The 57671-nt window shown below is 44.1% G+C and carries 53 protein-coding genes and 1 riboswitch (2 of these 54 cut by a window edge); of the genes, 35 read left to right on the forward strand and 18 right to left on the reverse strand.

Annotated features, from left to right (window positions below; genetic code table 11):
• Nucleotides 1–1171: the 3' portion of a DNA topoisomerase IV subunit B gene (gene parE, locus FTV18_RS06720; RefSeq protein ID WP_180002579.1), read on the forward strand. The gene continues 710 nt to the left of window position 1, outside the view; 1171 of the gene's 1881 nt are visible here — the last part of the coding sequence; its start codon lies off the left edge, out of view; it ends in the stop codon at nt 1169–1171.
• A gap of 59 nt (nt 1172–1230) precedes the next feature.
• On the opposite strand, the gene FTV18_RS06725 is transcribed toward parE, so the two are convergent.
• The 3 genes from FTV18_RS06725 to FTV18_RS06735 form a co-directional block, all read right to left on the reverse strand.
• Complete coding sequence (locus tag FTV18_RS06725) at nt 1231–1959, reverse strand: hypothetical protein (RefSeq protein WP_180002580.1); 729 nt, start codon at nt 1957–1959, stop codon at nt 1231–1233.
• A gap of 119 nt (nt 1960–2078) precedes the next feature.
• Nucleotides 2079–2582 carry a GNAT family N-acetyltransferase gene (locus tag FTV18_RS06730; RefSeq protein WP_180017284.1) on the reverse strand — a complete coding sequence of 168 codons (504 nt, stop codon included), beginning with the start codon at nt 2580–2582 and terminating at the stop codon, nt 2079–2081.
• A gap of 97 nt (nt 2583–2679) precedes the next feature.
• Nucleotides 2680–3414: an outer membrane protein OmpK gene (locus tag FTV18_RS06735; protein ID WP_180017282.1), complete on the reverse strand. Its 735-nt coding sequence runs from the start codon at nt 3412–3414 to the stop codon at nt 2680–2682.
• Nucleotides 3415–3993: 579 nt separating this feature from the next.
• On the opposite strand from FTV18_RS06735, the gene FTV18_RS06740 reads away from it, so the two are divergent.
• The 4 genes from FTV18_RS06740 (at nt 3994) to dsbD (ending at nt 7688) form a co-directional block, all read left to right on the forward strand.
• Nucleotides 3994–4362 carry an HPF/RaiA family ribosome-associated protein gene (locus tag FTV18_RS06740; RefSeq protein WP_005232722.1) on the forward strand — a complete coding sequence of 123 codons (369 nt, stop codon included), beginning with the start codon at nt 3994–3996 and terminating at the stop codon, nt 4360–4362.
• Nucleotides 4363–4491: 129 nt separating this feature from the next.
• On the forward strand, nt 4492–5034 hold the full coding sequence (locus FTV18_RS06745; RefSeq protein ID WP_004781453.1) for an ankyrin repeat domain-containing protein: 543 nt from the start codon (nt 4492–4494) through the stop codon (nt 5032–5034).
• Between the two features lie 24 nt (nt 5035–5058).
• Nucleotides 5059–5826, forward strand: a complete 768-nt coding sequence (locus tag FTV18_RS06750; RefSeq protein ID WP_180017280.1) for a transporter — start codon at nt 5059–5061, stop codon at nt 5824–5826.
• A gap of 17 nt (nt 5827–5843) precedes the next feature.
• A complete protein-coding gene (dsbD, locus tag FTV18_RS06755; protein WP_180017278.1) occupies nt 5844–7688 on the forward strand; it encodes a protein-disulfide reductase DsbD in 1845 nt (614 codons plus the stop codon).
• Nucleotides 7689–7746: 58 nt separating this feature from the next.
• Here dsbD and FTV18_RS06760 read toward each other — a convergent pair whose 3' ends face one another.
• Nucleotides 7747–8937, reverse strand: a complete 1191-nt coding sequence (locus FTV18_RS06760; RefSeq protein WP_180017276.1) for a GGDEF domain-containing protein — start codon at nt 8935–8937, stop codon at nt 7747–7749.
• Between the two features lie 263 nt (nt 8938–9200).
• On the opposite strand from FTV18_RS06760, the gene FTV18_RS06765 reads away from it, so the two are divergent.
• Nucleotides 9201–9770, forward strand: a complete 570-nt coding sequence (locus FTV18_RS06765) for an FMN-dependent NADH-azoreductase (RefSeq protein WP_180017274.1) — start codon at nt 9201–9203, stop codon at nt 9768–9770.
• Between the two features lie 72 nt (nt 9771–9842).
• On the opposite strand, the gene FTV18_RS06770 is transcribed toward FTV18_RS06765, so the two are convergent.
• Nucleotides 9843–10754 carry an alpha/beta hydrolase gene (locus tag FTV18_RS06770; protein ID WP_180017272.1) on the reverse strand — a complete coding sequence of 304 codons (912 nt, stop codon included), beginning with the start codon at nt 10752–10754 and terminating at the stop codon, nt 9843–9845.
• A gap of 155 nt (nt 10755–10909) precedes the next feature.
• On the opposite strand from FTV18_RS06770, the gene FTV18_RS06775 reads away from it, so the two are divergent.
• Nucleotides 10910–11347 carry a DUF2147 domain-containing protein gene (locus FTV18_RS06775; RefSeq protein WP_004781465.1) on the forward strand — a complete coding sequence of 146 codons (438 nt, stop codon included), beginning with the start codon at nt 10910–10912 and terminating at the stop codon, nt 11345–11347.
• A gap of 86 nt (nt 11348–11433) precedes the next feature.
• On the opposite strand, the gene FTV18_RS06780 is transcribed toward FTV18_RS06775, so the two are convergent.
• Nucleotides 11434–11784, reverse strand: coding sequence for a Spx/MgsR family RNA polymerase-binding regulatory protein (locus FTV18_RS06780; protein WP_159124193.1), 351 nt, complete (start codon nt 11782–11784; stop codon nt 11434–11436).
• A gap of 469 nt (nt 11785–12253) precedes the next feature.
• Nucleotides 12254–13072 (reverse strand): exodeoxyribonuclease III, encoded by an 819-nt coding sequence (locus tag FTV18_RS06785; RefSeq protein ID WP_159124217.1) that lies wholly within the window; start codon nt 13070–13072, stop codon nt 12254–12256.
• Between the two features lie 41 nt (nt 13073–13113).
• On the opposite strand from FTV18_RS06785, the gene pyrE reads away from it, so the two are divergent.
• Together pyrE and FTV18_RS06795 are read left to right on the forward strand one after the other, a co-directional pair.
• Entirely contained in the window at nt 13114–13764 is a 651-nt protein-coding gene (pyrE, locus tag FTV18_RS06790) for an orotate phosphoribosyltransferase (RefSeq protein ID WP_125279724.1), read from the forward strand.
• A 425-nt stretch (nt 13765–14189) separates the two neighbouring features.
• Nucleotides 14190–14501, forward strand: a complete 312-nt coding sequence (locus FTV18_RS06795) for a hypothetical protein (protein ID WP_159124191.1) — start codon at nt 14190–14192, stop codon at nt 14499–14501.
• Nucleotides 14502–14642: 141 nt separating this feature from the next.
• On the opposite strand, the gene FTV18_RS06800 is transcribed toward FTV18_RS06795, so the two are convergent.
• Nucleotides 14643–14837, reverse strand: coding sequence for a DUF3565 domain-containing protein (locus FTV18_RS06800; RefSeq protein WP_004781474.1), 195 nt, complete (start codon nt 14835–14837; stop codon nt 14643–14645).
• Nucleotides 14838–14967: 130 nt separating this feature from the next.
• Between FTV18_RS06800 and gshB the strand changes: the two genes are divergently transcribed.
• Entirely contained in the window at nt 14968–15915 is a 948-nt protein-coding gene (gene gshB, locus FTV18_RS06805) for a glutathione synthase (protein WP_159124190.1), read from the forward strand.
• Nucleotides 15916–15954: 39 nt separating this feature from the next.
• Here gshB and FTV18_RS06810 read toward each other — a convergent pair whose 3' ends face one another.
• A complete protein-coding gene (locus tag FTV18_RS06810; protein WP_180002590.1) occupies nt 15955–17157 on the reverse strand; it encodes a CynX/NimT family MFS transporter in 1203 nt (400 codons plus the stop codon).
• A 409-nt stretch (nt 17158–17566) separates the two neighbouring features.
• Here FTV18_RS06810 and murG point away from each other — a divergent pair, with 409 nt between their 5' ends.
• The 7 genes from murG to lpxC all read left to right on the forward strand — a co-directional run bounded on the left by murG (nt 17567) and on the right by lpxC (nt 25676).
• Nucleotides 17567–18664 carry an undecaprenyldiphospho-muramoylpentapeptide beta-N-acetylglucosaminyltransferase gene (gene murG / locus FTV18_RS06815; protein WP_159123787.1) on the forward strand — a complete coding sequence of 366 codons (1098 nt, stop codon included), beginning with the start codon at nt 17567–17569 and terminating at the stop codon, nt 18662–18664.
• Nucleotides 18665–18676: 12 nt separating this feature from the next.
• The gene (murC, locus tag FTV18_RS06820) at nt 18677–20125 is read left to right on the forward strand and encodes a UDP-N-acetylmuramate--L-alanine ligase (protein ID WP_005232692.1); all 1449 of its coding nucleotides are present in this window, start codon (nt 18677–18679) and stop codon (nt 20123–20125) included.
• A 53-nt stretch (nt 20126–20178) separates the two neighbouring features.
• The gene (locus tag FTV18_RS06825; RefSeq protein WP_159123788.1) at nt 20179–21108 is read left to right on the forward strand and encodes a D-alanine--D-alanine ligase; all 930 of its coding nucleotides are present in this window, start codon (nt 20179–20181) and stop codon (nt 21106–21108) included.
• 3 nt (nt 21109–21111) lie between these two features.
• Complete coding sequence (locus FTV18_RS06830) at nt 21112–21966, forward strand: cell division protein FtsQ/DivIB (RefSeq protein WP_179991919.1); 855 nt, start codon at nt 21112–21114, stop codon at nt 21964–21966.
• Nucleotides 21967–22037: 71 nt separating this feature from the next.
• The gene (ftsA, locus tag FTV18_RS06835) at nt 22038–23300 is read left to right on the forward strand and encodes a cell division protein FtsA (protein WP_034170249.1); all 1263 of its coding nucleotides are present in this window, start codon (nt 22038–22040) and stop codon (nt 23298–23300) included.
• 159 nt (nt 23301–23459) lie between these two features.
• Nucleotides 23460–24647 (forward strand): cell division protein FtsZ, encoded by a 1188-nt coding sequence (gene ftsZ, locus FTV18_RS06840; protein ID WP_180017270.1) that lies wholly within the window; start codon nt 23460–23462, stop codon nt 24645–24647.
• A gap of 126 nt (nt 24648–24773) precedes the next feature.
• Complete coding sequence (lpxC, locus tag FTV18_RS06845) at nt 24774–25676, forward strand: UDP-3-O-acyl-N-acetylglucosamine deacetylase (protein WP_034170289.1); 903 nt, start codon at nt 24774–24776, stop codon at nt 25674–25676.
• 99 nt (nt 25677–25775) lie between these two features.
• On the opposite strand, the gene FTV18_RS06850 is transcribed toward lpxC, so the two are convergent.
• Nucleotides 25776–26216 carry a DciA family protein gene (locus tag FTV18_RS06850; RefSeq protein ID WP_004781492.1) on the reverse strand — a complete coding sequence of 147 codons (441 nt, stop codon included), beginning with the start codon at nt 26214–26216 and terminating at the stop codon, nt 25776–25778.
• Nucleotides 26217–26326: 110 nt separating this feature from the next.
• Between FTV18_RS06850 and FTV18_RS06855 the strand changes: the two genes are divergently transcribed.
• From FTV18_RS06855 to recJ, 10 genes are all read left to right on the forward strand, one after another.
• A complete protein-coding gene (locus FTV18_RS06855; protein WP_180017267.1) occupies nt 26327–27016 on the forward strand; it encodes a M23 family metallopeptidase in 690 nt (229 codons plus the stop codon).
• 350 nt (nt 27017–27366) lie between these two features.
• Entirely contained in the window at nt 27367–30069 is a 2703-nt protein-coding gene (gene aceE, locus FTV18_RS06860; protein WP_180011097.1) for a pyruvate dehydrogenase (acetyl-transferring), homodimeric type, read from the forward strand.
• 2 nt (nt 30070–30071) lie between these two features.
• Nucleotides 30072–32099: a 2-oxo acid dehydrogenase subunit E2 gene (locus FTV18_RS06865; RefSeq protein WP_180017265.1), complete on the forward strand. Its 2028-nt coding sequence runs from the start codon at nt 30072–30074 to the stop codon at nt 32097–32099.
• An 88-nt stretch (nt 32100–32187) separates the two neighbouring features.
• Nucleotides 32188–32328: riboswitch (yybP-ykoY riboswitch) on the forward strand.
• A 73-nt stretch (nt 32329–32401) separates the two neighbouring features.
• Nucleotides 32402–32977, forward strand: a complete 576-nt coding sequence (locus tag FTV18_RS06870; RefSeq protein WP_180017263.1) for a TMEM165/GDT1 family protein — start codon at nt 32402–32404, stop codon at nt 32975–32977.
• Between the two features lie 186 nt (nt 32978–33163).
• Nucleotides 33164–33961, forward strand: coding sequence for an MBL fold metallo-hydrolase (locus FTV18_RS06875; protein WP_159123793.1), 798 nt, complete (start codon nt 33164–33166; stop codon nt 33959–33961).
• Nucleotides 33962–34060: 99 nt separating this feature from the next.
• Complete coding sequence (locus FTV18_RS06880; protein WP_180017261.1) at nt 34061–34426, forward strand: YkgJ family cysteine cluster protein; 366 nt, start codon at nt 34061–34063, stop codon at nt 34424–34426.
• A gap of 262 nt (nt 34427–34688) precedes the next feature.
• Complete coding sequence (gene guaB / locus FTV18_RS06885) at nt 34689–36155, forward strand: IMP dehydrogenase (protein WP_034170242.1); 1467 nt, start codon at nt 34689–34691, stop codon at nt 36153–36155.
• Nucleotides 36156–36277: 122 nt separating this feature from the next.
• The gene (gene glmM / locus FTV18_RS06890) at nt 36278–37609 is read left to right on the forward strand and encodes a phosphoglucosamine mutase (RefSeq protein ID WP_034703592.1); all 1332 of its coding nucleotides are present in this window, start codon (nt 36278–36280) and stop codon (nt 37607–37609) included.
• Nucleotides 37610–37624: 15 nt separating this feature from the next.
• Complete coding sequence (gene pdxH, locus FTV18_RS06895) at nt 37625–38281, forward strand: pyridoxamine 5'-phosphate oxidase (RefSeq protein WP_034703590.1); 657 nt, start codon at nt 37625–37627, stop codon at nt 38279–38281.
• A gap of 2 nt (nt 38282–38283) precedes the next feature.
• Entirely contained in the window at nt 38284–39987 is a 1704-nt protein-coding gene (gene recJ / locus FTV18_RS06900) for a single-stranded-DNA-specific exonuclease RecJ (protein WP_180017259.1), read from the forward strand.
• A gap of 52 nt (nt 39988–40039) precedes the next feature.
• Here recJ and FTV18_RS06905 read toward each other — a convergent pair whose 3' ends face one another.
• Both FTV18_RS06905 and FTV18_RS06910 read right to left on the reverse strand, forming a co-directional pair.
• The gene (locus tag FTV18_RS06905; protein ID WP_180017257.1) at nt 40040–40840 is read right to left on the reverse strand and encodes a putative porin; all 801 of its coding nucleotides are present in this window, start codon (nt 40838–40840) and stop codon (nt 40040–40042) included.
• Between the two features lie 171 nt (nt 40841–41011).
• The gene (locus FTV18_RS06910) at nt 41012–41797 is read right to left on the reverse strand and encodes a putative porin (RefSeq protein WP_166139481.1); all 786 of its coding nucleotides are present in this window, start codon (nt 41795–41797) and stop codon (nt 41012–41014) included.
• Nucleotides 41798–42300: 503 nt separating this feature from the next.
• Here FTV18_RS06910 and prfB point away from each other — a divergent pair.
• The 5 genes from prfB (at nt 42301) to FTV18_RS06935 (ending at nt 47296) form a co-directional block, all read left to right on the forward strand.
• Nucleotides 42301–43396, forward strand: a protein-coding gene (prfB, locus tag FTV18_RS06915) for a peptide chain release factor 2 (protein ID WP_104426741.1) whose coding sequence is annotated in 2 segments (ribosomal slippage) — nt 42301–42372 and nt 42374–43396 — 1095 coding nt in all. Because the reading frame shifts where the segments join, the coding sequence is not laid out codon by codon here.
• 146 nt (nt 43397–43542) lie between these two features.
• A complete protein-coding gene (locus tag FTV18_RS06920; RefSeq protein ID WP_121979733.1) occupies nt 43543–43842 on the forward strand; it encodes a helix-turn-helix transcriptional regulator in 300 nt (99 codons plus the stop codon).
• 15 nt (nt 43843–43857) lie between these two features.
• Nucleotides 43858–44943: an alkene reductase gene (locus tag FTV18_RS06925; RefSeq protein WP_166139484.1), complete on the forward strand. Its 1086-nt coding sequence runs from the start codon at nt 43858–43860 to the stop codon at nt 44941–44943.
• Nucleotides 44944–45024: 81 nt separating this feature from the next.
• Nucleotides 45025–46305 (forward strand): 3-deoxy-D-manno-octulosonic acid transferase, encoded by a 1281-nt coding sequence (locus FTV18_RS06930; RefSeq protein WP_180017314.1) that lies wholly within the window; start codon nt 45025–45027, stop codon nt 46303–46305.
• Nucleotides 46306–46582: 277 nt separating this feature from the next.
• Nucleotides 46583–47296 (forward strand): 16S rRNA (uracil(1498)-N(3))-methyltransferase, encoded by a 714-nt coding sequence (locus FTV18_RS06935; RefSeq protein ID WP_180017255.1) that lies wholly within the window; start codon nt 46583–46585, stop codon nt 47294–47296.
• Here the strand turns inward: FTV18_RS06935 and FTV18_RS06940 are convergent.
• The gene (locus tag FTV18_RS06940) at nt 47270–48250 is read right to left on the reverse strand and encodes a mechanosensitive ion channel family protein (RefSeq protein ID WP_159123798.1); all 981 of its coding nucleotides are present in this window, start codon (nt 48248–48250) and stop codon (nt 47270–47272) included. The genes FTV18_RS06935 and FTV18_RS06940 overlap by 27 nt on opposite strands.
• 107 nt (nt 48251–48357) lie before the next feature.
• Nucleotides 48358–48933, reverse strand: coding sequence for a DUF805 domain-containing protein (locus FTV18_RS06945; protein WP_180017253.1), 576 nt, complete (start codon nt 48931–48933; stop codon nt 48358–48360).
• A 261-nt stretch (nt 48934–49194) separates the two neighbouring features.
• Here FTV18_RS06945 and acs point away from each other — a divergent pair, with 261 nt between their 5' ends.
• Both acs and FTV18_RS06955 read left to right on the forward strand, forming a co-directional pair.
• The gene (acs, locus tag FTV18_RS06950; protein WP_180011081.1) at nt 49195–51141 is read left to right on the forward strand and encodes an acetate--CoA ligase; all 1947 of its coding nucleotides are present in this window, start codon (nt 49195–49197) and stop codon (nt 51139–51141) included.
• Nucleotides 51142–51271: 130 nt separating this feature from the next.
• Nucleotides 51272–52453, forward strand: coding sequence for an acyl-CoA dehydrogenase family protein (locus tag FTV18_RS06955; protein WP_180017251.1), 1182 nt, complete (start codon nt 51272–51274; stop codon nt 52451–52453).
• A 62-nt stretch (nt 52454–52515) separates the two neighbouring features.
• Here the strand turns inward: FTV18_RS06955 and FTV18_RS06960 are convergent, their stop codons facing one another.
• From FTV18_RS06960 to msuE, 4 genes are all read right to left on the reverse strand, one after another.
• The gene (locus FTV18_RS06960; RefSeq protein WP_180017249.1) at nt 52516–53925 is read right to left on the reverse strand and encodes a deoxyribodipyrimidine photo-lyase; all 1410 of its coding nucleotides are present in this window, start codon (nt 53923–53925) and stop codon (nt 52516–52518) included.
• 126 nt (nt 53926–54051) lie between these two features.
• A complete protein-coding gene (locus FTV18_RS06965) occupies nt 54052–54666 on the reverse strand; it encodes a riboflavin synthase subunit alpha (protein WP_159123803.1) in 615 nt (204 codons plus the stop codon).
• A gap of 152 nt (nt 54667–54818) precedes the next feature.
• Complete coding sequence (gene sfnG, locus FTV18_RS06970) at nt 54819–55934, reverse strand: dimethylsulfone monooxygenase SfnG (protein WP_180017246.1); 1116 nt, start codon at nt 55932–55934, stop codon at nt 54819–54821.
• A 28-nt stretch (nt 55935–55962) separates the two neighbouring features.
• Nucleotides 55963–56697, reverse strand: a complete 735-nt coding sequence (gene msuE / locus FTV18_RS06975) for an FMN reductase (RefSeq protein WP_180002606.1) — start codon at nt 56695–56697, stop codon at nt 55963–55965.
• A gap of 373 nt (nt 56698–57070) precedes the next feature.
• Here msuE and FTV18_RS06980 point away from each other — a divergent pair, with 373 nt between their 5' ends.
• Nucleotides 57071–57671 carry the 5' portion of a response regulator transcription factor gene (locus FTV18_RS06980; protein WP_004781530.1) on the forward strand. It continues 50 nt past the right edge of the window, so only the first 601 of its 651 coding nucleotides appear in the window; its start codon is at nt 57071–57073; its stop codon lies beyond the right edge, outside the window.

Below are 57671 nucleotides of genomic sequence, written 5' to 3' on the forward strand. Positions count from 1 at the left end.
TTTTGTGGCGACAGGTGATGCTGAGCGTGCCAGTGCAGAATTTGCCATCTGCTGGAACGTGGAAGGTGGAGAAAGTATTCAGGAATCCTACGTCAACCTGATTCCAACCGCACAAGGCGGTACTCACGTGAATGGCTTACGTTCAGGTGTGACCGATGCCATGCGTGAGTTCTGTGAGCTGCGTAACCTGTTGCCACGGAATATGAAACTGTCTGCAGAAGATGTCTGGGATGGGGTGAACTATATCCTGTCACTGAAATTCCAGGAGCCACAATTCTCTGGTCAGACCAAGGAACGTTTATCTAGCCGTGAAGCCTCCGGCATTGTGCAGAATATTGCCAAAGATGCGTTTGCGCTATGGTTAAACCAGAATTCAGACATCGCTATGCAACTGGCGGAAATGGCCATTTCCAAAGCGGGTCGCCGTCTAAAAGCGGCCAAGAAAGTTGAACGTAAGAAAATTGTCGCTGGTCCGACTTTACCTGGGAAACTGTCAGATTGTGTGGGACATGATCTGGATCAGTCTGAACTGTTTATTGTGGAAGGGGACTCTGCGGGCGGCTCGGCCAAGCAGGCACGTGACAAGAATTTCCAGGCGATCATGCCGATTCGCGGGAAAATTTTAAATACCTGGGAAGTCTCTTCGGATGAAGTGCTGGCCTCTCAGGAAGTGCATAACATTGCAATCGCGATTGGGGTCGATCCAGGTTCAGATGACCTGTCTGAACTGCGTTATGGCAAGATCTGTATTCTTGCCGATGCCGACTCGGATGGCTTGCATATCGCGACTTTGTTATGTGCGCTGTTCGTAAAACACTTTCCGATTCTGGTCGAAGAAGGGCATCTGTTTGTGGCAATGCCACCCTTATTCCGTATCGATGATGCTAAAGATGTGCACTATGCGCTGGATGAGGATGAACTGGAAAGCATCCTGAAAAAATGCAAAACCAAGAACCCGCAAATCACCCGATTCAAAGGTTTGGGTGAGATGAATGCCAGCCAGCTCCGTGAGACCACTTTGGATCCAAATACTCGCCGTCTGGTGCAACTGGATCTGGATGATGTACACCTGACTTCAGGCTTACTGGATAAACTGTTGGCCAAAAAACGGGCCAGTGACCGTAAAGACTGGCTGGAACAGAAAGGTAACCTGGCGGATATCGTTGTTTAAGTATATTTCTAATATGCATTTAAAAAGTCCGTAATCGCGGGCTTTTTTAACAACTCAATTTAGGACTCAACTTTTAAATAGTGTCCATCTGCATAGACATTATGTCCAAAGCCACAACCTGAACTGCCACTGTCCTGTTTTAAAATTACCTGCTGCCCCTGTTTAGGATCAAAAGCAAAATTGAGATTAATTTTGCAGTCATCTGATCGATAGGTCGTTTGGGTTTTATTAACAGGCATTGTGGTTTCAAATTCACCTATATTTGGACCATAAATCATGCTATTTAGTCCCATATAGAGGCCATTAAAATGAATCTGATAAGAATTTTTAATCCGTTTGACTTGAATGGTATTCCAGTGACCGAAGCCAGCATGCTGTATATAGATGCCAGCCAAGTTTTGAGTTTTTTGCGGGGAAGGAAGCTGTTTTAAATTAAATTGACTGCTTTTGGCTTGAGGAAAGACTGAGAACCAGGCCCGTGCCCATTGTGGCTTTCCTGATTTAAAATAGCTTAAGCCAATATTATTAAAAGCAGTGGCAATGGCATTTTCGGAAAAAGATACACCACTGTTTTCACTATGCATCTCACAAAAAGCAGACCAGGAAGCTTGCTGTTGAAATTGTCCTAGCGCATTTTGATACTGTTTCTGATCATAAAATTTTCTTCCCGAGTTGGCATAGCTTTTCACCTTGGCACATTCGGATCGGAGTTCAGCTTCAAAGTCTGAATTGGCGAAACTGAAACTACTCAGGGGGAGAATACTGATAAAGATAAACCATTTATTCATAATTTTACTCAACTGACATTATTCTGGTTTTAATAGAAAATTTTATCTCTACGCAATTTTTCTAACAGATTATTGATCTAATTAGATTAAGTTTTACATAAAAAATAAAATATTTTGGTTTAATTCAGGTTGAGTTGCATCAATACCAGATCGCGCCATTGTCCAAATTTCTGTCCAACTTCCGGCATATAACCGGTTTGTTTAAAACCTAATTTCTCATGTAAGGCAATTGATGCATGATTTTCATGGTCAATGGCACCGACCATGACATGGATAGCATTTTGCCGCGCATGTTCAATCAGCTTGAGCATCAAAGCTTTACCCAGACCTTGCCCAATAAAGTCTGCATGAATAAAGACAGAATGTTCAACAGTGTGTTTAAAGCCCTGAATGGGTCGAAATATAGAATAATCCGCATAACCTGCAATTTGCCTGGATGCTGAATGCTCAGCTACTAATAAAGGAAATTGCTGAGCATTTAATTCATTCAGCATGTTCTGAAAATCCTGGATCGTTTTTGGCGTGCTATTCCAGGTTGAGGTTCCGTATAAGATTTCAGCATTGTAGATCGGGAGTAGATGTTCCAAATCTTGAATTTGAGCAGGACGAATAACAAAGCTCATAAGCAGATGCCAAAAAAGAAAGAGAATATCTAACCATAACCTGAATTTAGGCAATAAAAAAGCAGAACCGAAGTCCTGCTTTATTCATTCTAAAAACTTAGAAGTGGTATTTAACTAATGCGCTGACATCGTGTTGATCAACATCAGTACCGAATTTGTTATTCCAAACAGAATGTTCAATACCAAGGTAAAGTTTAGTCTCAGGAGAGATATGCTTACCAACGTTCCATTTATATTGTGAAGTCCAGTTCAATTCGCTTTTGTGATCAGGACCTTCAGCGGTTGACCAGTCCAGGAAAGCATCTGCCAGGAACTCTTCGCCACCAATTTTAAATGGAACTGCATAAGTGATCGTCATTTGATAATCGTCTTTTTGCAGGTCATTGTCAGCTTTGTAGAAGTTAATATTCGCATAGCTAGTATATGGAATATCAAGTGCAAAACCGATCCCGTATAGGTAGTTATTAAAGTCACTCGCACCGCTATTGCCTTCCCAAGTAGTCGCAATAAGCACGTCTTTAATTGGGCCAAGCTCAAGCTTTTGACCAGTGACTGCACCTAAACTTAAACGCGGTGCAACTTCGAAGTAAGTTTCATTACCGAAGTCATTATTGGTACGGTCAGCAAAGGCAAAGATATCACCATATTTTAAACCAGCTGCATATTCAGCCGTAATGGTTGATTGATCAATTTTTTCATTACCAGCTGCAAATGGTGCTTTATAGTTTTCACCATATAAAGCTGACAGACTAAAATCCTGCCAAACTGCTGCCTGAGTGAAAGCTGCTGTTGAAGCCAATGCACAAAGTGCCGCGATTTGTGTAAATTTCATTTAAATATCTCCCCCGAGAAAGCAGCTTAAGGATACTACAGATTAATAAGTAAAAATAAAGTCAAAATTGATCACTGACAGAAATATTTCATCGTCCTGAGCTGATGATAATTTGAGATATTGGGAGAAGAAGGTTTATAGGATATTTGAAGCGAGTTAAATTTTTATATTTAAATTAATTTTAAGAATTGAGACTCAATTTTGAAGCTGATTAAAGTAATTACATAGATCTTTTATGAACAGGGCAAAGACTGCTTTAATTTTGGGAAGGTCATGTGAATAGTATTTCGATTGTTCCAAATCTGGAAGGTCAATCACGATCCGGTAAGCAGTTGTCACGATCGGTTGTCCTTTTGCTAAAAAAATCAAAATATCACTTGCATATTTTCAAGAGAGGACCGATATTCGAAGTATAGGAACACGGTTCTGCAGACTCAAAAATGTGTTCATCATTCAATCTGGAGGGTTTTATCCAAAGCGATTTGAAGATTTGAAATGCAATATAAAACAGCAAGCTATACACGTGCCAAGATAAAAATTCTGCACTAAAAAGTTAAAATGATTTGAGGATGGTATTTTATGAACATTGAACTCCGTACCGATAAAAACATTCGCAATAGTGATCGTCTAATTACTTACGTTCGTACCGAATTAAATCAGGAATTTCAGCGCCACAGTGAGCGTATTACCCATTTCTCAGTGCATCTTAGCGATGAAAATGCCGCCAAAGGAGGCGATGATGATATTCGCTGCATGATCGAAGCACGTCCTGCCGGCTTGAAGCCAATTGTCGTGAACCATCATGGTCATAATGTTGATACTGCCATTCATGGTGCCATCGACCGTTTAAAACGCAGTCTGGAACATGTGATTGAGAAAAAAGATAACGTACGTAGCACTCCGCTAAAACTTGCGGAAGAAGATACGGGTACAGATCTAGAACAATAAATAATTCGCAGATGAAAAAGGCCCCTACGGGGCTTTTTTCAATTTTAGATAAAATAAACGAATGAGAACAAAACAAATCCCGCTTTATTCGGCATAATAGTGAAAAACGAATTTGAAGTGAGCTCCATCATGTTAACTGCGCAACAACAGCTTTTTGTGCAAGCACTCGAAGAACTCAATCTGGGTCAGGTCAAACAGCTTTTGGCAGATGGACTTAACCCGAATTTTATTGATCTGGAAAAAGGCCCAGTTATTTCCATCTGGTCAGATGGCCTGTTCAAATGGTGGGAAGAAGTCTGCGAAGCTTATGAAGCGGGCAGTCCCTTAACTGCTGAAGAAAAACAGCAACGTCTGGATGTACATTTACAGATTCTGGAAGCGCTGATCCAGGCCAAAGTCAATTTGCATCTTTGGGATGCTGAAGAAGTTTATGGCCCGCTTTGGGATGCGGCCAGTGCAGCCTGTGTACCTGCAGTGCAGCGCCTATTAGAAGAAAAAGTCAATCCGAACAGCAAGGATGAAGAAGGATTAACCATTCTGTCATCGATTAGTGATTTATTCTTTGATTGTGATTTTGATGAAATTAACTGGGCAGAAGCACTGGAAGAAGAAAAACAGACCCTAGAATTATTGCGTAGTCATGGCGCAAAAATGACCAAGGAATTACATTAAATTTTAAGAAAGAGCTCCAGCAAGATGAAGACAACTTTAAGAATATTGGGTTTGATGGCACTGACGGGTGTCAGTGCACAGCTTTGTGCAGCGGTAGAGTTTGACCGACCAGGTGAAGGTCTGGGCACTAGTACAGTTCCAGTGGGTCAGTTAGCTTGGGAACAGGGTTTACCGAGTTTCTCTTATAGCGAAGCGACTGTGGATGGAAGCAAGCTGAAACAAACCACTTTAAATGCCGACGTCTTGTTGCGTACCGGTTTGACTGATGATCTGGAATTACGTTTAGGCTGGGCCGGTCCGGCCTGGTCACAAACCAAGTTCAATAGCCAGACTGAAGAGGATGATGGTCTAGGCGATGTCAGTATTGGCCTGAAAAAAGCCATTGATCTGGATGATGAAAAACTCAGTATGGCGTTGATGGCTGAAGCCATTATTGCCACAGGTAATGCTAATTTTAGCAATGAAGAAGATATTTACAGTCTGAGCTCAGCAGTTGCTTATCAATATAATGATTTGGTGAATACTGCACTGACCATGCGTTATGAATGGCAGGATAGCAACTGGGCGATTACTGCGATTCCGACTTTAGGCTATCAGATTGCTGATCGCTGGTCAGGTTATTCGGAACTGATTTATCGCAAAGCCGAAAGTCAGGATAATGAATATGCGCTAGGCACTGGTGTCATGTATGCATTGAATGATCAGGTACAACTTGATGCCAGTATCGGGGTGGATCTGGAAGGCCAGAATAAAGGTTACTTCTCAGGCTTGGGCGTATCGTTCCTATTCTAAGCTGCTCTTATTTCGATATGACCAAAGCACTTCAGTTTAAGATCGGGAGAAAAGTATTTTCTCCAGTCTTATTGGGCACAGTGTTGCTTAGCAATATTGCTCAGGCAGAAGCGCCCTTATTGTCGCCTGAGCAGGCTTTTCCTCTGAGTATCAGTTCAGTCACTCAGCAACAGACTGAACTTAGCTGGGAAATTCCACAAAACTATTATCTTTATCAGCATAAGGTAGAGCTAAAGCAGGGAAGTCAGCCGATGACCTTGCAACTACCACCCGCTGAAGATCTATATGATGAAAACTACGGTCATACCCAGGTTTATTATCAGCAATTAAAAGTTCAGATTCCGACACAGGCGGGTCAAACTTATCAGGTCAGCTGGCAAGGCTGTGCCAAAGACCGGCTTTGTTACCCACCCCAAACCGTTGAATTCAAAACTGACCTATCTGGTCTGGTGCAATATGAATCTACTGGCTCGGGTAATAAACGGTTACTGGATCTAAGTAGCTCTTCCTCACAGCACAATCGAATTCTGGAAAATTCTGCTGATGATCTAGAATCAGGAAATACAGACAGTAAAATCGTTGAAGTCATTTCTACACGATCCAGCAGCGACTCAGCACAGGATCAGCAATGGTCTGCACGTCTCGCTGAAAGTTCGCTGGCTTATGGATTATTGTTATTTTTTGGCTTGGGTATTTTGCTGGCATTTACGCCATGCTCTTTGCCGATGCTGCCAATTTTAACTTCATTAATTGTTCGTGATAGCAAAGGCATCAAGGCCTGGATGATTGCCCTAAGCTTTGTAAGCAGTATGGCCGCAGTCTATGCGGTATTAGGCTTGATCGCGTCTTCAGCCGGACTCAACTTTCAGCGCTGGTTACAGCAACCTGCCACCCTGATGGCATTTAGTGCATTATTTGTGGTATTTGCCCTCAACCTGTTTGGCCTGTTTGAAATTAAAATGCCACAGCGTCTGACGCAACGTCTGGACCGGGTTCAGGCGATGCAGCAAGGGGGAACTCTGGTTAGCGCTGCGATCATGGGATCTGTTTCTGCCTTGCTGGTTGGGCCTTGTATGACGGCACCATTAGCCGGTGCTTTATTATTTATTTCCCAGACTCAGAACCAGTGGCAAGGCGCAGTGCTGTTGTTTACGTTGGGTTTCGGTATGGGCACCCCGTTGCTGCTGGCCAGTATTATGGGGGCACGTATTCTACCTCGAGCCGGGCACTGGATGAATCAGGTGAAAGTGCTCTTTGCTTTCATTATGCTAGCTTTGGCCTTGTATTTTATTCGTCCGCTGATTTCAGAAGCGGCATTGCAGTGGCTGTCGCTAGGGCTGGGCTTAAGCTTTGTTGTTTATGTTCTGGCACGATTATTCTGGAAAAATACCGGACTGCGCTGGCTCTATATCATCTGTTTGGCTATTGCAGTGCCTTATATTACATATAGTCAGTATCAGCATAGTCAGCGTTTTTTTGTTGAAACTGCCCAACAACAGGGGAGTTGGCATATAGCAAAAACAGCCACTGAATTTGAACAGTTACTGGCTACAGTACCGAAAGGGCAGAAGGTCATTATTGATGTCTATGCTGATTGGTGTGTGGCCTGTCAGCCGATTGAACATAAAGTATTAAAGGCAGCTGCTGTCCAGCAGGCCTTAGCTCCTTATTTTCTGATCAAGCTTGATCTTAGTCAGTATGATGCTACGCATCAGGCTTTACTTAACCGATGGGAAATTCTGGGACCACCGACCTATTTATTTCTTGATAATAAGCAGCAGGAGATTCGCAGCTTACGTTTGACTGGCGCATTTAGTAAAGCAGAATTATTGGCACAGCTACAGCGTTTAGAACAGCTCTAGCATTCACTTTAAAGCTTTTCTGTTACATGCTTTAAAGCGAATAAGGCCGATAAAAATATCAGGCTGGTTGAACTTTCAAAGGTTCCAGATAAGATTTCACTTGATTCCGTCCACTAGCTTTGGCCTGATAAAGGGCTTGATCGGCCTGGCTTAAAAGTTGTTGCGGGCGTAATTCAGGTTTTGAAATAGCAATACCAAAGCTGGCAGTCACTGGGATCAATTGTCCTTCATCACTAAAAATTTGTAGTTGCTGGATCGCACTTCGGCAACGTTCTGCTACCTGCTGAGCTTTTTCCAGGCTAGAATTATTCAAAACCAGAATAAATTCCTCACCGCCGAACCGTCCGACGACATCACTTTCACGCAATTGCTGGTTCAGTACCGCACTAACTTGTACCAGTGTTTCATCGCCCTTGTGATGTCCATAGTAATCATTGATCTTTTTGAAATGATCCAGATCCAGCAGCACCAGGGCATAGTTAAAAGTCGCAGTACTATTTAACTGATCCAGACATTGATTAATGCTACGGCGATTAAACAGATTGGTCAGAGGATCAATCTGGCTGAGATGGTTAATCAGCTGTTCGCGATAGCGCCATTGACTGAGTAAAATCTCAAATAAAATCATGCAGACAGCAAGAATCGGCAGGATAAAATACAGCATTGATAACAGCCAGAAGCTATTATGGAAAAACTGGTCCTGAATATTAAAAAGTGGTGAATAAGGCAGTTGTTGGTTAAGGCTTAGATAGGCACAAGTCACCAGAAACAGGGAGGCCGGAATCAGCATGCTATAGACCAGTCTCCGGTGAAACAGGACTAGACCTACCGTCATCAGGCAAACATAGGCAATTGTGGCTACCGGGCTGATCACGCCCACGATATACGCATCCCGACACAGGGAAACCACAAAGATACCCACTGCCAGATAGGGAAAATATCGTTCTATCAGTGCATTGCCCTGAAATTTATAACAGGGATAAATCAGAAGAACCAGCGCCAGTAAAAATAGGCCATTCATGTGAATCTCTGAACGAACGACATCAATATGGACATGCTGCCAGTATTGCGGATGTGACAGGACAAACAGGTCCCAGCTTAGCCAGCTGATATGTATGCCACAGCCAAGTGCCAGCATCAGGATACACTTTTTCAAAATCCCCCAGTTCATCACTACTTCATCTTCGATCAGATATTTCTTGAGTCGATGATTCTGGAATTTTTGTAATACTGCTGACATTCGCTTCATACAACAGGTCTGACCTTTATTGTTATTGCTAAGTTTTTAAAAGATGGAAAAATATTGCTTTAATTATTTACAGAAATATAACATAAAATTAATTCATTGATAATCAGTAATATTTATCAAAAATTAAAAAAAGGAGAAAAATTAAGCTGGAAATTTATTGTTCTAAATACGCAATGAAGTGTTTTATTTAAACCCATTATTTCATTATTTAAAGTTTATTAAGCTATGTCCATTCCCGAACAATGAACGGACCAGATTAAGCAATGAAAATTTTACAGATTGATTCCAGTATTTTAGGTGATGCCTCTATTTCCCGTCAGTTGACTCAAGCTATTGTGGGACAGCTTCAACAGAAACATGGTGAGGCTGTTGAGCTTGAATATCTGGACTTGGCTGCACAGCCGATTCCACATTTAACTGCCGAAATTTTGATGGGTCAAAATCTTGAGCAGGCGGCTTTAGGAGAACAGATTTTACAGCAGTACTTACAGGCGGATATCGTGGTGGTTGGGGCCGCTATGTATAACTTCAGTCTACCTTCTACCTTAAAAGCCTGGATTGACCGCATTAGTGTGGCAGGGCGTACTTTTAAATATACAGAAAATGGCCCAGTGGGTCTGGCAGGTGAAAAGAAAGTCTATATTGCCAGTAGCCGCGGTGGTGTTTATGGCGAACAAAGCCCAGTCGATTTCCAGGAAGCTTTCCTGAAAACTGTATTTAACTTTACTGGCGTAACTGATGTGCACGTAATTCGCGCTGAAGGCGTCAATATGGGTGATGTAGCGAAACAGCAGGCAATTGAAACTGCGATGGCGCAGGTAAGCCAGATCTAAAATTCGATAGAAAATGAATGAACAAAAAAAGGTCAGCAATCGCTGACCTTTTTTATGGCTTCTTTTAAATTTCTAGTCTTGATCCAGACGATGAGCAAATTCTGAAAGATCCGCTAGCGCTTGTCGAGCCTCTTCAAACCAGGCACTAAACATCTGAAAGTTATGCCACATCCCGGTATATATCTTGAATTCAACCTCGACACCAGCCTGTTCCGCTTTTTCCTTGAAGCGTGTGGCATCATCCAGCAGAATTTCTTTAGATCCCACCTGTATATGCATCGGTGGCAAACCACTGAGATCGGCAAAAAATGGGGAAATTTCCGGATCGCCACGATCCATTGTACTCGGTACATAATACTGAATCCCGGTTTTCAGGGTTTCAATCGACAGTAGGGCATCATGTTTCTGATTATAGCGTAGTGATTCACTGGTCAGGGTCAGATCAAGGAAAGGGGAAAGTAGAATCAGTCCACTCACCTGTGGTAGGTCTTCCTGCTGTAACTTGAGTGCCAATGCCAATGCCAGATTAGCACCACACGAATCTCCGGACAGAATAATATCCTTGGCCTGAATGCCCTGATCTAATAACAGATTATAGACATCAAATAGGGCCTCCAAAGGTTCAGGATAAGCAGATTCAGGTGCCAGAGGATAATCAATATGCAGTACTTGCATCTGGGTGCGAGCGGCAATCTGGGTCATAAAGGCACGATGGGTATTTAAGGAACCGAGATAAAAAGCACCGCCATGAATATGAAAAATCAGCTGGCTGGATTCCTGTTGCGGCTTGATTTCCTCGGCATGTATACCCGCCAGTCGGAGTGAACGGATTTGTACGGACTTATCTTGCGGAAAAATCTTGCACATCTGCTCCAGTGCGACCCGCAAGGAGCTTGGAGGAAGATTGAACCGACTAGGCGCACGGATGGTCGCTTTTAAAAGACTTTCTGTAATTAATTGTTTCGTCACTGGGCTCATCTTCATCTTCTTTCCATCTTTTTCTGCTTTTATTGATTATGTGGATTATTTACCAACAATATTTACAAGGTTACACTAAATAGTCACAGGTAAAAATTGCAAAAATGTTGTGACTTTTTAATACTACATCGGTCTATCTCAGACTAGGGAAATGAAGAAAAATGAAAAAAATTACGCTAATGTTAGGACTACTCGGCTTATCTGCGCTGGCCAATGCTGCAGATCCCTTAAATGGTACTGTTTGGAAAACGATTGATGATGAAACCAAACAGCCAAAGGCTATAGTAAAATTTACTGAGCAAAAAAATGGGACATTGTCTGCAAGCATCCAATCGGTATTAACACCGGGTGAAGAAAATGCTTGTACAAAATGCGAAGGTCCATATCACAATAAATCGCTGAAAGGTTTAACGATTGTGAAAGGCCTGAAAAATACAGGTGGAACCAGCTATGACAGTGGTTCGATCTTGGATCCAAAATCTGGTAAAACTTATAAGCTGAAAGGCAACCTGACAGATGGTGGCAAGAAGCTTGAGCTGCGCGGTTATATCGGCGTGTCTGCTTTAGGTCGTAACCAAACCTGGATTCGTGCCAAATAATAGATCATGACCGTTCTCTAAAAACTACCATAAAAAAGCCTGACAGAAGTCAGGCTTTTTTTATTCTTCCAGCTCATCTGGGATGATTAGTCTTTTAGCTTTTGATAAGCGGCTTCATCAAAACCAGCGATAAAACCAGTTGCAGTCTGTAATACCGGACGTTTGATTAAGCTGGTATGAGTAGTTAAGGCGGTAATCAGATTATCTTCACTGGCAAGCGCATTTTCCTGTTCTTCTGCAGTGAGTTTACGCCAGGTAGTGCCTTTCTTGTTCAGTACCACATCTTGGCCTAAAGCATCCAGCCAGGTTTTAACCGTATCCGCGTCGATCCCCTGTTTTTTATAATCATGAAATTCGTAAGCCAGTCCCAATTCATTAAGTAAATCAAAAGCTTTTTTCATTGAATTGCAGTTTTTAATGCCATAAATCTTGAGCATGCTCGCTGTATCCCAAACAGTTTATTTATTGATGGCTTAGCTTAGCTGAATTTATGCCGATCGCCTATGTGCTTCCAAGAAGCTTGTTTTTAAGCAATATTTAAAAGACATGTCATTCGATTGACATCGTTTAAGAGCAGAATGGGTATTAAAAAGTAAATGGTAAAGTTTAAGAATAAGAAAAAAATGAAGGTACTGAAATGAGAAAACCCGCATCTAATCATCCTGATTATGCGGGTCTCAATACAACGTCCGTTGTCACATCCATGAAAAACAAGCTAAATCTGATAGTTTGTTTTATTTTCTTCCTACGGCGTCCTGTCCTTATAGTGTCATCCTGACATATCCCTGTGCCGTGTGAGTATCATGCGCTGTTAGGGTCTGAAGATAAACCTGAAAATACGTCATGTAGTGTAGGTAATAAACCTTAATTGAGTGAACGAATGTTCACTCAATCTTTCGGTCAGTTTTAGATTTTATAGTCAATAATCACGGGTGCATGGTCACTAAACCATTCATCTTTATAGACCCAGGCATTTACAGTACGGTCTTTCCAGTCCGGTGAGCAGGCCTGATAGTCAATCCGCCAGCCCACGTTCTTGGCGCGGGCTTGACCACGATTCGACCACCAGGAATATAGCTCGGCTTCTTTACGGACTTCGCGGAACGTATCGACATAACCCAGTTCATCATAGATATGATCCAACCATGCACGTTCATGCGGCAAGCAGCCCGATGCTTTCTGGTTACCGGACCAGTTTTTAATATCGATACGTTTATGCACGATATTGTAATCACCACAGACAATGATGGATTTGTCTTCATCGCGCCATTGTTTCAGGATCTTTTTATACTCTTCCAGAAAGTGATCTTTACGTGCCTGCGCTTCATCGCCCGAAGAACCTGAAGGTAAATACAGCGAACAGATATGTGCTGTTTTTTCCAGACCCAAGTCAAATTCTGCCGAGATAAAGCGACCTTGAGAATCGGCCAGTTCAAAACCCAAACCATCGGTAATGGAAACAAATGGCAGACGGCTGTAAATCGCTGTACCCGCGTAACCTGGACGCTCGGCAGGGAACAGGTGGGTATACCAGCCTTCAGGCTTAAATTTATCAGTCCACTGCGCATGGGTGATCCGGCTTTCCTGCATGCAGATCACATCGGCATCAGACTGTTCGATCCACTCTAGCAAGCCCTTGCTGACAGAGGAACGTAAACCGTTGACATTAATTGAAACGACACGAAGAATTTTTTGATCACCTGGATAGCTACTCTTTGGTATCATGCGCAAGTCTTACCCTTAATTAATGGATTTAGGAGCACCTCATGTCAACGCCAGCTCAGTTTAACCCGCAAGCTTTTATCGAACTCGCATTATCACGTGGTGTGCTTAAATTTGGTGAGTTTACTTTAAAATCAGGACGTGTGAGTCCTTATTTTTTTAATGCTGGCTTGCTCAATGATGGTGAAGCCTTGTCACTACTGGCTTCTGGCTATGCTGCAAAATTAACTGAATGTGACAATGTTGAAGTGATTTTTGGACCAGCATACAAAGGCATTCCTTTTGTAGCAGCTACAGCAGTGGCACTATCGCAAAATCATGGCGTCAGCGTGCCATGGGGCTTTAACCGTAAAGAAGCCAAAGATCACGGTGAAGGTGGTGTGCTGGTCGGTGCTTCAGTGGAAGGGAAAAAAGTCTGGATCATTGATGATGTGATTACAGCCGGTACTGCGATTCGTGAAGTGGTCACTATCCTGAAAAATGCCGGTGCGCAAATTGCTGGTGTACTGGTTGCTCTTGACCGTCAGGAAAAAGGCCAAGGTGAATTATCTGCTATTCAGGAAGTACAAAAAGAGCTGGAAATTCCAGTACATGCACTGATTACTATGAAAGATTTAATGAATTACCTAGATGCAAAAGGCGATAGCGAAGCATTGGCGAAAATGGAAGCTTATCGTGTGAAATACGGAATCTAAAATCCAATTCACCACATGAAGATGTATAAGCCCTAGTAATCTAGGGCTTTACTTTTTATGGGAAGAGAAGTTCTGTTCAGGCGACTGTATTTAAAAGAAATATAAATAATAAGATAGAAATTCTGATCTGGATAAACTTTAAATTTGATAAGTTATATTATCTTCTTCAAAATTAAATTTTATATAAATATTCTTCTCAATATATAAATCTTGATCAAAATTATTTTATCTAAAAAGAACAATATTTTTAAAAGAAACTCATTAAAGCATGAATTAAACCTCATAAAGTCTCTTTACAAATAAAATTAATAAGATAGTTATGGTCATTGTTTACAAATTGTAATCCGCCTATATTAAAATAAACATTAAGTAATTAATTATAAGAATTTCATAATTTTAATTGATTTAAAATAAGAGTACTAGGAATGGATTATTGGAACAGTGTTTTATTTATATCGATTATAACGGTGGTAGGTTTGGCCATTATTGTCATGCTGGTGGGCTACAAGATGTGGAAAAACCTGGTGGTGACTTTACTGATCTCTACAACAATCGGCTTTCTGATCATATGTACTATTAACTTTATCTTTGGTGAAAATCTGAATTTGCCCTGGATTCCTGATCAGAGCTGGCATCATAAAATTACCTTGGAAATTGCCCTAATGAGCTTACTGATTGGCGGAGTCAGTACCTTTATTATTATGCTGGGAACCATGATTTCAAAAAATAATCGTTAAATCATAAAATTAGATGTATTTAGTTGAAAGATAATGCATTTATAAGCAAGGTATTATTATTTTTATTCAGGTTTTAATCAATTTTCTAAACGCGATAAAATACTCAGGGTGAGTATATATACTGATTTGATTTAGAAGATATTAATCCTCGTGTATTTCACATTTTTTGCAGTCCAATAAGACGCCCAGTTTTTCTTTACGGCCTTGTTCGGTCATGACCCAAGGACGGTTTTGCCAAGGTGGATCATGCCGCACATGCTGACCATGACCACAGGCCAGTTCAGCGACCCAATGATTTTCTTCATCCAGATGAAAGCCGACAATTGCCTGCTGCATGATAAATGCTCTTGTTGATTAAAGTATTTAAGCATTTATACAAAATTAGTCATGCAAAATCACCATAAACAAAAGAAACTGCACAGGCTATACTCCTTGCTAATGTATTTTTAAGAAAGAGCACAGAGACATGCGCGTACTTGTTGTGATGGATCCCATCGAAAATGTAAACCTGAAAAAAGATTCAACCATGGCCATGTTATGGGCAGCTGCACGCCGTGGACATGAACTGGGTTATGCATTACAGCAAGATTTATATATCGACCAAGGTAAGGCCTTTGGTCTGATCTCGCCTTTGCAGGTATTTGAAGACTATAACCATTACTACGAACTGGGTGAAAAGAAAAAAGAATCGATTGCGGCTTATGATGTGGTGCTGATGCGTAAAGATCCGCCATTCGACATGAACTTTGTCTATACCACTTATATTCTGGAACAGGCAGAACGTGAAGGAGCATGGATTATCAACAAACCGCAAAGCCTGCGTGACTGCAATGAAAAGCTGTTTGCTACTCAGTTCCCGCACCTGCAAGTTCCGACTTTGGTAACGTCGCAACAAAGCCTGATCCGTGAATTTTTAAAAGAGCATGTTGATGTGATTGTAAAACCATTGGATGGTATGGGCGGCACCGGAATTTTCCGTCTCTATCAGGATGGTATCAATATTGGCTCAACCATTGAGATTCTGACCAACAATGGTAACCAGCCGATTATGGCACAGCGTTATATTCCTGAAATTGTAGAAGGGGATAAGCGTATCCTGATGATCAATGGCGAACCAGTACCGTATTGTCTGGCCCGTATTCCGCAAAATGGTGAAGTGCGTGGCAATCTGGCAGCAGGTGGTTTAGGTCAAGCACGTCCATTAACTGAGAATGATAGAGCCATTGCAGCGCAAGTGGGGCCTTATCTCAGAGAAAAAGGTTTGGTATTTGTCGGTCTGGATGTGATTGGCAATTATGTCACTGAAATTAACGTCACCAGTCCAACCTGTATCCGTGAAATTGATACTCAGTTTGGTACCTCCATTGCAGATGACCTGTTTGATGTACTGGAAGCCGGTCTGGGTCAAGCCTAAGCTTTCAATAATAAAAAAGAGCCTCGTCTGAGGCTCTTTTTATTGGCCATAATGCTTGAATAAAAGCAGGGTCATTAAGATTCCTAATATAGAGAGGCTGGCGGTAACTGCCGCGATATAAGCCCAATTCTGTGTAGTCGAAACTAGTGCTGCGCTCAAAGGCGGCACAAAAAATTGAGCACAGGCTGAAAGCTGTAAAACCAGACCCACACTGGCTGCTGCGGCATTGGCACGCGGGGCATGCTGCAAAGTAATGGCAAAAACAGTGGTCGGGATAATTCCACCAATCAGTGAAAACAGTACAGCACTTATAAACTGTAAGTCGAACATGAGCCATGAACTGGCTGCAAAAGCCAGAAAGCTGCTGCACAGCATGGCTGTAAATCCGGTACTGAATAGCGTCTTGGGTTTCCAGCCACGTTGTAACAACATACCTGCACCAAAAGTGCCGCCCAGATTGGCAAGTACCACGATTGAAACCAGAACGCCTGCAACTTTTAAATCAATACCATGTTCGACGTACATGCTGGGCAGGAACCCGGTCACGGTAATCCACTGACTGGTATAACAGGCAAAAATAATAGCTAAACACAGAATGGGTGGATGGGTAAGGGTAACTTTGACAATCTGCCAGAATGAAGTATTTGACGGTACTGGTTGAGGAATTGTGTTAGATGCAAATGCCATTGAATCTATTCGCAGGTATCGTTTAATAATGCCTGCAATAATCAAGCATAGACTGCCGAGAATAGCCCAAATATTCTGCCAGTTCAGGTATTCGAGTAAAACAGGAATACTAAAAACAGCAAGACTGACACCGACACCCATATAGGAACTCCAGAGTCCCATTTTAAAATTCAGTGTTTCAGGCCGACTGATCCGTTTTAAAATTGCAGGCGCGCACAAGGAAATAGTTAAAAATCCAATCCCTTCGGTAAAGCGGAAGAAATATAAGGCTGTGGCATGCTGAATCCAAAGGCCAGCGATACTGCTCAGTCCTAAAATGATTAACGCCAAAATCATGCAGCGCTTTAAACCCACTTTTTCCGAAAAAGCACCAATACAAAGGGCGAATAGCATCCCGGCCCCTTGTACTAAAGATAGGGAAAACCCGGCTTGCGTAAAACTTAAGCCTAAATCCTGTTGCAGAATAGGAATAATAGCAGACAGTTTGCCGACATGCATGGCCGCCAGATAACCGGCTAAAATAATCCATAGATCACGAATTGATATTTTTGACATCTATAATGCTTGAGTCCAGTTAAGGAATAGGCGGATCAATTTAAAAAAATTTATATAGATATAGGGATAACATAAAATTTTATTCAGATTTATATGATTTAGGCATAAGTTAATAGGATGAATTAAATGGAAAAATAGCCAATAAATAGTGAAAAATGTATAGATTTAAGGAATGACTATAAAAAGATTAAATGAAAAATATTCAAAAATTATGCTTATATTTCACTTAAGTCTAAGGAAAAATGCAGACCTTATAATAAAACTAGTTTAAACTTCAAATTAGTATGAAAAAAACAATGAAACGCTTGTTGAAATAAAGTAAATAAACTTTCAAGGGCAAGCGTTTGTGATTACAATTGATGACTTAAATTAGACCTCCTGTTTCATTTTTTAATTGAAGAATTAGACCGTGACCGACGCTCAGCAAAAACAGCCTAAACATGTCATGATGATGGCCGCAGGTACGGGTGGACATGTGTTTCCAGCGTTAGCCGTTGCAAAAGATCTACAACAACAAGGAATTGAAGTGTCCTGGTTGGCAACACCAGCGGGCATGGAAAACCGATTATTAAAAAACCATAATATTCCAATTTATCAAATCGATATCCAAGGTGTGCGTGGCAATGGTTTTGTGCGTAAAGTCTTGGCCCCGTTTAAAATTTTAAAAGCCACTCTTAGTGCTATGAAGCATATGAAACAGCTCAAAGTCGAAGCTGTTGCAGGCTTTGGCGGTTATGTGGCAGGACCGGGTGGTCTGGCAGCGCGGATCCTGGGTATTCCTGTAATTATTCACGAGCAAAATGCAGTCGCGGGTTTTACCAATACCCAGTTGTCACGGGTCGCTAAAACGGTATGTCAGGCTTTTCCTGATACTTTCCCGGCACAAGATAAAGTAGTAACCACCGGTAATCCGGTACGTAAAGAAATTACAGAAATTTTAAATCCGTCCTGGCGTTATCAGGAGCGGGAAAAAGCTGGCCAGCCGCTACGAATTCTGATTGTTGGTGGTTCACTTGGGGCACAAGCCTTAAATGAACGTGTGCCGGAAGCCTTGAAACAGTTGAATGTGCCGTTAAATGTCTATCATCAGTGTGGTCAAAATCATGCTGAAGCAACGCGCGCACGTTATGCAGACAAACCCGCCTCCTTGCAGGTTGAAGTTCAGCCGTTTATTGAAGATATGGCTCAAGCTTATAGCGACGCCGATCTGGTCATTTGCCGTGCCGGTGCACTGACAGTTACTGAAATTGCAACTGCTGGTGTAGCTGCGATTTTTGTACCGCTACCAAGTGCGGTTGATGATCACCAAACTGCGAATGCCAAATTCCTGGCCAATCAGCAGGCAGCCAAAATCTGCCCGCAGGCTACTTTGACGCCAGACAGTTTAAAAACCTTATTAGAGCCGATGCTTGACCGTCAGGTATTGATGGAAATGGCGATCAAAGCACGCCGTCAGGCTCAACCCGATGCGACCCAGCATGTGGTCCGTTTAATTCAAGAATTGTAATCCGAGTAAATTATGTCTCCAGTAACCCCAGCAGACCAAGCAAAGAAATTAATTAAAGTCCCGGAAATGCGCCGGATCAAGCATATCCATTTTGTAGGGATTGGTGGTGCAGGGATGTGCGGGATCGCGGAAGTACTGAAAAACCAGGGGTATAAAGTTTCTGGTTCAGACATCAAGGCCTCTAAAACTACGGCTCAATTAGAAGAAAATGGTATCAAGGTCTATATCGGCCATGCAGCCAGCAATATTAAGGGTGCCAATGTCATCGTGGTATCTACCGCGATTGATAAGGAAAACCCGGAAATCAAGGCGGCTCTTGAAACCCGTACACCGGTAGTCCGCCGTGCAGAAATGCTGGGTGAGCTGATGCGTTACCGTCACGGGATCGCGGTTGCAGGCACTCACGGTAAAACCACAACCACCAGCCTGATCACCTGTATGCTGGCAGAAGAAAATCTGGATCCAACTTATGTGATCGGCGGTTTGCTAAACCGTACCGGTGTGAATGCCGCTTTGGGTGCAAGTCGTTATATCGTGGCAGAAGCCGATGAATCAGATGCCTCATTCCTGTATCTAGAACCAATGGCTGCCGTGGTGACCAATATCGATGCTGACCATATGGATACTTATGGCGGTAGCTTCGATGTTTTAAAAGATACCTTTATCCAGTTTCTGCAAAAACTGCCATTCTATGGTTTAGCGGTTGTGTGTGGTGACGATGCCAATATCCGTGAAATCATGCCACGTATTGGTCGTCCATTACTGACTTATGGTTTTAATGAAGATAATGACATTCGTGCCGTCGATGTCGTACAGGAAGGTATGCGCAGCCACTTTACCGTATTACGTAAAGATCGTGAGCCGCTACGCGTGACTGTGAATCAGCCGGGTCTGCACAATGTACTCAATGCCTTGGCTGCGATTGGTATTGCGACGGATGAAGGCGTATCTGATGCAGCCATTTGCCGTGCACTGGAAGGCTTTAGTGGTGTGGGTCGTCGTTTCCAGGTACAAGGTCAATTCGAACTTGAAGGCGGCGATGTGAAGCTGGTCGATGACTATGGCCACCATCCAAAAGAAGTAGAAGCCACTATTAAAGCCGCTCGTGCCAGCCATCCAGATCGCCGTCTGGTGATGATGTTCCAGCCGCACCGTTTTAGCCGTACCCGTGACTGTTTTGATGACTTCGTAGAAGTGCTTTCGCAAGTCGATCAGCTGCTCTTACTTGAAGTGTATCCGGCAGGGGAAAAGCCAATTGTAGGTGCAGATAGCCGCGCATTGGCACGTAGTATCCGTTTACGTGGGGAAGTTGAACCAATCCTGATTGATCCGGTTGAGGGGAACCTGAGCCAGGTGATGAAAAAGGTATTGCAAGCAAATGACTTGTTATTAACCCAAGGCGCAGGTAATGTTGGAGCAATCTCAATCGAACTTGCTCAAAATCATTTATATGTAAAGTAAAATAGTCATGTTATGACTGATTGAACAGATTCAAAAAGTTTAAGGATATAAACGTGTCAAATGCTTCAAAATTCGGAAAAGTTGCCGTATTGCTGGGTGGTAAATCTGCAGAGCGTGAGGTTTCGCTAGATAGTGGAACCGCCGTACTTGAGGCATTAATGCGTTCTGGGGTCAATGCAGAAGCGTTTGATCCACAAGAGCGTAGTGTTACCGAGCTGGTAAATTATGATCGTGCGTTTGTGGTATTGCATGGTCGTGGCGGTGAAGACGGTCAGATTCAGGGTGCGCTGGAATGGTTGAATATTCCATATACCGGTACAGGCGTACAGGGTTCTGCCATTGGTATGGATAAAGTCAAAACCAAACAGGTTTGGCAGGGTTCAGAATTACCTACTGCGCCATATCGTATCGTGACCAAGAACTCGAATGCGCAAGAAATTGTATCTGCTCTAGATTTGCCGCTGATCATTAAGCCTGTACACGAAGGTTCGAGTATTGGCATGAGTAAAGTTGAAAAAGTAGAAGACTTTGCTGATGCGATTGCCAAAGCCACTGAACATGATGCCGTGGTTATGGCAGAGAAATGGATCACAGGCCGTGAATTTACCATTGTAATTCTGAATGGTCAGGCCCTACCTGTCATTCGTCTGCAACCGCCAGAAGATGTGGCTTTCTATGACTATGAAGCTAAATATCAGCGTAATGATGTGGAATATGGCATTCCATGTGGCTTAAGCGAGTCTGAAGAGAAAGAATTGCAAGCCTTGGCTCTACGTGCCTTCCAGGCGGTGGGTGCAAGTGGCTGGGGCCGTATTGATGCAATGCAGGATGAACAGGGTAAGTTCTGGTTACTGGAAGTGAATACTGTTCCAGGTATGACCAGTCATTCTCTGGTACCAAAAGCGGCAGCAGCCGTCGGCTATAGTTTTGATGCGCTCTGTGTAGCGATTCTGGAACAAACATTAAACGGTGCGGCACACTAAGTTATGGCTCAACTCCCAGCAACCATGCGCCGTAAACGTGCTGCGATTACCTCAATTCACGACAAGCCGCCGACACGCAAAGAGAAACTAACCAACCTGGGTGGTTGGGCCTTGTTGTGTGTCGCGCTGGTGGTGCTGGCTTTTGGGATTTTTGGCCTGTATAAGGTGATGACTGATGCTCAGGTAGCAGAGCTGAAAGTGGCAGGAACGCGTACAGCAGCTGAAGAGCGTCAGGTCATGCAGTACGTTTCACCGATTGTGACTGAAAACTATTTCACTTCGGACCTGGAATCGATTCGTGACCGCGCACTGGAATTGTCCTGGGTGGACCGTGTCGTAGTGTCTCGTGCCTGGCCAGACAAGATTCATGTCCGGGTGATGCCGCATCATGCTATTGCACGTTGGGGAACAGGGCGTTTACTAAGTGACAGTGGTGTGATTTTTACGGAAGTCACACCCAAGAATTATCAGGCATTACCGTTACTACATGGGCCGGCGAGCCATGCAGAAACCATGATGCGACGTTATAATGAAATCAATCAGTTATTTTTACCACAAGGTATTCGTTTAAAAGAATTATATTTAACTGAACGAATGACGTGGTTTATGCAGTTTGATTCAGGTTTGCGTGTGATTGTCGATAAAGACCAGACCATGAGCAAGTTGCAACGTTTGAGTCATCTGTCCTATAGCGAACTAAAACCGGTATGGTCAAAAATTTCAGCGATTGACCTGCGTTATCGTAATGGATTGGCGATTCAATGGAAAAATTCAATTCCGCCTAAAATTGTAAATGGTCAATTTATTGTAACCATTAATGACACGGGCGTTGAGAATAATGTAACAGTAAAGCCATAATGACCGGCTTTAAAAACTAGAGGCCTTATAAAGCCATAAATCTAACAAACACGTAATGGTAGTAGTTAATAATGAGTGAAGCTGTTCCCTCGGTTGTGGCGATTGACATTGGGACACACAAAGTTTCAGTTTTGATTGGTAAGGTACACGCGCCAGACAATATCCAAGTGATTGGGATGGCGACCGCTCGTAACCGAGGCATGAATAAAGGAAAAATTGTCAGTCTCGATAAAGTCATTACCGCCATTAAAAACGCCGTACAAGAAGCGGAAGATATGGCTGAATGTCGTGTGCATTCTGCGTGGATTTCGATCCCAAGTGCTGAATTAAAAAGCTTTTATGCCTCGGGTCGTACCACAATTGATAATAGTGAACATTCAATTACGACCAGTGAAGTGGTACGGGCACTTGAACTGGCCAAAGCCAGCCATGTCACCTCAGATCATTATCTGGTCAGTGCGGTGCCGTTAGGCTTCGAGCTGGATGATGCACCGGAATGGGTACTCAACCCGATCCGTATGTCGGCACATAGCATGACCGGGCATTATCATTTGATGATGTTACCGATCAGCACCATGCAGAATATTGACCGCGCTTTAAAAGGGGCCAATATCGGTGTGGAGAAAATGGTGGTGTCCTGTCTAGCCACTGCTGAAGCCAGCCTGCTGAAAGATGAAAAAGAATATGGCGTGTGTCTGGTGGATATCGGTGCGGGAACGACCAATGTCGCTGTTTATCTGGATGGCCGTCTGGCGTTAACCCATACCATTCAGCGTGGCGGTGAACATGTTACCCGTGATATCGCAGCAGTTTTACAGACCACGACAGAAGAAGCAGAACGTCTGAAATTGCTCTATGGCTGTGTTGACCTGAAAGTGGTTAAACCAGAGCATATGATTCAGTTTCAAGGCATTGACGGACCACAAACCATCAGCCGGATTGAACTGACTGAAATTATCATGGCGCGTTATGAAGAAATCATGGGTCTGGTGCGTGATGAACTGGTGAACCATGGTGCAATGCAGGGCTTGTATCATGGTGTGGTGCTGACCGGTGATGCCAGTCAGATTGAAGGTATGGTCAGCTTTGTACGCCGTACCTTGGGTGTGTCAGCACATCTGGGCAATCCGCCGGTACAGGTCTATGCGGATGAACAGCATCAAGCGGCTTTACGTCGTTCCCAGTATGCAACAGTGGCTGGTTTGTTGATGTTTAGTCAGAGTGATACCCAAGAAACCCTCGTTGAAACCGAAGACGGGGACAAGTTATCAGTGACACAGCGCATTAAACGGGCATGGTCAGGTTTTAACGAAACGTTAAAAGCGATCTTTTAAGCGATTTTTATTGTGAATATTGTTGGGAAGTTGTAGTTAATCGGGCTTGTACTTGACAAGTGCCTGCTTGAGCAGCATTCTTAAAAACAATTTTTATCAAGATTAAGGCAGTATACGGGCTTAGTGACTGCCAATTATGAATTAGGAATTTTATAGGTCATGGCCTCATTTGAATTTTTCGAAGAAGATCATAGCGATAGCAATGGTCAAGCCCGTTTCACTGTATTTGGTGTAGGTGGTGCGGGTGGTAATGCTGTACAGCATATGTTGCAGTCCGATATCCAGGGCGTAAAGTTCGTCTGTGCCAATACAGACAAACAGGCACTGGATCGCATGGAAGCCGAATTTAAAATTCAGCTGGGCGAGCAAAGTACACGTGGTCTGGGTGCTGGAGCAAATCCACAGGTCGGTCAAGCGGCAGCAGAAGAAAGCCGTGAACTGATCCGCCAGCAGCTTGAAGGTACCGATATGGTATTTGTCACCGCCGGTATGGGTGGTGGTACAGGTACCGGTGCTGCGCCAGTCGTTGCTGAAATTGCTAAAGAAATGGGTATCCTCACTGTTGGTGTCGTAACTACGCCATTCAACTTTGAAGGTAAACGCCGTCTGCAATCTGCTGAGAAGGGGATTGAAGCACTAGAACAGCATGTAGATTCTCTGATCATCATTCCAAACCAGCGTCTATTGAAAGTCTTCCGTGATATTTCAATGAAGGATGCGTATAAAAAAGCGGATGATGTACTGTTGAATGCGGTACGTAGTATCTTTGATCTGGTGGTACGTCCTGGTCACATTAACCTTGACTTCGCCGATCTGAAAACTGCAATGAGTACACGTGGTTATGCCATGATGGGTGTAGGCTTGGGTCGTGGTGAAAACCGTGCACGTCAGGCAGCAGAGCAGGCGATTCGCAGCCCATTACTGGATAACGTCACCATCATGAATGCCAAAGGTATTCTGATTAACGTGACTGGTGGTGATGACGTAACCTTCGGTGAAATCGAAGAAATTACTGATGTTGTAAACCAGATCGTGGATCTGGATGAAGGTCAGGTCTTCTACGGTACAGTATTTGATCCGGATGCACGTGATGAAATCAGTGTAACGGTGATTGCGACTGGTTTGACTCGCCATGCTGCAGATTCGGTTGAGCCGACTAAACGTGCGAATGTACAGGTAGTACGTCCATCATCATCACAGGCAGTAGTTGAAGATGATGATGTACCGGCAATTCAGCGCCAGCAAAATGAAGCAGGTGCAGCAGCTAATCCTGCCGCTTCAGTTTCTAGTCCGCGTCCAACGCCAATGAGCATCCAAGATTATCTTAAAAATCAACAGCGCAAATAATATGTAACAGCATGTGTTTACGATGATTGCACAGAAAAGGTGGCTTTAGAGCCACCTTTTGTTTTTTATCAATGGCCAAATATGCTAACGTATAGCGGTTTTATTGGTGAACAGATGATAAAAAGCATGTTGAAACAACGTACCCTGCAACGTATCGTGAAAGCGAGCGGAATCGGTCTTCATAGTGGGCAGAAGGTTATGATTAACTTTGTGCCGCACCACGCCGATGGGGGCATTGTGTTTCGTCGTATTGATCTGGATCCACCTGTCGATATTCCTGCGGATGCCTTATTGATTCAGGAAGCTTTCATGTGTTCGAACCTGGTTCAGTCAAATGCCAAAGTGGGTACGATTGAGCATGTGATGAGCGCCATTGCAGGGTTAGGTATTGATAACCTGATTATTGAAGTGTCAGCTTCAGAAGTTCCCATTATGGATGGCAGTGCCGGACCTTTCATTTATCTGCTCATGCAGGGCGGCTTGCAAGAACTAGATGCACCAAAGAAATTTATTAAAATTATTAAACCTGTTGAAGCCCTGATCGATGATAAACGGGCGATTTTCAGCCCACATGACGGCTTTCAGCTAAATTTCACTATTGATTTTGATCATCCTGCCTTTAAAAAAGAACATCAATCTGCCAGCATCGATTTTTCTACAGAAACCTTTGTTTATGAAGTCAGTGAAGCGCGTACATTCGGCTTTATGAAAGACCTTGACTACTTGAAAGCCAATAATCTGGCTTTGGGTGCAAGCTTGGAAAATGCCATCGGTGTAGATGAAACCGGCGTGGTCAATGAAGAAGGTTTGCGTTTCTCGGATGAGTTTGTACGTCACAAGATTCTAGATGCAGTAGGTGATTTATACCTGCTAGGCCACCAGATTATTGCCAAATTTGATGGTTACAAATCAGGGCATGCTTTGAATAATCAACTATTGCGTAACGTGAAAAGTGACCCAAGCAGCTATGAAATTGTAACATTTGATGACGTAACTCAATGTCCAATTAGTTATGTAACTGTGACATAAGTCCTTGTCTTTGTGTCTTTGTGTTATAACTTAGCTGCATCTAATGTGACACCTGTCACATAAAAACAACATTGGAATTTATTACATCTCATTGCAATGTTACTTTTTATTGCTTGCCAAACGTAGTAAAGCTTGGCTAAGCTTAGGGTCGCTTATAAAGTCAGCAGCACCGCGAAGTAATTCCTGTGTTTCTGGACTCAAGGCTCTTTCAGATTTTTCTGGAACCGGTTGAACAGGGGATGGATTCCTTAAGCAAACCTGGATTTTAGTGAGATCTTTTAATTCGTTTATTTGAGAGAGTTGTGAGATGTATTGCTTTTGAAGATAGGCCAATTGAGAAATCATGGCTTGGTTTTCACCAGTAATCGTTAACACACCATTTTGATAGCAGGCAACTTGCCATTGTTCGGGTTGAGGCAATAGCGGTTGTACGAGTTTCGTAAGCTTCTGCCATGCAGAAACTTGTGATGAGAGAAACGAAAAGTTTCCTGTTTTTATCTGTTTTCTTGTTTTTTGAAAGACGTTGACAGGTTCCGACATACATAATTCCTACATGTTTATGTCTTAATCTTATGCGCTTCTTAAAGTGGATATCAAGGAAGAGATCTTCAAGAAACTCGATTAGCAGTTTAGAGAGGTTTTTTATGCATATGCCTATGCGACGTATCCTATTGGCATTTTCTATTTCGGTTTCAGCTGCTTCAGTAGCTTTTGCAGATTTAGTGGATCTGAATCAACAAGATGCTACACCTGACCGTCTTGAGCAGTTAACACGTACTTTATCGCAGGGTTCTTATACCCATCCTGAAGATATTGATATTCCCGCACAAACTAAATTAAATATTCAGCTACGTGAAAAACCGGTTGAACTGAATAATCAGACCATTGCTCAAAAATATGGCAATTCTTCATCCAGTAAAGTTGCATCTTCAAATAATCCTTATTCGTGGTTAGTGGCTCATCCATTACCCGACATGAAACGTGTCAGCTCAAATTTTGGCGGCCGTACCATGGGTGGTCGTGCTGAAAATCACTCAGGTCTAGATCTGGCTGCTGCAAGCGGTACACCGATCTATGCAACTGGTCCTGGTATCGTAACCAAATCGGGTTGGGGTACAGGTTATGGTCAGTATGTCGAAATTAACCATGGTAATGGATACCTTACTCGTTATGCCCATGCTTCACGCTTGATTGCACGTGTGGGAGATCAGGTGCAAGCCGGTGATCATATTGCGAATGTAGGTTGTACAGGTCGTTGTACTGGTCCTCATCTACACTATGAAGTAGTAAAAGACGGTCAACGTAAAAATCCTTCAACTTATTTAGCAATGTTGCCTTAAGCGTAGCTTTGCTCAAAATAACTGAAATACTTTAATACGTCTGATACTTGATACTCATAAAAAATCAATCAAACCGCTTTTAAGGCAATTAGACTGAACATTTCTTCCAGGGAGTAGAGAAGAAGTTCGGTCTAATTGCTTTTAGATATTATATTATCACCGAGAATTATAACTGTCGTATAAAAAATCGCCATTATTGACTTCTTTTTGTTACTTTGTGTAAGAAAGTGTCAATGGATATTTAGATAATAAATAGTACTCCAGAATCGCATTCAGCCAGAGCCATACCTGCATAAGCCGTAAATATGATACATATAAGTGATCAATTTGGCTTTCAGGAACTGTAGATTATGGCGTTTTATGGAGATACCGACGCTCAAGAAACCCAAGAATGGCAAGACGCTTTTGACTCCGTTTTGCAACACATGGGAACCGAGCGCGCCGCCTTTTTACTTGAAAAACTTTATCAACGCGCAATTGCCAAACATGTTCCTATTCAGCGTTTAAATACTCCCTACTTAAACACTATTTCTGTAGAAGAACAACCTGCGATGCCGGGCGACCAGGACATGGAGCGCCGTATTCGCGCGCTGATCCGCTGGAATGCTTTGGCAATGGTGCTTCGCGCAAATAAAACCGGCGATGACCTGGGTGGTCACTTGGCCAGCTTTGCTTCATCTGCCACTTTATACGATGTGGGTTTTAACCATTTCTTCCGTGCCAATAACGACAGCTTCGGTGGCGACCTGATTTACTATCAAGGTCACTGTGCACCGGGGATTTATGCCCGCTCATTTTTAGAAGGTCGCTTAACTGAAGAGCATCTGAATAATTTCCGTCGTGAAGTCGGCGGCAAAGGCTTACCCTCTTATCCTCATCCTTACTTGATGCCAGATTACTGGCAGTTCCCGACGGTATCGATGGGTCTGGGTCCAATCATGTCGATCTATCAGGCGCATATTCAAAAGTATCTGATGAACCGTGGCTTGATTAAGGAAGAAGACCGTAAAGTCTGGGCATATCTGGGCGATGGCGAAATGGATGAGCCGGAAAGCTTGGGCGCGATTTCACTGGCGGGTCGTGAGAAGCTGGATAACCTGATCTGGGTGGTGAACTGTAACTTGCAGCGTCTGGATGGTCCGGTACGTGGTAATGGCAAGATCATTCAGGAACTTGAGTCATTGTTCCGTGGTGCCGGCTGGCGTGTCATTAAAGTCGTCTGGGGTCGTCATTGGGATCCACTACTGGATAAAGACAAATCTGGTGCACTCAAAGCGATTATGGAAGAAGCAGTAGATGGCGATTACCAGCGCTATCAGGTGAAAGGTGGTGCTTATGCGCGCGCACATTTCTTTGGTAAATATCCAGAAGCAGAAGCTTTGGTCAAAGACCTGAGCGATGAAGATATTGATAATCTGAACCGTGGTGGTCATGACCCGTACAAAGTCTTTGCTGCCTATGCAGAAGCGACCAAGGCCAAAGGTCAGCCAACGGTCATTCTGGCGAAAACCGTAAAAGGTTATGGTCTGTCTGATGAAATTGAAGCGGTGAACAAGACCCACCAAATCAAGAAAATGCAGCTGGAATCATTGAAATACGTACGTAACCGTTTCAACTTGCCATTTACTGATGAACAACTGGAAGAAATTCCATTCTACCGCCCAAGCGAAAACTCGCCTGAAATTAAATATATGAAGGCACGCCGTGAGGCACTGGGTGGTTATCTGCCGGCACGTCGCAAAGAAAGCGAATCTTTACCGATTCCTGAGCTCTCTGTTTTTGATGCTGTGCTCAAAGGTTCAAACGGTAAAGAACAGTCCACCACCATGGTCATGGTCCGTCTCATTTCTGCCTTATTAAAAGAGAAAGCAATCAAGGACCGTGTGGTACCGATCGTGCCAGATGAAGCGCGTACCTTTGGTCTGGAAGGGATGTTCCGTCAATTGGGGATCTATGCAGCGCATGGTCAACAATATACCCCTGAAGATCAGGAACAGTTGATGCATTACCGTGAAGCCAAAGACGGTCATATGCTACAGGAAGGGATTAACGAAGCCGGTGCAATGAGTGCATGGGCGGCGTTGGCGACCAGTTATTCAACCAATAACCTGCCAATGATCCCGATGTACATGTACTACTCAATGTTCGGCTTCCAGCGTATTGGCGATATTGCCTGGGCAGCAGGTGATGCACAGGCGCAAGGTTTCTTGCTGGGTGCAACCGCTGGCCGTACTACCTTAAATGGTGAGGGCTTGCAGCATCAGGATGGTCATTCGCATATTCTGGCCAACACCATTCCAAACTGTGTCTCTTATGACCCGTGCTTTGGCTATGAGCTTGCCGTGATCGTGCATGATGGTCTGCAACGTATGTATGTGAATCAGGAGCGTGTGTTCTATTATCTGACCTTGATGAACGAAAATTACGAACATCCGCCAATGCCGCAAGGTGCAGAAGAAGGCATCAAGCGTGGTATGTATCTGCTGGAAGAAGACGAAAAAGCGACGGTTCAGTTGATGGGTTCAGGCGTGATTCTGCGTGAAGTCATCAAGGCCGCAAAAATCCTGCGTGAGGAATATCAGATTCATGCCAATGTCTGGAGCGTGACCAGCTTTAACGAACTCGCTCGCGATGGTATGGCATGTGAAGAATATAACCGCCTGCATCCACTGGCTGAAGAAGCGAAAGAGCCATGGGTGTCTCAGCAGTTACGTGACAAGGACGGTATTGTGGTATCGGCTACCGATCACATGCGTGCCTATAGCGAACAGATCCGTGCCTATCTTCCAGATAGCCGTCCATTCGTAGCCTTGGGTACCGATGGTTATGGCCGTTCAGATACCCGTGGCAACCTGCGTAGCTACTTTGGTGTCGATGCTGCACATATTGTCGTAGCAACCTTGAAGAAGCTGGCAGATGAAGGTGAAGTCGATGCACGTTTAGTGAAAGATGCGATCTCTAGCTTTGAGTTAGATACTGATCGTCCGGTGGCTTGGGCGCCACAGGCGACCCCGGAACTGCATGCTGTTGCTGACTACAAAGAGGAGAACTAATCATGCAAATTACGACTCCAGATATTGGTGTAGATAAGGCAACTGTGGCAGAAATCCTGGTGAAGGTGGGCGATACCATTTCTGTAGATGAGAGTATTGTGCTGCTGGAATCGGATAAAGCCTCTGTTGAAGTGCCAAGCACTTCAGCAGGTGTGGTCAAAAATATTCTGATTAATCAGGGTGATGAAGTATCTGAAGGTACTGTCCTGATTGAACTGCAGGCTGAAGATGATGTCGGTACGGTAGAAAGTCAGGAAGCTGATGCTGCTGACAAAACTTCGGAAAATACCCCAACTGAATTGCCTGATGAGGAAATCCTGCAGGAAGTGGCGGCACATCAGCCTAAAGCCTCTAGCCAAAGTGAACAGTCCTCTCAATCGGCTTCTACATCTACTGTAGAAGTGAAATTGCCGGATATTGGCGTAGAAAAAGCCCTGGTGGGTGAAATTCTGGTTCAGGTTGGCGATGAAGTTGAAGTTGATCAAAGCCTGGTCGTGGTTGAATCGGATAAAGCGACAGTTGAAGTACCAAGTACGGTTGCAGGTACTGTGGAAGCGATTCATATTCAGGAAGGTGATTCAGTCAAAGAGGGGGTGCTGATTCTGACAGTGAAAACTGCAGATTCGGCACCAGCTGCTGAGCAAGCAGCGCCTCAAGCGGCAGAAAAGCCGAAAGCTCAAGCAACACCTGAAGCCAAAACTGAAACAGCGTCACAACAGGCGGCATCCCCTGCAGGCGATATTGAAGTAAAAGTACCTGACTTGGGTGTAGACAAGGCTGCTGTAGCAGAAATTCTGGTACAGGTCGGTGATACGGTGGAGAAAGACCAGAGCATCATCGTGGTCGAATCGGATAAAGCGACAGTAGAAGTGCCGAGCACGACTGCCGGAGTGATTAAGGCGATTCATGTTGAGCTGGGCCAGAGTGTTTCTGAAGGTGTGGCACTGATTACGATTAAAGCTGAAGGACAAGCATCACCTGCTGCAGCTCCAGTGGAAAAATCAGAAGCACCTGCAGTCAAAGCTACGCCTGCACCAGCCACAGCTCCAAAAGCTGAACCTGCTGCGACACCTGAAACGCATAGTGCAGACAAGCTCACCAAAGAGCAGAACGCTGCCAATGCCAAAGTTTATGCTGGTCCTGCTGTGCGTAAACTGGCTCGTGAACTGGGTGTGGTATTGGCAGAAGTGAAAGCTTCTGGTCCGCATGAACGATTAATGAAAGAAGACCTGTTTGCGTATGTGAAAGATCGTCTGACTGCACTGCAAACAACAGTTGCACCTGCGGCAGTTACAGCTCCTGCTGGTTTGCCAAAACTGCCTGATTTCAGTGCTTTTGGTGGGGTAGAAGAGAAAGCCTTGACGCGTCTGCAACAGGTTTCGATTCCGCAGTTATCGTTAAATAACTACATCCCACAAGTGACCCAGTTTGATGCAGCCGATATCACTGAGCTGGAAGCTTGGCGTAATGAGCTGAAAGGCAACTTCAAAAAAGAAGGTATTGGCCTGACCATCATGGCTTTCATTATCAAGGCTGTAGCTTATCTGCTCAAAGAAGAGCGCGAATTTGCCGGTCACCTGTCTGATGACGGTAAATCGGTATTGCTACGGAATGAGATCCATATGGGCATTGCGGTTGCGACGCCAGATGGTCTGACTGTTCCTGTATTACGTAACCCGGACCAGAAGTCGATCAAGAAGATCGCTATTGAGCTCGGTGAGTTAAGCCAGAAAGCGCGTGATAAGAAATTATCACCTAAAGATCTGCAAGGTGCGAACTTCACCATCACCAGCTTGGGCTCAATTGGCGGTACAGCATTTACGCCGTTGGTGAACTGGCCGCAAGTGGCGATCTTGGGTATTTCTCCTGCGACCATGCAACCGGTATGGAATGGGGAGGGCTTTGATCCACGTTTGATGCTGCCACTGTCACTGTCTTATGACCATCGCGTAATTAATGGTGCCGATGCTGCACGCTTTACCAATAAGCTGACCAAGCTGTTAAAGGATATTCGTACACTCTTGATCTGATTCATGAATGTATGAAAATAAAAACCCTGCTCCGGCAGGGTTTTTTTATATGACAATTTGTAAATATAAACACGGTTGGCTATAATGGGCGCACTTCATTGGGGAGTAGCCGCCTTTTGCGCAAAGCAGAAGGGTGATGGTCAACATATTTGCTCAACAGGGCATGGTCATCATAGCAAAGAACCAAATAAGCTTCTCGAAGCTTTCTTTTGTTGGCAAGACCTTTGATTTACCATTCTGCAGATTTTGGCTGGCGGGAAGGGTGAATCATCGGTAGAAAATGCCAGCCAGAGAAAGACCGCATGTACGAATTCCTGCTTTCCACGGCCATCGTTGCACTTGCCGAAATGGGTGATAAAACCCAGTTACTGGCTTTGCTTCTTGCAGCACGTTTCCGCAAACCGACACCGATTTTAATTGCAATTTTACTGGCAACCCTGATTAACCATGGTTTTTCAGCAGCCCTGGGGCAATGGGTCACTACCGTTATTGGGCCAGAAATTTTGCTGTGGATCGTGTCAGTCGGTTTTATTGGGATGGCAATCTGGATGCTGATTCCGGATGAATTAGGGGATGAAAACGACAGTATCAATAAATGGCAAAAGTACGGCGTGTTTGGTGCGACTTTTGTGCTGTTCTTCCTGGCTGAAATTGGCGATAAAACCCAGATTGCGACAGTGGCACTGGCAGCACGTTTTGACAGTGTGCTTTGGGTGATGATGGGTACTACCGTCGGGATGATGATTGCCAACGCACCTGCGGTATTTATCGGTGACAAACTGGCGAATAAACTGCCCATCGGTCTGATTCATAAAATTGGCGCCAGTATTTTCTTGATCATCGGTGTGGGCACCTTGGCACAACATTATTTATTTTAAAAATAAAAATCAATTTCGTATAAATCCTGAGCTAAAAACTCGGGATTTTTTATTGTGAAATTGTGCTCAATTTACTGATAAATAAAGTGATATATCCAGTTTTATTGATTGTAAGTTCATTTAATTCCCTATATGTTATATGCCTATAGAAAAACCATCCTAAACGAAAAAAATTGGGGATTACTGATGGCCTTCGAGCGCACCACATCGCAAGTCTTGTTTGATAATGGGACACATAAATGTATTAGTTTTACCAGTCTCGTTAAAGGTGAAGGTGTCCAGGCAAACCAATTTCTGATTTTAGACAATGAGCGTGCTGCAGTACTTGATCCGGGCGGTGATTTAACTTATGTACCGTTGACAATGGAACTGAACCGCTATACCCGGTTAAGCAATCTGGATTATGTGATGGCATCGCATCAGGATCCGGACATTATTACCTCCATGCCGCGCTGGCTGGTCTATACCGAAGCCAAAGTCGTAGCTTCCAAGCTCTGGGCGCGTTTCTTGCCGCATCTGAATTCAGCCTTTATGAGTGACCGTATGAAAGGTAACTGGCTGGATCGTCTGGTTGAATTGCCGGATCATGGTCAGATCATTCCACTCGGTCAATCCAGCATTATTGCTATTCCAGCGCACTTTTTACATTCAGTCGGTAATTTCCAGTTTTATGACCCGATTGCCAAGATCCTGTTTTCTGGTGATATGGGGGCGTCAATGGTCGAGGATGCTTCAAAGCCACTGGAAAATTTTGCAGCGCACATTCCGAAAATGAAAGGATTTCACCAGCGCTATATGTGCAATAACAAGGTGATTCGTTTATGGGTACAGATGGTACGTACCATGGATGTAGACATGATTGTGCCACAACATGGAACACCATTTGTGGGTAAAGAACAGATTAACCAGTTTCTGGACTGGATTGAAACACTGGAATGTGGCACTGATTTAATGGATGAAACTGTTTTTACTTGTCCTGAATAGTTCAAGAAAATTTTAAATTTTTTCTTGAGTAGAAAAACAACATTTTTTATATTTTCCGCCGGCAAAAAAACTGTTTTTGATGACGAGAATTTATAAGAAATGTTGTCTCAAGTTCCTACACAAGATGCATGTTTAAGTTGTGGCGCATGTTGCGCCTATTTCAGGGTTTCATTTTATTGGGCAGAGGGGATTCCCATGCCTGAGCACTATACTGAGCCTGTCACCTCGGTCTATTCATGCATGGCGGGAACCAATCAGAAAAATCCGCGCTGTGTTGCGCTAGAAGGCAAGATTGGCGAGCAGGTGAGTTGCGGCATGTACGAGCTACGTAGCTCATCCTGTAAAGAAGTGCAGATCGCTGATGCCCAGTGCAATAAAGCACGGATGGCACACAATATGATTCCATTCATCCAGATTGAGCCGGATGAAGCCAAAAATGATGATAATTTCGAACGGGTGAGCTAAATTCAAACTCAAGATTTAAAAAGCAGGGTATGGACTCTGCTTTTTTTATGGGAGAAAAAATTAGTAAGGGATTTTGTAAACCGAATAAATATGATGACTACTCTGGCATATTTAAATTGTTGATTGAATAGTCAAATTTACAGGTTTAGATATTCGGATTAAATCTAAGTCCAGATTTAGACAAAATAAATTTTGCAATTGCAATGAAATTTAGAGCTAAATTTGTTTATAATAGCGCACGGAAATTACCAGTGAGACTGTTATGTTGACCATCGTTCAAGACGCGTTAACCTTCGATGATGTCCTATTACTCCCTGCCTACTCTACTGTTCTCCCAAAAGATGTCTCTCTAAAGACACGCCTGACTCGCGGCATTAACCTGAATATCCCACTTGTTTCAGCAGCTATGGATACTGTGACTGAGTCACGTATGGCAATTGCGATGGCACAAAATGGCGGTATCGGTATTCTGCACAAGAACATGGATATTGCTGCCCAGGCCGCAGAAGTACGCCGTGTGAAAAAATTTGAAGCCGGTATGGTGAAAGATCCGATCACAGTTACCCCAGAAACTACAGTACGTGAACTGATCGCTGTAACTCAAGCGAATAACATCAGTGGCGTACCCGTGGTTAAAGACGGTAAAGTGGTTGGTATCGTGACAGGTCGTGATACACGTTTTGAAACCAATCTGGAACAGCCGGTTAGCAATATCATGACTGGCCAAGACCGTCTGGTGACTGTGCGTGAAGGCGAATCGAAAGAAAACATTCAGGCCTTATTGCAAAAAAACCGTATTGAAAAAGTGATCGTTGTTGGCGAAAACAATGAATTAAAAGGTTTGATCACGGTAACTGATTTCCGTAAAGCGGAACTTTATCCAAACAGCTGTAAAGATGATCTAGGCCGCCTTCGTGTAGGTGCAGCAGTCGGTACGGGTGCTGAAACACCAAGCCGTGTAGAAGCACTGGTTGATGCTGGTGTAGACGTGATTGTTGTGGACACTGCACATGGTCACTCTGCGGGTGTGATTGAGCGTGTACGCTGGGTCAAACAGAACTACCCACAAGTTCAAGTGATTGGCGGTAATATCGCAACTGGTGATGCTGCGCTTGCATTGCTTGATGCGGGTGCGGACGCAGTGAAAGTGGGTATCGGTCCTGGCTCAATCTGTACAACTCGTATTGTGGCTGGTATTGGTATGCCGCAAATCTCTGCAATTGATTCTGTTGCGCGTGCATTGAAAGAGCAGATTCCATTGATTGCTGATGGTGGTATCCGTTTCTCTGGTGATATGGCAAAAGCGATTGGCGCTGGTGCAAGTACCATCATGGTAGGTTCATTAATGGCGGGTACTGAAGAAGCACCGGGCGAAGTTGAATTCTTCCAGGGCCGTTACTACAAAGCTTACCGTGGTATGGGTTCTTTGGGTGCGATGGCCGGTGCGACTGGTTCTGCTGACCGTTACTTCCAGGATTCTAAAGCCGGTGCTGAAAAACTGGTTCCTGAAGGTATTGAAGGTCGCGTACCGTACAAAGGCCCAATGGGCAATATCGTGCATCAGATGATGGGCGGTCTGCGTTCTTCTATGGGCTATACTGGTTCTGCAACCATTGATGATCTTCGTCAAAATGCCAAGTTTGTGAAAATCACATCTGCCGGTATGTCTGAGTCTCACGTGCATGATGTAACCATCACTAAAGAAGCGCCAAACTACCGTATGGGCTAACTTTCGCTGATTGTTTACTCTAAAAAAGCCGTCATCCTCATGACGGCTTTTTTGTTTTGGTGTACAGTGTTGCACAATGAAAAAGGATGATGTAAATCACCCGCTAAGAAGTGAGACAAAGCATGAGTTATTTTGGTACCGATGGTATTCGTGGAAAATTTGGTGAGTTACCGATTACACCTGAATTTGCCCTGAAATTAGGTTTTGCGGCAGGAAAAGTATTAAAACGAAATAGCAAAAAAAACAAACCATTGGTGGTACTGGGGAAAGATACCCGTTTATCTGGTTATATTCTGGAATCTGCGCTACAGGCAGGACTCAATGCGGCAGGTGTTTATGTGCATCTGCTTGGACCTTTGCCAACCCCGGCCATTGCCCATTTGACCCGTGCTTTGCATGCCAGCCTCGGTATTGTCATTTCTGCATCACACAATCCGTATTTCGATAACGGCATTAAGTTTTTCTCGAGTGAAGGTAAAAAACTGCCTGATGCTTTGCAGGATGAGATCAACCAGGAACTGGAAAAAGAACTAGTAATTGAAGATAACGCGAACTTGGGTAAAAGTTTCCGTGTGAAAGATGCTAATGGTCGTTATATCGAATTCTGTAAGTCAACTTTCCCATACCATTTAGATCTGAATGATTTAACCATTGTCGTTGACTGTGCCAATGGTGCAGCTTACAGCGTTGGTCCTGCGGTTTTCCGTGAGTTGGGTGCTAAGGTTATTTCCATCTATGATGAACCGACTGGTCTGAATATCAATGAGAATTGTGGTTCAACTCATCCGGAAAATCTGCAAAAAGCAGTGGTTGAGCATGGTGCTGATTTAGGCATAGCCTTCGATGGTGATGCTGACCGCGTGATTATGGTCGATAAAAACGGTGAGCAAATTACCGGCGATCATATTCTGTATATCCTTGCGACTCAGGCAAAAAATAAGCCAGCTGGGATTGTTGGTACCTTGATGAGCAATATGGCGCTGGAACTGGCCCTCGAGAAAGCTGGGGTAGAGCTGCTACGTGCCAAAGTCGGTGACCGTTATGTACTGCAAGGTCTGGAAGAAAAAGGCTGGTCGATTGGTGGCGAGCCATCAGGTCATATTCTGACTTTAGACAAGAGCACCACAGGCGATGCGATTATTGCTGCACTACAAGTCTTAACCGTGATGGTCGAGCAGAAGAAAGCGCTACATGAGTTAGTGGCTGACTTTAAATTATTGCCGAATGTCTTGGTGAATGTACGTCTGAATACCATGTTTGACCCGTACTCAGTGCCTGCTTTGACTGCAGAGTTTAGCAAAGCTGAAGAGCAGCTCAAAGGCCGTGGCCGTTTACTGATCCGTAAGTCAGGGACTGAACCGGTGATCCGTGTCATGGTGGAAGGCGAGGATCTTGCAGAGGTGACCACCCTGGCAAATTCATTGGCTGATGCGGTACGTGCCAACGCCGCTTAAATGGGGGAAGAGTGAATGAGCGATCTGATTAAGGATCTAAGTGAACTGCGTCTGAACTACCAAAAAGGCGAGCTACATGAAGATCAGGTCAATCCCAATCCGCATATGCAGTTTTTGCAGTGGTTTAACCATGCACTTGCTGCACAGCTGCATGAACCTTATGCCATGTCATTGGCAACTGCAAATGCACAGGGTCGTCCGCATGTGCGCACAGTGTTGCTGCGTGGTGCGACTGAAGCGGGTTATGATTTCTATACCAATTATGATAGTCAGAAAGGTCTGGATCTGGCCGAAAACCCGTATGCAGAATTGCTGTTTTACTGGCAGGAACAGGAACGTCAGATCCGGATTAGCGGTAAGGTAATTAAAATTTCGGAAGAAGAATCGACTGATTATTATCATAAACGTCCGCGCGAAAGTCAGATCGCTGCTCATATCAGTACTCCGCAAAGTGGTGTGGTTGCGAGTCGTGAAGAACTACAGCAACGTTTCTGGAATCTGCATCAGCAGGTTGCCAATCAGGAAGAGCTGGATAAACCGGTATTCTGGGGCGGCTATCGTTTGCAGCCGGACTATTATGAATTCTGGCAGGGTCGTCCAAACCGTTTACATGACCGCCTGAGTTATGAAAAAATCGATGGGGCGTGGAAACTACAACGATTGATGCCATAACAATGCCTAAACTTGAAATCAAGCAAAGACCTTTACTGACACGCCCTGAATCTTTTCAGGGCGTGCCTTCATTTGTAGCTAACATTCTGGCACGCCGTGGCGTGGAATCTGAACAGGAGCTGGAGCTGAAACTCAAGCATCTGCTGGCTCCGACCATGAAAGGCTTAACGGAAGCGGTCCAGCTGATTGATCAGGCTATAGATGCCGGCCAGAAAATCGTAATTGTCGGTGACTATGATGCTGATGGGGCGACCAGTACCACACTGATGGTACTTGCTCTGCGTGATATGGGTGCTCATGTCGACTATCTGGTTCCTGACCGGTTTAAGTATGGTTATGGCCTGACACCTGCGATTGCGGATCTGGCTTTTGCCAATTTTACGCCGGATCTTTTAATCACAGTGGATAACGGGATTTCCAGTCATGAAGGCGTGAAACAGGCGCAAGATCATGGTATGCAGGTGATTATTACCGATCACCACTTAACTACCAAGCCTACACCTGCAGCAGAGGCTGTGGTCAATCCCAATCAGCTGGGTTGTGATTTTCCAAGTAAGGCTTTGGCAGGTGTAGGGGTAGCTTTTTATGTTCTGGCAAATCTATCGACTCATCGTAAAAAGTTGGGTAAATCTTCAACGGTTATTACCAATTATCTGGATCTGGTCGCTTTAGGTACTTATGCAGATGTCGCAAGTCTGGACTATAACAACCGTATTCTGGTGGATGCCGGCTTAAAACGGATTCAACATCATCTTTGCCGACCTGGCATCAGTGCCTTGCTAGAGATTGCTGGTCGTGATGCAGCTACGCTCAAAGCGCAGGATCTGGGTTTTGTGCTTGGTCCACGCATTAATGCAGCGGGTCGTATGGAAACCATGGATATCGGGATCGAGTGTTTGCTTGCTCCGGATCTGGCAACCGCTTATCCACTCGCAGAACAGCTGAATAAACTCAATGTCGAACGTCGTCAGGTAGAAGGTAAAATCAAGCAAGAAGCTTTGACTGAACTGGAAAAAATCCAGCTGGATGAGAATACTTTGCCAGCCGCGCTGATCATGTTTGAACAGCACTGGCATCAGGGTGTGATCGGGATTGTGGCGGGGCGTTTAAAAGAACAGTTCCATCGTCCAAGTATTGTGTTCGCAGCAGATGAAGATGGGATTCATATCAAAGGTTCAGCACGTTCCATTGAAGGGATTCATATCCGGGATAGTATTGAACGGATAGCAGAGCAGTATCCGCATCTGGTCAGCCATTTTGGTGGGCACGCGGCCGCAGCTGGACTAACTATTAAAAAACAGCATTTTGCTGAATTTAAACAGGTCTTTGAACAGCTGATTGCAGAGATGGATGAAAGCCTATTTACCGCTACGCTGTGGACTGATGGGGAACTACCGGCATCAGCTTTCCAAATTGAAACGGTCGATTTACTGCAAAACTTAAGTCCATGGGGACAAAAGTTTCCTCAACCGATTTTTGAAGGCATCTTTAAGATTCTGGATTACCGCTGGCTCAAGGATGTACATCTGAAATTACGTGTTGCCTTAGAGAATGGACAGGTTGTGGATGCGATTGCCTTTAGTGCCATCGATAAATACAAGTTTGATCCGATGAAGCAGCATGTTCGTCTGGTTTATGAACTGGATAAAAATGTCTTTAATGGCAATGTCAGCCTGCAAATGCGGATTATCCATTTAGAGCAATAGGCCATAAAAAAACCGCTCGAGTGAGCGGTTTTTTGACTTCTAATCGGAGAGATTAGAAGCGGAAAGTACCATTGATACCAAACGAGTCAATACCGTCAGTTGTGTGGTAATTTACACCTGCTGCAATAGTTGGCGTAAAGAATTTTTGAGCTTTAATACCGAACAGTGTATCTGAACCATCTGCAGTAGAATCAGCAATAGATAGACCTACACTGAGAGTTGGATCGATATAAAGATCAGCAGCTAAGCGATAGGTTGTTTCATCACCAATATAAGTTAAACCTTCAAAATTGGTGAAATGATTGCCAATTTGAGTCACGTATTTGGCACGTAAAGATAATGCAGTGTCATCACCTACAGTAAGTGCATTTGAAAGATTTGCGGTGAAACCATAGTTTGCCACTTGAACTGGGTCTACGCTTTCATTTGCGGCACCTACTGCTAGCAACAAGCCAGTAACTGGTAGGTAACCTACTTCAAGCGCATAACCGGTATTATCGTCACCTGCAAAATCAACTTGGTTAATAGTACCGCTTACATAAAATTGAGTATTTGGAATATAAAACTCACCACTTACACCAAACACATCAATATCTTCATCGCCATCACCGCTTGCATTTGCATAACCTAAGCCAATATTGCTTGCTTTATTTAGGAAAGCCGCTTCTGCAAGTGGAGAGTTCTTAACTTGAACATCATTTAAATAATATTTTCCATTGATGAAAAATGTATCTAGATCCCCAAGGTTATCGATATCAGTGTTTTCATACCCTACATTAAGTTCAGCTTGATAAGCGTGAGCAGTTCCTAGGCTAGCAATAAGTGCTGTAGCAAGAGTAAGTTTCTTAAGCATTTAGAGTTCTCTCTTTGTTATAAAATATGGCTGTTTTATTAACAGTTGTAACAAATTGTACAGATAATAATCGCCCCGTCAATGTGCAAAAACTACCTAAATGCTTATTTAAAGTGCAATAAAAAACCCATCCGAAGATGGGTTTTTTATAATGAAATTTCTTAGTTTGGATTAGAAGCGGTATTTCGCAGCTAGACCAAATTTGTTGTAGTCTTGGTTACCAATTTCACCAAAACCTACACGACCTTCCAAGCTCACTTGTTCATTAAAGAATTTACGTGCACTTACACCAAATTCATTTGAGTCATATGGGCCATTGTCTTTGCTTTGATAATCAGCACCAACACTTAAAGTTTTGTCGATGAAGTAGTCAGCTTTTAAGTTGTACTCATCCAGGTCGCCAAATGCAGCGCCAGCTTCAAGGTTAATGTCTTTACCATTGCTTAAAGTGGTCACATATTTAGCACGTAAAGTTGGATCTACACCGTCATCATAGTCATTGTCATAACCTTTCACACCTGCTGCAATTAACAGACCTGGTGCAGGTAAATAACCGACTTCAGCACTATAAACGGTTTCGTCAAAATCAGGTGCATAGTCGTATTTAGAATCATCACGACCTACGCTACCACTCAAATAAAAATCTGAGTTTGGTACGAAGTATTCAGCACCTACACCATAACGGTGACGTTCTGAAGAGTCGTAATCATCATATTGATATTGAGCTTTCACATTACTTGCACGATCAAGGAAGGCTGCTTCGGCTAATGGTGCATTACGTGTTTCAACTGGATTAAAGTAGTATGTGCCATCAACACCAAAAGAGCCGCTTGAGCTACCATTATCCGGGTCTGTTAGGCCTGCAGATGCACCCACTTCCGCTTGATAAGCATGAGCTGCTGTACCTGTAAGAGCTACGGCTGAAAGTAATGCTGAAGCGATTGCTAATTTTTTCATGCGGATACTCCCCTCTGAAAATATGGCTAAAATTAATACACTTTTTGTTACAACTTTAAGTCTAGACCAATTCCAATAATCGTCAATCAAAGGAAAGTTACTACATTGTGAATAAGGTAATATTATGTAATTTTCATTTAATAACTAATTGAATTAAAAAACTAAAAATGAAATGTTTTGTTTTATTAAAAGTGTGTAGATATTGTGGAATGTATTGAAAATGCTATTTTTTATCTTGTTTTGTAGGGGTTTTAGGGTTTTAAAATGAATAAAAAACTGAGTATAAAAATACAGCGAAATATATTTAAAAATAGAATGAGAAAGTATTAAAAATAATATTTAGTTATTTTATCGGGCTGACAAATTTTGTAATTAAAAAATGTGCCAATGACATTTTCTTACGTAGCTTTAAAGATGGATTTATCGCTATAAATCGGCGAAATAGACTGTGATATAATATTAGCCTAAGAATTTATACCTAATTTTGATTGAGAGAAATTCACGTGGAAATTAATCCGTATCTAAACCAATTAAAAGACTTAAACGAACGTGGTCAAACACTACGGGGGTATCTTTGACTACGATCTGAAGAAAGAGCGTTTAGAAGAAGTCCTGCGTGAATTAGAAGACCCGGCGATCTGGAATGACCAGAGTCGTGCTCAGGCCATGGCCAAAGAAAAAGGCGAGCTTGAGAATGTACTTAATGTACTGGACGGCTTAACCACCCAGCTTGAAGATGCTCAAGCGATGCTTGACCTTGCGGTTGAAGCAGATGAAGAAGCGATGCTGGAAGATGTGCAGGCTGAGCTGAATGCAGCTGAAGAAGAACTGGCGAAGCTTGAATTCCGTCGTATGTTCAGCAACCCGATGGATCCAAACCCTTGCTATGTGGAAATTCAGGCAGGTTCCGGCGGTACTGAAGCACAGGACTGGGCGTCTATGCTGCTACGTATGTACATGCGCTGGATCGAACGTCATGGTTTTAAAGCTGAACTGATGGAAGAATCTGATGGGGATGTTGCCGGTATTAAATCTGCGACGATTCGTGTCGAAGGTGAGTATGCTTATGGCTGGTTGCGTACCGAATCTGGTGTACACCGTTTAGTGCGTAAATCACCATTTGACTCGGGCAACCGTCGTCATACGTCATTTTCTGCCGTGTTTGTCTCACCTGAAGTAGATGACAATATCGAAATTGAAATCAATCCTTCAGATGTCCGTACCGATACTTACCGTGCATCAGGCGCGGGTGGTCAGCACATTAACAAAACTGACTCTGCAGTGCGTTTAACCCACATTCCAACCGGTATTGTGGTGGCTTGTCAGAACCAGCGTTCACAACATGCCAACCGTGACCATGCCTGGAAGCAATTACGTGCCAAGCTGTATGAGCTGGAAATGAATAAACGTAATGAAGCTGCACAGGCATTGGAAGATTCTAAGTCCGATATTGGCTGGGGTAGCCAGATCCGTTCTTATGTTCTCGATGATTCACGTATTAAGGATTTGCGTACAGGAGTGGAAAATTCCAATACTGGCGCAGTTCTGGACGGTGATCTGGACAAATTTATCGAAGCAAGCCTGAAACAGGGCCTGTAAGAAATCGTTTAAAAGCTGGCGTAACAAAGCTTTAACAGACTGTGACTCTTATATCTAAATTATTCGATATATAAATCGAAAAAATACGATATAATGATCACAGACGCTGAATGAAGTTTCGTTGCGCCACTGATTGTGATGTGCCTATGGACCTTGATCTAATTTTTAAAGCCTTAGCCAATCCGACCCGTCGACAAATTCTGGAGTGGTTAAAATCTCCGGAGCAATATCTGTCTGCGGAAGAGTGTGGTGGCTTTCAACGTGGGGTCTGTGCAGGTCAAATTGAACGTTTGGGTCAGGTTTCACAGTCCACCATGTCCAATCACCTGTCGGTATTACAGCAGGCTGGCCTGATTACTGCGACCAAGCATGGACAGTGGTCATATTTCTCCCGCAATGAAACTTTGATTCAGCAATTTATCGAACACCTACAACAACACCTTTAACAGGTGGGAGTAACGATGGCTGAATTAAATTCTCCTTTAACGCTCGGTGCGTTAGAGCTTAAAAACCGTGTCATCATGGCGCCGCTGACCCGTAGCCGCGCAACTGCTGATCGTGTTCCAACCCCCATGATGGTTGAGTACTATGCGCAACGTGCAAGTGCTGGTCTGATCATTTCTGAAGCTACAGTGATTTCCGAAGAAGCCAACGGTTATTTAAATACTCCAGGACTGTTTACCGATGCTCAGGTCGAAGGCTGGAAAAAGGTCACTCAAGCGGTTCATGAGAAGGGCGGTCTAATCGTTGCCCAGCTTTGGCATGTTGGTCGTGTATCGCATCCGGATCTGTTAAATGGTGAAACACCAGTGTCTGCAAGTGCAGTACAACAGGCGGGTCATGTCAGCTTGTTACGTCCAAAACGTCCATACGTTACGCCACGTCCCTTGGAAGTTTCTGAAATTCACGCGATTACCGAGCAATACAAGCAAGCCGCGATTCGTGCCAAAGAAGCCGGTTTTGACGGTGTTGAATTACATGCTGCCAATGGTTATCTGATTGATCAGTTCCTGCAAAGCAAAACCAATCAGCGTGAAGATGAATACGGCGGTTCAGTCGAAAACCGTACACGTTTCCTGCTAGAGGCAACTGATGCACTGATTGAAGTATGGGGTGCGGATCGTGTAGGGGTGCATTTTGCTCCGCGTGGTGATGACCATGACATGGGTGATAATGATCCACGTGAAACATTTGGCTATGCCATGGAGCAGCTGGGCAAGCGCAAGATTGCCTTCTTCTTTACCCGTGAATATCTGGCTGAAGACAGTATTTCCGAATATATGAAAGAGCGTTCAGGTGGAGTGCCTTATATTGCCAATATGCAACTGAGTCGCGAAGATGCGATTGAGCTATTGGCAGCTGAAAAGGCAGATGCAGTGGCATTTGGTAAAGCCTACATTGCAAATCCTGATCTATACGAACGTCTGCTTGATAATGCACCGCTTAATGAGCTGAAAATGGAAAATATGATCGGCAGTCAGGTGGCTGAAGGTTATATTGATTATCCAACTTTGGCAGAAGTTAGAGTATTAAGCACCATAGAATAATTCGAAATAAGAGCCACATCGATTAACATGTCGATGTGGCTCTGTTATATTTTGCCGATTGAATCTGTTTTGGGGCGCAATGTGGCTACTCCATTCTGGTATAACGCAGCCTTGGCGCTAGCGAAACCGCTTTATCAATCCCGTATACGTAAACGTGCGACCAGTCCGGAACAATTAGAACAAGAACTGTTGGAACGTTTTGGTCCTTTCCAGTCCCCTAAAAATCTGCAGGCGATCTGGTTTCATGTGGTATCCGTAGGGGAAACCAATGCCGCTCAACCTTTAATTGAACATTACTTAAAACTTGGGCATCCGGTTCTAGTGACCAATACCACCAAGACCGGACAGGCACGTGCCAAATCTCTCTTCTTAAAAGAACCTTATTTAGACTTATTCCAAGCTGTATATTTGCCAGCTGACCAGAAAACCCTGATTCGTGATTTTTATCAAAAATATCAGCCTAAATTGCTGTTATTGATGGAGACTGAGCTCTGGCCAAATCTGATTGACCAGGCACCGAATTTTAATGTGCGTTGCCTATTATTGAATGCCCGTCTTTCTGAAAAATCTGCCAAAGGCTATGGCAAAGTCAAAGGCCTAACCCGTGGCATGCTTAAGAATTTAACCGGCCTTTTGGCTCAGGATACAGCAACCCAGCAGCGTTATATTGATCTAGGTATAGCTTCAGAAAAAACTCAGGTCTTGGGCAATATCAAGTTTGATATCACGGCACCGCAGCAATTTATTAATCATGCTGCCCAATTGAAACAGGAATGGTCTCTGCAAGGCCGGAAGATCATTACTCTCGCCAGTACGCATGCGCCTGAAGAACAGCAATTGATGGCTGAACTTAAATCTGTACTGGATGCAGATCCAGCATTGGTTTGTATCGTGGTGCCACGCCATCCGGAACGTTTCGATGAGGTGTTCCAAGCTGCACAGTCCTTAGGTTTAAGGACCCAGCGCCGTAGCTTGGGACAGCGCATTGAAGCTGATACTCAGGTTTATCTTGCAGATTCCATGGGCGAGATGTGGCTCTGGTATGCCTTGAGCCAAGCCTGTTATGTTGGTGGTTCTCTAAATGAACCAGGTGGTGGGCATAATATTCTGGAGCCGATTGCGCTAAATGTTCCAACGATTCTGGGTAAAAACTATTTTAACTTTCAGACAATTGTAGATGAGTTTGCGCAGGCGCATGCGGTAGAAGTGGTGCAGGATGCCACGCAGGCGGCTGAGACTTTACTAGAGATTTTGAATAATTCAGCTAAAGCTGAAAGCTTGAATACTGCTGCTCAAAAGATGATGCAGCAAAATCAGGGTTCACTTGAAAGGCATATTCAGGTGATTGATCAATATCTTTGATTATATTCTGATTTGTGAAGAAGCTGATTTTCATGGATTGACTGTATAAGGTTAAAACTAAGCCTTATCTTTATAGATTTAATGCTAGGAACTCTTCTTTCTTTTACTTTTGTTTCGGCAAAAGTAACAAAACCATTTGTCATCCACAAAACTCGTCATATACCATCTTTTTGCAGAGGTATCGCAGAACCTATATCAGGCAAAAAGAGTCCTGCCTCGGACAGTTGTGGATGACGTTTCCGCGTATCCCGTGATGGATTTGTTGAGTTAATTTTTTATGAATATCGTCCTGCTTGATCCCCGCCAAACCGAATCTGATCTATGGTCAATTACGTCAAAGCGGCAGCTGGAACATTTGCAACAGCACCTGGAGGTTCAGGTGGGCGATACGTTGAAAGTCGGGATTCGAGAAGGGAAACGGTATTTAACTGAAGTTGTCGAAATTTCTGAAAAAGCAGTTGTATTGAAACCCATTCAAGAAGAATCAGTTCCTGCAAAGCTGCCTGTTACTCTAATTGTAGCTTTACCACGTCCTAAAGTTTTGCGTCGTCTGATCATGGATGCTGTGACCATGGGGGTAGAAAAGATCATTTTACTGCATAGCTACCGGGTGGATAAAAGCTATTGGCAGACCCCATTTTTGCAGCAACTGAATCATTATATCGATCTCGGGCTAGAACAGGCAGGGGATACGCTTGCTCCGAAAATTGAGCTGTATAAACGCTTTAAACCTTTTGTTGAAGATATTTTGCCGGGACTCATTACAGCAGACTGTCCAGCCTTTGTTGCACATCCTTATGCCGAACAGCCGATGCCATATGCACTTCAGCATCCTTGCACGATTGTCATTGGTCCGGAAGGTGGCTTTATTCCGTATGAAGTTGATTTGCTCATAAAAAACGGCTGCCAAGCAGTGAGCCTTGGCAACCGTATTCTCCGTACTGAAACGGCGATTTCATATGTTTTAGGTCGACTGTTTAGCGCGAGCTGAGGCATCTTCATGGCCATCACCACGATAGACTTTCACTTCCTGCACCGGATATGGAATCGAAATGTTATGTTCAGCAAAGGCTTGAATCACCCGTTCCTGAACGGCACTGATTGAGGTGCCTATGCCTGTTTCAGTGGTATTAACCCACCATAACGCTTTGAGGGTAATCGAGAAGTCTGCCAGTGCAATCACATTGACGCTGAATGCAGGTTGACTCAGGATGGTCGGATCTTTATCCAGAATTGCAGTAATAATATCCTTGGCTTTCTGGATATCATCTTCATAACCGATCCCGACCGAAAATTCACAGCGGCGACGGGTATAAGCAGTATTCACCGTGACTGCACTGGTATAGACCGTAGCATTTGGAATTACGATACGACGACCATCTGGCGAGCGTAAAAAAGTTGCACGAATCTGGATATCTTCCACGGTACCCTCCAGACCATTCACGATAATGTCATCGCCAATCTTGAAAGGTTCACCCAGCAAAATCAGTACACCTGAGAGCAGATTCTGGAAAATATCCTTAAATGCGAAACCGATCGCCACCGAACCAATCCCAAGCGCACTCATCAGCTGACCTGGGGTGAAACCTGGAATTGCAATCACCAGCCCGATTAAAACACCGAAGAAAACAATCACGGTACTACCGACACGGTTCAGCACCAGTACCAGATTCTGTCGGGTATAAGTACGGTTTTCTAAAGTCTTACGGACAAAAAACTTAAACAGTTTTGACAGTAACCAGAAAATGACAATGACTGTCAGTGCGATGCAGAAATAAGGCACACGCTCCCAGAAACCCTCCATGATCTTGTCAATGGTGCTATAGGCATCATTGTACTTGGAGGTGTGTTCGATCACGGTTTGGGCAGTTTTTTCAGTCGCCTGATGCAGGAGCTCAGTCGTCCCTTCAGTTACCTGGCTTAAAGTATTCTCTTGCTCAGCCACAAAAACTCCACAATTTAAATTTCGCTTATTTTGCCTCAACTACAGCAAAAAATTAACAACAGCGAAATTTATACACAATATATTTATGCAAAACAGACACAACTGTCTTAAAAGAACTCAGTCGTTTTTTGTTTCACTTCACTTGGGATTCTTGAAGGTTCACCTTCACTCATATAAGAGAATAACGCAGTCGTCGCCAACAGGCTGAGTACGGTAAAAATGATTACCAGCCAGGCCACAATTTTTTCCCAGACGGGGCTTGTACGTATCGGGCCATACTGATTGCTGCCTCTTGTTCCTGGAAAAAGCAGGATATAAATCCAGACAAACAGATTGATCAAAGGCACGAAGAATAGCAGCATCCACCAGCCACTGCGGTCCAGATCGTGTAAGCGTCGTACCGTAATCACAATACCGAAATACAGATAGACCAGCATGATCGCCAAGGCAAACAGGCTGGACAGGCCGTGCAGGGAAATTTGCCAGTTTGAATCTACCGATAGGCTGGCAATGTTCACAATATCAATACTTAAACCTAGCGCAATACTGCTGCATAAGAAAATAAACTGTGAAAATGCGGACCAGGCAATAAAACTCAAACGTCCAAATCGGCCCCTGATCGATAAGGGATGATCTGCTGCAGGAAAAGGAGGAGGGAAATAGGAAGGTTCAGTTGAATTCATGGGCAAGATCCTAAGCCTGTATAAAATACAGCGAGAGTGGGAGACTCATTTTATTTGACGATAGCAATATCTAGCTGACTTTGGCCATAGCTGAGCATTATCCGAAGTTATTCTGATTGAATTTGAATAAATAATCTACGACGAAAGCATGATTGTCGGATTTGAAATATGCAGTACATACTGCCATTATGCATAAAAAACAATCAACAAAATGCCATCAAGCTCTCGTGATGAGATAGAACAAGATCAAGGAAGCGAACAATGAAAGAAATCTATCCAGTACCAGTAGAATTTAAGAAAACCGCACGTACCACTGATACAGAGTATTTTGAGCGTTATCAGCAATCCATTGAACAACCGGATCAGTTCTGGGCTGAACAGGCACAGCGCCTGGACTGGATCAAACCTTTTACCCAGGTTAAAAATACCAGTTTTGATAAAGACAATTTTAAAATTGAATGGTTTGCAGATGGCCAGCTCAATGTCAGTGCCAACTGTCTGGATCGCCATCTTAAGGAACATCCTTATAAACCGGCGATTATCTGGGAAGGGGATCATCCATCCCGTCACAAGATTATTTCTTTTCATGAGCTTTATGATGAAACCTGCCGTTTCGCCAATGTCCTGAAAAAGAACGGAATTAAAAAGGGCGACCGGGTGGTGCTGTATATGCCAATGGTCTCGGAAGCCGCAATTGCCATGCTGGCCTGTGCCCGAATTGGTGCAGTGCATTGTGTGGTGTTTGGTGGTTTCTCACCTGATTCTCTGGCCAGCCGGATCGAAGACAGTCAGGCCAAAATGGTGATTACCGCAGATTCGGGCATGCGTGGGGGCAAAGCCATTCCACTGAAAGCCAATGTGGATGAAGCCCTGAAAGTCGCCGGTACCGAATCGGTTGAACATGTCATCGTTGTACATCGCACTGGCAATCCGGTGGAAATGCAACAGGGGCGTGATCTCTGGTATCACATGGAAATTATGACCGTGAATGAGATCTGTCCGCCTGAGCCGATGAATGCGGAAGATCCGCTGTTTATCCTGTATACCTCGGGTTCAACCGGAAAACCTAAGGGCGTACTGCATACCACAGGCGGCTATCTGACTTATGTGAACTGTACTTTCCGAGAAGTTTTTGACATCAAACAGGATGATGTGTTCTGGTGTACTGCCGATGTCGGCTGGATTACCGGGCATTCCTATGTACTGTATGGTCCGCTCTCTAATGGTACGACTACGGTCATGTTCGAGGGAGTGCCGCAATATCCGAGCTGGGCACGTACCGGACATATCGTCGACAAGCACAATGTGACCATTCTCTATACTGCACCGACAGCCATTCGTGCCATGATGCGTGAGGGGGATGCCTATGTACGGGAAAGTGATCGTAGCAGCCTGAGAATTTTAGGTTCGGTCGGTGAGCCGATTAACCCGGAAGCCTGGAACTGGTATTACTCGGTAGTCGGTGAAAGCCGCTGTCCGGTGATTGATACCTGGTGGCAAACCGAAACTGGTGGCTTCATGATTACGCCTTTACCAGGTGCGACCGACCTGAAACCGGGTTCTGCAACCCGGCCATTCTTTGGTGTGCAACCCGCCATTGTCGATGCAGAAGGCAAGGAAATTGAAGGGGTGGCAGAAGGGAATCTAGTAATTAAGGATTCCTGGCCCGGTCAGATGCGCACCATCTGGGGTGACCCAGACCGCTTTATTGACGCCTATTTCTCGACCTATCCGGGTACCTATTTTACTGGTGACGGCGCACGTCGTGATGAAGATGGCTATTACTGGATTACCGGACGGGTTGATGACGTACTCAATGTTTCAGGCCATCGTCTGGGTACGGCAGAAATTGAAAGTGCATTGGTTGCACATGAGGCAGTTGCCGAAGCTGCCGTAGTGGGTATGCCGCATGACATCAAAGGTCAGGGGATTTGTGCCTTTGTCACCTTGCAGGCAGGGACTGAAAGTACTGAACAGCTGCGCGGTGAACTGGTAGCTTGGGTACGTAAAATTTTAGGGCCAGTGGCAACGCCAGATGCCTTGCACTGGGCACCCGCTTTACCTAAAACCCGTTCAGGAAAAATTATGCGCCGGATTTTAAGAAAGATTGCTGCCAATGAACTGGACAGTCTGGGCGATACCTCGACTCTGGCTGAGCCACAAGTCGTGGATCAGTTAATTGCTGAAGTGCAGCGTAATCAGGCATAAGTTTAGGACGTTCAAATACCGGCATTATTTGCCGGTATTTTTGTCTCAGGAATAAGCTCTGCATGCTTTCGAATATAGTGCCAAGCTGCAATCTGCTAAGCTAAAACTATGCTGAACTTAGGTCAAAAGAATGAATGTACGACAACAATATCTAGATCAATCTCCCCTGCAAATTGCCCAGCAACTGACAGAAACTTTTGCTCAAACGGCCGCAGTTCGTGACAAGCAGGGCGGTAATCCTAAAGCCGAGCGTGATCTGATTCGCCAGAGCGGCTTACTGGGTCTGTCTATTCCGAAACAGTACGGCGGTCAGGAAGCAGACTGGCAGACAATTTTTAAAACCATTCAAATTATTGCCCGAGTCGATAGTTCATTAGCACATGTTTATGGGTTTCATCATTTGCTGATTGCAACGGTTCAATTATTTTCCCAACCAGAACAGTATGGCCCATGGTTTGAACAGACCGCTCGGGAAAACCTGTTCTGGGGCAATACCTTAAATCCACTGGACCGTCGTACTACCGCAACAAAAGTTGCTGAAAAAGAATATATTTTTGATGGCCATAAAAGCTTCTGTTCCGGCTCCATTGATTCCGATATCTTACTGTGCTCAGGCTATAACGATGCTGGAAAATTACTCATTGGGGTGATTCCAACAGCACGTAAGGGCGTAAGTTTTCTCGGTGACTGGAATAATATGGGTCAACGCCAGACCGATAGCGGCACCAGCCATTTTGAGCAGGTCAGAATTCATGAAAATGAATTGCTGTTAAATCCCGGTCCACTGAGTACACCGTATTCAAGCTTACGTCCATTGATTGCCCAGCTGATCTTTGTACACATGTTCCTTGGTGTAGCAGAAGGTGCGTTTGAAGTGGCCAAACAAACCGTACAGACTCAAAAAGCCTGGTCTAAATCACTGGTAGAAGAGGCTGTGAATGACCCCTTTACCCAGAAGCATTTTGCGGATTTTTATGTGCAGCTGGAAAGCGTCCGTCTCTTGGCAGATAAAGCGATTCAAACCTTACAAGTCGCTTGGGATCTGGGCAATGATCTCACTGCTGAGCAGCGTGGTGAAGTTTCAGTGGCGATTGCTACAGCCAAAATCGCGGCCACCAATACATCTCTCTATATCACCCAGAATATTTTTCAGGTGATGGGCGCGCGTGCGACCACAGCCAAACTGAATCTGGACCGTTTCTGGCGTAATGTTCGCACCCAGACCTTGCATGATCCGGTAGATTATAAATATCAGGAAGTTGGGGAATGGATATTGACCGGGAAAGTGCCTGATCCAAGTTTTTATTCTTAATATGAAAATAAAAAGCCTCCAATATTGGAGGCTTTTCATATTAGATGAAGTGATAGTTTCTTCTAAATCTGCTTAAAGGCTTCTATGGCTCGTACACGAGAGGCTTTTAAATCGACAATCGGTTTTGGATAATCCAGTTCCAGATCAGGATTTTTGGCATAAGGTTCATGAATGGATTTGGCATCCAGATGCGCCAGTTCAGGCACCCACTCGCGGATATAGTCTCCATTGGGATCAAACTTCAGGGACTGGCTGACCGGATTAAAAATCCGGAAGTAGGGCACAGCATCCATGCCGGTTGATGCGCACCATTGCCAGCCGCCATTATTCGCAGCCAGATCGCCATCAATCAGATGCTGCATAAACCAGCTTTCACCCAGTCGCCAGTCGATCAGCAAGTTCTTACACAGGAACATCGCAGTAATCATCCTGACCCGGTTATGCATCCAGCCAGTTGCCAGCATTTGCCGCATGCCAGCATCGACAATTGGAATTCCGGTCTGGCCTTGCTGCCAGGCAGCTAGATCTTCGGGGGCATTGCGCCACTGGATCTTATTGGTATTTTGCTTAAATGGTTGGTGTTTGGAGACACGTGGAAAATCAAACAGGGTCTGTAAATAGAATTCCCGCCACAAGAGTTCATCTAACCAGGTCTGCTGACCCACATCCTCAATCTGGAAATAGCCATCCTGAAAAAGAGCTTGCATACATTGGCGAACTGAAATAACACCGATATTCAGATAAGGGGAGAGGCGGCTGGTACCATCAACTGCTGGCAGATCACGGTCGGTTTTATAATGAGCCATTTTGTCCTCGATAAAATCATCGAGCAGATCCAAGGCAGCTTGATCCTCCGCAGGCCAAAGTTGGGCAGCATGCTCTACCACATAATCCGCTGAGAATTTTTCAAGATCAACATTGGGGAGCTTAGTTGATAATTGGATTGGATCTTGAGTTTCAATCTCAGGATAGCAGGTGGGTACATCCAGAATTAGCCGTTCATAGCACTTTTTCTTAAAGGCACTATAGACCTGATAGGGTTGATTGGACTGGTTCCGGATACTGCCGAGGGGAAACAGGGTGCGGTCATGATAGAGCTCGATCCTGATTTGCTGCTGTTCTAGTAATTGCTGCACCTGAGCATCACGTTCCAGTTCATTGACGCCAACTTCGATATTGGCATGCAAGCTTTCAATTTTCAGGGTTTGACACAGATTCAATATTTCTGGCGCTAAATTTTCCCACAAAGGAATATTCAATATGATCAGCGGGATATTCAGTTGCTGTAGCTGCTGTTTTAAATATTTGAGCCGACGCAGATAAAAATCAGTTTTGATCCGGGCATCCTGATGCAGTTGCCATTGTTCGGGAGAGAGGACTGCTAGCGCAATGCAAGGTCCTTGCTGAGTAGCATGCCAGAGTGCGGCATGGTCATGTATACGGAGGTCTTGGCGGAACCAGATCAACTGCATGGGAATAACGTTCTGAATCGGAATCAGATTATTTTATTCATTCCACCTGAAAATTCTGTATAGAAACGTAGATATGGGCAGAATGATCAGTTAAAAAACCGCCTATGGTATAAGCGGCTCTTTCATTTAACGCTGGTGAATATTTTCTAAGGTATCCACCAAGGTACGCGTGGTCTGGTCAATTTCATAATTGACTTCATCACCTACTTTGGCATTTTTCCAGGTGGTCAGACGCAAAGTTTCGGGAATCAGATCAATCGAAATTTCACTATTGGCGCGATCGACGCGATTGATGGTCAGGCTGCAGCCGTTCAGACCAATAAACCCTTTCAGGAAAAAGTATTTGATATTGCCATCCGGGATCTGAATATCGATATGGTAGGTTTCACCCCGATGTTCCAGATTTTTAATGATTGCTGTACCTTCGATGTGCCCATACAGATTATGCCCGCCATTTTCTGCACCGACTTTGGCAGAGCGTTCGACATTCACTTCATCACCCACTTGAAGAGATTTTAAGGTGGTGAGAGCAAGGGTTACATCGGAGATATCGAAGTGAATCTGATTTAGCTTCTGATCAATAGTCGTTACGGTGAGGCAGACGCCGTTGATCGCAACACTGGCGCCAATAAAGACATTCTGAAAAAACTGATTTTCGTTGCTCACGATAATGGTAATGAAGCCATTGCCCTGGCGAATATCCACGACTTTTTCCAAGCCTTGTACGATACCGGTATACATAATTTAAATTTCTATCTCATCGGGTTTGGCTTCATTCTAGTCAAGAATGAAGCAGGCGGCTATCTCTATGCCGAGAACACTGTGTTGCACAAAAAAAATCCCTCAAGCCGAGCCTTGAGGGAATGAATCGTTATGCTGAGCATTATTATAGTTTAAACGAGCTCAGCTTCTTGTTCTTCTTGTTGCTGTTCAGCTTGCTGCGCTTCCAGTTCACGCACGAGTGGCAAGACTTTTTCACCGAAATATTCCACTTCTTCAATAAAGTGCAGGAAGCCTGAAAGAACCAGATCAACACCGACTTTTTTCAGTTCGATGATACGTTCTGTAATCTGCTCTGGCGTCCCGATCAGGTTGGTACGGAAGCCATCGTTATATTGCACCAGATCTTCAAACGTAGATTTGGCCCAGTTACCTTCGCCTTCCTTACTGGCTGCGCCCGCTTCACGCGTTGCCTCACCGAAAGATTTCACCGCCTGAACATTGGCCTTGGCCACGATTTCTCGCAGTACTGCTTGCGCTTCCTCTTCGGTATCACGTGCAATCACAAATGCATTTACGCCAATTTTCACAGAGTGGTTGTTCGCTTTGGCTTTTTCACGAATATCATCGATCTGTTTTTTCAGCTCTTTAGGTGTATTGCCATTGGTGAAGTACCAGTCAGACACGCGAGATGCCATATCGCGTGCTGCCCGGGAACTTCCCCCCTGGAAGATTTCAATATGCGGTTTCTGTAGCGGTTTTGGACTCAAGGTATAGTCTTGGAACTGGTAGTATTTACCATCAAAACTAAAATTGTTTTGAGTCCAGACCCCTTTCAGGCTGCGAATAAATTCTTCTGAACGTGCATAACGTTCATCATGTTCCGGCCATTCTTCACCAATTGCATCAAACTCGCCACGGAACCAGCCACTTACGACATTAATCGCAATTCTGCCATTGGTCAGATGGTCAATGGTGGCCAGCTGCTTCGCTGCCAGCGCAGGCTTCCATGGACCCGGCAAGACCGCGGCAATCACTTTTAAACGTTCAGTTTTTGCCAGGATGCCGTGACTGAAACTCACTGATTCATGCTGGTTTTCAGCGTTATAGCCCGCAGTAAAACGGATCTGGGTCAGGGCATAGTCAAAACCTGCTTTCTCAGCAGTTTGCGCCAGACGGACATTATAGTCATAGCTCCAGTCAGTACGCTGTTCAATGTCGCTGACCACCAGACCGCCACTGACATTTGGAACCCAGTAAGCAAATACAATATTTTTATCTTGAGACATTATTCTTACCCTCTGAATGAAGCGGCTATTAAGCCACTTGAGTCTTTGGCACTTTCTTGCTGTGCAAACGGGATTCTGCGGCATCCAGACTTGGTACTGCAGCTGAAGGTAAAACTTCTTCCTGTTCGATTTGCTTGTTGATGCCTAGGTTCTGGTTGGCTTGCTGAGATTTTTCTTTAATAACCTCAGCACGCTGCCCCTTTGCTGGCGCCCATTCAAGGATTGGTAGGGCACGAGCCACTGCCAGGGTAATACGGGCACGGAGTAATTCGCTGTGAATGGTGTATTCAGGCGTAAAGTCACGATCTGTGGCATACACCCCGATTGGCAGAGTTTGTGCCTGGAAGAAGCTGAACAATGGGCGTAATTGGTGTTCAAGAACCAGCGCATGACGGTCACTACCACCAGAAGCTGCTAAAAGAACCGGTACATCTACCAGCGCCGTTTGTTCTACGAAGTCAAAGAAATGCTTGAACAGGCCCGTAAATGAAGCGCGGTAAACAGGCGTACCGACAATCAGGGCATCTGCTGCTTCAACAGCTGCCAAATCATCCTGCACGCGTTGCGGTAGCTGGTTACGGTAAATTGCACCACCTAAAAGCTGGCCAATTTCACTGAACTTGATGAAATGTACATTGATTGGCGTCGCTTCACCCAGTTCATCCAGAATGGCTTGAACCAGTGCTTCGGTTTTAGATGGGTGATTCAGGCCGCCAGAAACAGCCACGATGTTTAAAGGTTTTTGCTCGGAAAAATGGGACATGTGAAGTACCTAAAAATAGTTAAGCTCGGAATGGCCCTATTAATCCCGATTGCCGCAGTAGGTGTAAAATAACGAAATGCTGAAAAGTTATCTGATTTTTCTATATAAGCGGAAAATTTGCTTCTGAAACATAGAGAGCTGGATAAATAACTGATAACTATATTTATATTGAATAAAGATAAGCTATGCAGAATAGGAATAAATCATATATAAAAAAGTGATGAGAATTAAAGAATTATTGAAATAAGCCAAAATTTAAAAAAATTAAAGAAAAACTCCACATTATTTAAAAAATTGGCGATCTTGCATATCCATAAACTGGCTTGTGTGGTTAGAATAGGAGCTACTGTGCACAAGATCTCTCTCACGTCCTATGAATATTTTAATCGTTGATGATCATCCACTGTTTCGTCATGCTCTGATCCAAGCTGTTCGTTATAGTCTGCCACAAGCGCAGATTCATGAAACTGCAGCAGTCAATGAATTTTATGAACGTCTAGAAAATGGTCCTGAGCCTGATCTTGTCCTTCTGGATTTAAACCTGCCAGGTGCATCGGGCTTTTCTGCTCTGGTCCACGTTCGCGCACAATATCCTTCGATTCCAATTATTGTCGTTTCTGCTCACGAAGAAGCCAGCATTATCCAGCGTGCGATTGCACATGGTGCGATGGGCTATATTCCAAAATCTGCGCATCCAAGCCATATTGGTGAAGCGATTCGTGAAGTCCTCGAAGGGGAAATCTGGTTACCACCCAATCTGCCAGCCAACATGAATTTCGATCCGCGTGCTGCAGATGAAACTGCATTGGCAGAACGGATTCAGTCACTGACACCGCAACAGTTCCGTGTCTTGATGATGGTGGCCGAAGGCTTGCTGAACAAACAGATTGCTTATGAACTGGATGTTTCAGAAGCCACCATTAAAGCGCACGTAACAGCAATCTTCCGTAAGCTGGGTGTACAAAACCGTACCC

It is taken from the genome of Acinetobacter sp. YH12241, from assembly GCF_013417535.1.
Classification (GTDB): Bacteria; Pseudomonadota; Gammaproteobacteria; order Pseudomonadales; family Moraxellaceae; genus Acinetobacter.

Excerpts from the sequence above, each read along its gene's own strand:
- ftsA (WP_034170249.1), top strand. The coding sequence starts at position 22,038 with ATGAGTGAAGCTGTTCCCTCGGTTGTGGCGATTGACATTGGGACACAC.
- dsbD (WP_180017278.1), top strand. The coding sequence starts at position 5,844 with ATGACCAAAGCACTTCAGTTTAAGATCGGGAGAAAAGTATTTTCTCCA.
- FTV18_RS06750 (WP_180017280.1), top strand. The coding sequence starts at position 5,059 with ATGAAGACAACTTTAAGAATATTGGGTTTGATGGCACTGACGGGTGTC.
- FTV18_RS06785 (WP_159124217.1), bottom strand. The coding sequence starts at position 13,072 with ATGATACCAAAGAGTAGCTATCCAGGTGATCAAAAAATTCTTCGTGTC.
- FTV18_RS06945 (WP_180017253.1), bottom strand. The coding sequence starts at position 48,933 with ATGAATTCAACTGAACCTTCCTATTTCCCTCCTCCTTTTCCTGCAGCA.
- ftsZ (WP_180017270.1), top strand. The coding sequence starts at position 23,460 with ATGGCCTCATTTGAATTTTTCGAAGAAGATCATAGCGATAGCAATGGT.
- acs (WP_180011081.1), top strand. The coding sequence starts at position 49,195 with ATGAAAGAAATCTATCCAGTACCAGTAGAATTTAAGAAAACCGCACGT.
- pyrE (WP_125279724.1), top strand. The coding sequence starts at position 13,114 with ATGTCAACGCCAGCTCAGTTTAACCCGCAAGCTTTTATCGAACTCGCA.
- FTV18_RS06745 (WP_004781453.1), top strand. The coding sequence starts at position 4,492 with ATGTTAACTGCGCAACAACAGCTTTTTGTGCAAGCACTCGAAGAACTC.
- pdxH (WP_034703590.1), top strand. The coding sequence starts at position 37,625 with ATGAGCGATCTGATTAAGGATCTAAGTGAACTGCGTCTGAACTACCAA.
- glmM (WP_034703592.1), top strand. The coding sequence starts at position 36,278 with ATGAGTTATTTTGGTACCGATGGTATTCGTGGAAAATTTGGTGAGTTA.
- FTV18_RS06965 (WP_159123803.1), bottom strand. The coding sequence starts at position 54,666 with ATGTATACCGGTATCGTACAAGGCTTGGAAAAAGTCGTGGATATTCGC.
- FTV18_RS06735 (WP_180017282.1), bottom strand. The coding sequence starts at position 3,414 with ATGAAATTTACACAAATCGCGGCACTTTGTGCATTGGCTTCAACAGCA.
- lpxC (WP_034170289.1), top strand. The coding sequence starts at position 24,774 with ATGTTGAAACAACGTACCCTGCAACGTATCGTGAAAGCGAGCGGAATC.
- murC (WP_005232692.1), top strand. The coding sequence starts at position 18,677 with ATGTCTCCAGTAACCCCAGCAGACCAAGCAAAGAAATTAATTAAAGTC.
- FTV18_RS06810 (WP_180002590.1), bottom strand. The coding sequence starts at position 17,157 with ATGTCAAAAATATCAATTCGTGATCTATGGATTATTTTAGCCGGTTAT.
- FTV18_RS06725 (WP_180002580.1), bottom strand. The coding sequence starts at position 1,959 with ATGAATAAATGGTTTATCTTTATCAGTATTCTCCCCCTGAGTAGTTTC.
- FTV18_RS06880 (WP_180017261.1), top strand. The coding sequence starts at position 34,061 with ATGTTGTCTCAAGTTCCTACACAAGATGCATGTTTAAGTTGTGGCGCA.
- guaB (WP_034170242.1), top strand. The coding sequence starts at position 34,689 with ATGTTGACCATCGTTCAAGACGCGTTAACCTTCGATGATGTCCTATTA.
- recJ (WP_180017259.1), top strand. The coding sequence starts at position 38,284 with ATGCCTAAACTTGAAATCAAGCAAAGACCTTTACTGACACGCCCTGAA.
- FTV18_RS06780 (WP_159124193.1), bottom strand. The coding sequence starts at position 11,784 with ATGCTCAAGATTTATGGCATTAAAAACTGCAATTCAATGAAAAAAGCT.
- FTV18_RS06740 (WP_005232722.1), top strand. The coding sequence starts at position 3,994 with ATGAACATTGAACTCCGTACCGATAAAAACATTCGCAATAGTGATCGT.
- FTV18_RS06765 (WP_180017274.1), top strand. The coding sequence starts at position 9,201 with ATGAAAATTTTACAGATTGATTCCAGTATTTTAGGTGATGCCTCTATT.
- FTV18_RS06925 (WP_166139484.1), top strand. The coding sequence starts at position 43,858 with ATGGCTGAATTAAATTCTCCTTTAACGCTCGGTGCGTTAGAGCTTAAA.
- FTV18_RS06800 (WP_004781474.1), bottom strand. The coding sequence starts at position 14,837 with ATGCAGCAGGCAATTGTCGGCTTTCATCTGGATGAAGAAAATCATTGG.
- gshB (WP_159124190.1), top strand. The coding sequence starts at position 14,968 with ATGCGCGTACTTGTTGTGATGGATCCCATCGAAAATGTAAACCTGAAA.
- FTV18_RS06850 (WP_004781492.1), bottom strand. The coding sequence starts at position 26,216 with ATGTCGGAACCTGTCAACGTCTTTCAAAAAACAAGAAAACAGATAAAA.
- FTV18_RS06855 (WP_180017267.1), top strand. The coding sequence starts at position 26,327 with ATGCCTATGCGACGTATCCTATTGGCATTTTCTATTTCGGTTTCAGCT.
- msuE (WP_180002606.1), bottom strand. The coding sequence starts at position 56,697 with ATGTCCCATTTTTCCGAGCAAAAACCTTTAAACATCGTGGCTGTTTCT.
- FTV18_RS06770 (WP_180017272.1), bottom strand. The coding sequence starts at position 10,754 with ATGAAGATGAGCCCAGTGACGAAACAATTAATTACAGAAAGTCTTTTA.
- sfnG (WP_180017246.1), bottom strand. The coding sequence starts at position 55,934 with ATGTCTCAAGATAAAAATATTGTATTTGCTTACTGGGTTCCAAATGTC.
- FTV18_RS06910 (WP_166139481.1), bottom strand. The coding sequence starts at position 41,797 with ATGAAAAAATTAGCAATCGCTTCAGCATTACTTTCAGCCGTAGCTCTT.
- FTV18_RS06865 (WP_180017265.1), top strand. The coding sequence starts at position 30,072 with ATGCAAATTACGACTCCAGATATTGGTGTAGATAAGGCAACTGTGGCA.
- FTV18_RS06830 (WP_179991919.1), top strand. The coding sequence starts at position 21,112 with ATGGCTCAACTCCCAGCAACCATGCGCCGTAAACGTGCTGCGATTACC.
- FTV18_RS06760 (WP_180017276.1), bottom strand. The coding sequence starts at position 8,937 with ATGAAGCGAATGTCAGCAGTATTACAAAAATTCCAGAATCATCGACTC.
- FTV18_RS06870 (WP_180017263.1), top strand. The coding sequence starts at position 32,402 with ATGTACGAATTCCTGCTTTCCACGGCCATCGTTGCACTTGCCGAAATG.
- FTV18_RS06920 (WP_121979733.1), top strand. The coding sequence starts at position 43,543 with ATGGACCTTGATCTAATTTTTAAAGCCTTAGCCAATCCGACCCGTCGA.
- aceE (WP_180011097.1), top strand. The coding sequence starts at position 27,367 with ATGGCGTTTTATGGAGATACCGACGCTCAAGAAACCCAAGAATGGCAA.
- FTV18_RS06935 (WP_180017255.1), top strand. The coding sequence starts at position 46,583 with ATGAATATCGTCCTGCTTGATCCCCGCCAAACCGAATCTGATCTATGG.
- FTV18_RS06905 (WP_180017257.1), bottom strand. The coding sequence starts at position 40,840 with ATGCTTAAGAAACTTACTCTTGCTACAGCACTTATTGCTAGCCTAGGA.
- FTV18_RS06960 (WP_180017249.1), bottom strand. The coding sequence starts at position 53,925 with ATGCAGTTGATCTGGTTCCGCCAAGACCTCCGTATACATGACCATGCC.
- FTV18_RS06795 (WP_159124191.1), top strand. The coding sequence starts at position 14,190 with ATGGATTATTGGAACAGTGTTTTATTTATATCGATTATAACGGTGGTA.
- FTV18_RS06875 (WP_159123793.1), top strand. The coding sequence starts at position 33,164 with ATGGCCTTCGAGCGCACCACATCGCAAGTCTTGTTTGATAATGGGACA.
- FTV18_RS06775 (WP_004781465.1), top strand. The coding sequence starts at position 10,910 with ATGAAAAAAATTACGCTAATGTTAGGACTACTCGGCTTATCTGCGCTG.
- FTV18_RS06955 (WP_180017251.1), top strand. The coding sequence starts at position 51,272 with ATGAATGTACGACAACAATATCTAGATCAATCTCCCCTGCAAATTGCC.
- FTV18_RS06730 (WP_180017284.1), bottom strand. The coding sequence starts at position 2,582 with ATGAGCTTTGTTATTCGTCCTGCTCAAATTCAAGATTTGGAACATCTA.